The organism is Bradyrhizobium sp. dw_411 (genome assembly GCF_018449695.1).
Classification (GTDB): Bacteria; Pseudomonadota; Alphaproteobacteria; order Rhizobiales; family Xanthobacteraceae; genus Bradyrhizobium.
The window spans coordinates 82,010-139,680 of the sequence record NZ_JAAVUY010000011.1; the positions used below are offsets into that span (position 1 = coordinate 82,010).

The 57,671-nt window shown below is 61.9% G+C and carries 52 protein-coding genes, 1 tRNA gene and 1 pseudogene (2 of these 54 running past the window's edge); 20 read left to right on the forward strand and 34 right to left on the reverse strand.

Annotated features, from left to right (window positions below; genetic code table 11):
- Positions 1-1,664, reverse strand: partial view of a chloride channel protein gene (locus HB676_RS19890; protein WP_213739693.1) — the 5' portion only. 97 nt of this gene lie to the left of the window's left edge; only the first 1,664 of its 1,761 coding nucleotides appear in the window; its start codon is at positions 1,662-1,664; its stop codon lies beyond the left edge, outside the window.
- A gap of 190 nt (positions 1,665-1,854) precedes the next feature.
- On the opposite strand from HB676_RS19890, the gene HB676_RS19895 reads away from it, so the two are divergent.
- A complete protein-coding gene (locus HB676_RS19895) occupies positions 1,855-2,412 on the forward strand; it encodes an HNH endonuclease (RefSeq protein WP_213739695.1) in 558 nt (185 codons plus the stop codon).
- Positions 2,413-2,438: 26 nt separating this feature from the next.
- Here the strand turns inward: HB676_RS19895 and HB676_RS19900 are convergent, their stop codons facing one another.
- A complete protein-coding gene (locus HB676_RS19900; RefSeq protein ID WP_213739697.1) occupies positions 2,439-3,119 on the reverse strand; it encodes a TetR/AcrR family transcriptional regulator in 681 nt (226 codons plus the stop codon).
- Between the two features lie 152 nt (positions 3,120-3,271).
- Here HB676_RS19900 and HB676_RS19905 point away from each other — a divergent pair, with 152 nt between their 5' ends.
- The 4 genes and pseudogenes from HB676_RS19905 (at position 3,272) to HB676_RS19920 (ending at position 10,350) form a co-directional block, all read left to right on the forward strand.
- Complete coding sequence (locus tag HB676_RS19905; protein ID WP_213739699.1) at positions 3,272-4,510, forward strand: efflux RND transporter periplasmic adaptor subunit; 1,239 nt, start codon at positions 3,272-3,274, stop codon at positions 4,508-4,510.
- Between the two features lie 112 nt (positions 4,511-4,622).
- The gene (locus tag HB676_RS19910; protein ID WP_213739701.1) at positions 4,623-7,790 is read left to right on the forward strand and encodes a multidrug efflux RND transporter permease subunit; all 3,168 of its coding nucleotides are present in this window, start codon (positions 4,623-4,625) and stop codon (positions 7,788-7,790) included.
- Positions 7,791-8,201: 411 nt separating this feature from the next.
- On the forward strand, positions 8,202-9,173 hold the full coding sequence (locus HB676_RS19915; protein ID WP_213739703.1) for a S1C family serine protease: 972 nt from the start codon (positions 8,202-8,204) through the stop codon (positions 9,171-9,173).
- A 92-nt stretch (positions 9,174-9,265) separates the two neighbouring features.
- Positions 9,266-10,350, forward strand: a pseudogene (locus HB676_RS19920) (dienelactone hydrolase family protein).
- A gap of 40 nt (positions 10,351-10,390) precedes the next feature.
- Here HB676_RS19920 and HB676_RS19925 read toward each other — a convergent pair.
- Together HB676_RS19925 and HB676_RS19930 are read right to left on the reverse strand one after the other, a co-directional pair.
- Positions 10,391-11,287, reverse strand: coding sequence for an SDR family oxidoreductase (locus HB676_RS19925; protein WP_213739705.1), 897 nt, complete (start codon positions 11,285-11,287; stop codon positions 10,391-10,393).
- A gap of 80 nt (positions 11,288-11,367) precedes the next feature.
- A complete protein-coding gene (locus HB676_RS19930) occupies positions 11,368-12,108 on the reverse strand; it encodes an SDR family oxidoreductase (RefSeq protein WP_213739706.1) in 741 nt (246 codons plus the stop codon).
- Positions 12,109-12,228: 120 nt separating this feature from the next.
- Between HB676_RS19930 and HB676_RS19935 the strand changes: the two genes are divergently transcribed.
- Positions 12,229-13,116 carry a LysR family transcriptional regulator gene (locus HB676_RS19935; protein ID WP_213739708.1) on the forward strand — a complete coding sequence of 296 codons (888 nt, stop codon included), beginning with the start codon at positions 12,229-12,231 and terminating at the stop codon, positions 13,114-13,116.
- 67 nt (positions 13,117-13,183) lie between these two features.
- Positions 13,184-13,390, forward strand: a complete 207-nt coding sequence (locus HB676_RS19940) for a hypothetical protein (RefSeq protein ID WP_213739905.1) — start codon at positions 13,184-13,186, stop codon at positions 13,388-13,390.
- A 40-nt stretch (positions 13,391-13,430) separates the two neighbouring features.
- Here HB676_RS19940 and HB676_RS19945 read toward each other — a convergent pair whose 3' ends face one another.
- From HB676_RS19945 to HB676_RS19970, 6 genes are all read right to left on the reverse strand, one after another.
- Entirely contained in the window at positions 13,431-14,099 is a 669-nt protein-coding gene (locus tag HB676_RS19945; protein WP_213739712.1) for a DsbA family protein, read from the reverse strand.
- A 52-nt stretch (positions 14,100-14,151) separates the two neighbouring features.
- Positions 14,152-14,931, reverse strand: a complete 780-nt coding sequence (locus HB676_RS19950; protein ID WP_213739907.1) for a TSUP family transporter — start codon at positions 14,929-14,931, stop codon at positions 14,152-14,154.
- Positions 14,932-15,018: 87 nt separating this feature from the next.
- Positions 15,019-15,741, reverse strand: a complete 723-nt coding sequence (locus tag HB676_RS19955; RefSeq protein ID WP_213739714.1) for an LrgB family protein — start codon at positions 15,739-15,741, stop codon at positions 15,019-15,021.
- Positions 15,738-16,124: a CidA/LrgA family protein gene (locus HB676_RS19960; RefSeq protein ID WP_213739716.1), complete on the reverse strand. Its 387-nt coding sequence runs from the start codon at positions 16,122-16,124 to the stop codon at positions 15,738-15,740. Before HB676_RS19960 ends, HB676_RS19955 begins: the two co-directional genes overlap by 4 nt.
- Before the next feature lie 52 nt (positions 16,125-16,176).
- Positions 16,177-16,704 carry a hypothetical protein gene (locus tag HB676_RS19965; RefSeq protein WP_213739718.1) on the reverse strand — a complete coding sequence of 176 codons (528 nt, stop codon included), beginning with the start codon at positions 16,702-16,704 and terminating at the stop codon, positions 16,177-16,179.
- Positions 16,705-16,849: 145 nt separating this feature from the next.
- Positions 16,850-17,329: a hypothetical protein gene (locus HB676_RS19970; RefSeq protein ID WP_213739720.1), complete on the reverse strand. Its 480-nt coding sequence runs from the start codon at positions 17,327-17,329 to the stop codon at positions 16,850-16,852.
- Positions 17,330-17,518: 189 nt separating this feature from the next.
- On the opposite strand from HB676_RS19970, the gene HB676_RS19975 reads away from it, so the two are divergent.
- Both HB676_RS19975 and HB676_RS19980 read left to right on the forward strand, forming a co-directional pair.
- Positions 17,519-17,755: a PsiF family protein gene (locus HB676_RS19975; RefSeq protein ID WP_213739722.1), complete on the forward strand. Its 237-nt coding sequence runs from the start codon at positions 17,519-17,521 to the stop codon at positions 17,753-17,755.
- A 198-nt stretch (positions 17,756-17,953) separates the two neighbouring features.
- A complete protein-coding gene (locus HB676_RS19980; RefSeq protein ID WP_213739724.1) occupies positions 17,954-19,039 on the forward strand; it encodes an AbrB family transcriptional regulator in 1,086 nt (361 codons plus the stop codon).
- Positions 19,040-19,044: 5 nt separating this feature from the next.
- Here HB676_RS19980 and HB676_RS19985 read toward each other — a convergent pair whose 3' ends face one another.
- The gene (locus HB676_RS19985; RefSeq protein ID WP_213739726.1) at positions 19,045-19,590 is read right to left on the reverse strand and encodes a disulfide bond formation protein B; all 546 of its coding nucleotides are present in this window, start codon (positions 19,588-19,590) and stop codon (positions 19,045-19,047) included.
- 248 nt (positions 19,591-19,838) lie between these two features.
- On the opposite strand from HB676_RS19985, the gene HB676_RS19990 reads away from it, so the two are divergent.
- Positions 19,839-19,923 (forward strand) — tRNA-Leu (locus HB676_RS19990).
- Positions 19,924-20,035: 112 nt separating this feature from the next.
- Here HB676_RS19990 and HB676_RS19995 read toward each other — a convergent pair.
- From HB676_RS19995 to HB676_RS20020, 6 genes are all read right to left on the reverse strand, one after another.
- Entirely contained in the window at positions 20,036-20,830 is a 795-nt protein-coding gene (locus HB676_RS19995) for an adenylate/guanylate cyclase domain-containing protein (RefSeq protein WP_213739728.1), read from the reverse strand.
- A gap of 155 nt (positions 20,831-20,985) precedes the next feature.
- The gene (locus tag HB676_RS20000) at positions 20,986-21,771 is read right to left on the reverse strand and encodes an ABC transporter permease (protein WP_213739730.1); all 786 of its coding nucleotides are present in this window, start codon (positions 21,769-21,771) and stop codon (positions 20,986-20,988) included.
- 2 nt (positions 21,772-21,773) lie between these two features.
- The gene (locus HB676_RS20005; RefSeq protein ID WP_213739732.1) at positions 21,774-22,541 is read right to left on the reverse strand and encodes an ABC transporter permease; all 768 of its coding nucleotides are present in this window, start codon (positions 22,539-22,541) and stop codon (positions 21,774-21,776) included.
- A complete protein-coding gene (locus tag HB676_RS20010) occupies positions 22,538-23,311 on the reverse strand; it encodes an ABC transporter ATP-binding protein (RefSeq protein WP_213739734.1) in 774 nt (257 codons plus the stop codon). Before HB676_RS20010 ends, HB676_RS20005 begins: the two co-directional genes overlap by 4 nt.
- A gap of 42 nt (positions 23,312-23,353) precedes the next feature.
- Positions 23,354-23,752: a Rid family hydrolase gene (locus tag HB676_RS20015; RefSeq protein ID WP_213739735.1), complete on the reverse strand. Its 399-nt coding sequence runs from the start codon at positions 23,750-23,752 to the stop codon at positions 23,354-23,356.
- Positions 23,753-23,766: 14 nt separating this feature from the next.
- Positions 23,767-24,765 carry an ABC transporter substrate-binding protein gene (locus HB676_RS20020; RefSeq protein ID WP_213739736.1) on the reverse strand — a complete coding sequence of 333 codons (999 nt, stop codon included), beginning with the start codon at positions 24,763-24,765 and terminating at the stop codon, positions 23,767-23,769.
- An 866-nt stretch (positions 24,766-25,631) separates the two neighbouring features.
- On the opposite strand from HB676_RS20020, the gene HB676_RS20025 reads away from it, so the two are divergent.
- Positions 25,632-26,522: a hypothetical protein gene (locus tag HB676_RS20025; protein ID WP_213739737.1), complete on the forward strand. Its 891-nt coding sequence runs from the start codon at positions 25,632-25,634 to the stop codon at positions 26,520-26,522.
- Positions 26,523-26,833: 311 nt separating this feature from the next.
- Here HB676_RS20025 and HB676_RS20030 read toward each other — a convergent pair whose 3' ends face one another.
- The 3 genes from HB676_RS20030 to HB676_RS20040 all read right to left on the reverse strand — a co-directional run bounded on the left by HB676_RS20030 (position 26,834) and on the right by HB676_RS20040 (position 33,085).
- The gene (locus tag HB676_RS20030; protein ID WP_213739738.1) at positions 26,834-27,868 is read right to left on the reverse strand and encodes an HlyD family efflux transporter periplasmic adaptor subunit; all 1,035 of its coding nucleotides are present in this window, start codon (positions 27,866-27,868) and stop codon (positions 26,834-26,836) included.
- An 82-nt stretch (positions 27,869-27,950) separates the two neighbouring features.
- Positions 27,951-31,229 carry an efflux RND transporter permease subunit gene (locus HB676_RS20035; RefSeq protein WP_213739739.1) on the reverse strand — a complete coding sequence of 1,093 codons (3,279 nt, stop codon included), beginning with the start codon at positions 31,227-31,229 and terminating at the stop codon, positions 27,951-27,953.
- 173 nt (positions 31,230-31,402) lie between these two features.
- On the reverse strand, positions 31,403-33,085 hold the full coding sequence (locus tag HB676_RS20040) for a PAS domain-containing methyl-accepting chemotaxis protein (protein WP_213739740.1): 1,683 nt from the start codon (positions 33,083-33,085) through the stop codon (positions 31,403-31,405).
- A gap of 493 nt (positions 33,086-33,578) precedes the next feature.
- Between HB676_RS20040 and HB676_RS20045 the strand changes: the two genes are divergently transcribed.
- A complete protein-coding gene (locus HB676_RS20045) occupies positions 33,579-34,529 on the forward strand; it encodes a helix-turn-helix transcriptional regulator (RefSeq protein ID WP_213739741.1) in 951 nt (316 codons plus the stop codon).
- Positions 34,530-34,569: 40 nt separating this feature from the next.
- Here HB676_RS20045 and HB676_RS20050 read toward each other — a convergent pair whose 3' ends face one another.
- Positions 34,570-35,361 (reverse strand): sulfite exporter TauE/SafE family protein, encoded by a 792-nt coding sequence (locus HB676_RS20050; protein ID WP_213739742.1) that lies wholly within the window; start codon positions 35,359-35,361, stop codon positions 34,570-34,572.
- Positions 35,362-35,583: 222 nt separating this feature from the next.
- Here HB676_RS20050 and HB676_RS20055 point away from each other — a divergent pair, with 222 nt between their 5' ends.
- Positions 35,584-36,186: a TetR/AcrR family transcriptional regulator gene (locus HB676_RS20055; protein WP_213739744.1), complete on the forward strand. Its 603-nt coding sequence runs from the start codon at positions 35,584-35,586 to the stop codon at positions 36,184-36,186.
- A 306-nt stretch (positions 36,187-36,492) separates the two neighbouring features.
- Here the strand turns inward: HB676_RS20055 and serA are convergent, their stop codons facing one another.
- From serA to hisE, 10 genes are all read right to left on the reverse strand, one after another.
- Positions 36,493-37,737: a phosphoglycerate dehydrogenase gene (gene serA / locus HB676_RS20060; protein ID WP_213739746.1), complete on the reverse strand. Its 1,245-nt coding sequence runs from the start codon at positions 37,735-37,737 to the stop codon at positions 36,493-36,495.
- 180 nt (positions 37,738-37,917) lie between these two features.
- Complete coding sequence (locus HB676_RS20065) at positions 37,918-38,352, reverse strand: SH3 domain-containing protein (RefSeq protein ID WP_213739748.1); 435 nt, start codon at positions 38,350-38,352, stop codon at positions 37,918-37,920.
- Positions 38,353-38,600: 248 nt separating this feature from the next.
- Entirely contained in the window at positions 38,601-39,266 is a 666-nt protein-coding gene (locus tag HB676_RS20070) for a hypothetical protein (protein ID WP_213739749.1), read from the reverse strand.
- A 126-nt stretch (positions 39,267-39,392) separates the two neighbouring features.
- On the reverse strand, positions 39,393-39,638 hold the full coding sequence (locus HB676_RS20075; RefSeq protein ID WP_213739750.1) for a hypothetical protein: 246 nt from the start codon (positions 39,636-39,638) through the stop codon (positions 39,393-39,395).
- Between the two features lie 171 nt (positions 39,639-39,809).
- Positions 39,810-41,864: an ATP-binding protein gene (locus HB676_RS20080; RefSeq protein WP_213739751.1), complete on the reverse strand. Its 2,055-nt coding sequence runs from the start codon at positions 41,862-41,864 to the stop codon at positions 39,810-39,812.
- Positions 41,861-43,360, reverse strand: coding sequence for an ATPase domain-containing protein (locus tag HB676_RS20085; RefSeq protein WP_213739752.1), 1,500 nt, complete (start codon positions 43,358-43,360; stop codon positions 41,861-41,863). The genes HB676_RS20080 and HB676_RS20085 overlap by 4 nt, the downstream gene beginning before the upstream one ends.
- A 100-nt stretch (positions 43,361-43,460) precedes the next feature.
- Entirely contained in the window at positions 43,461-44,429 is a 969-nt protein-coding gene (locus HB676_RS20090) for a nitronate monooxygenase family protein (protein WP_213739753.1), read from the reverse strand.
- A gap of 143 nt (positions 44,430-44,572) precedes the next feature.
- On the reverse strand, positions 44,573-45,175 hold the full coding sequence (locus tag HB676_RS20095) for a hypothetical protein (RefSeq protein ID WP_213739754.1): 603 nt from the start codon (positions 45,173-45,175) through the stop codon (positions 44,573-44,575).
- A 51-nt stretch (positions 45,176-45,226) separates the two neighbouring features.
- Positions 45,227-45,808 (reverse strand): YqaA family protein, encoded by a 582-nt coding sequence (locus tag HB676_RS20100; protein ID WP_213739755.1) that lies wholly within the window; start codon positions 45,806-45,808, stop codon positions 45,227-45,229.
- An 87-nt stretch (positions 45,809-45,895) separates the two neighbouring features.
- Entirely contained in the window at positions 45,896-46,309 is a 414-nt protein-coding gene (gene hisE / locus HB676_RS20105) for a phosphoribosyl-ATP diphosphatase (protein ID WP_213739757.1), read from the reverse strand.
- 323 nt (positions 46,310-46,632) lie between these two features.
- On the opposite strand from hisE, the gene HB676_RS20110 reads away from it, so the two are divergent.
- From HB676_RS20110 to HB676_RS20135, 6 genes are all read left to right on the forward strand, one after another.
- On the forward strand, positions 46,633-47,700 hold the full coding sequence (locus HB676_RS20110) for an ABC transporter substrate-binding protein (protein ID WP_213739759.1): 1,068 nt from the start codon (positions 46,633-46,635) through the stop codon (positions 47,698-47,700).
- 112 nt (positions 47,701-47,812) lie between these two features.
- Positions 47,813-49,618 (forward strand): glucan ABC transporter ATP-binding protein/ permease, encoded by a 1,806-nt coding sequence (locus HB676_RS20115; RefSeq protein ID WP_213739761.1) that lies wholly within the window; start codon positions 47,813-47,815, stop codon positions 49,616-49,618.
- A gap of 198 nt (positions 49,619-49,816) precedes the next feature.
- On the forward strand, positions 49,817-51,187 hold the full coding sequence (locus HB676_RS20120) for a serine hydrolase (RefSeq protein WP_213739763.1): 1,371 nt from the start codon (positions 49,817-49,819) through the stop codon (positions 51,185-51,187).
- A gap of 194 nt (positions 51,188-51,381) precedes the next feature.
- Positions 51,382-53,067, forward strand: a complete 1,686-nt coding sequence (locus HB676_RS20125) for a long-chain fatty acid--CoA ligase (RefSeq protein ID WP_213739764.1) — start codon at positions 51,382-51,384, stop codon at positions 53,065-53,067.
- 26 nt (positions 53,068-53,093) lie between these two features.
- Positions 53,094-53,648, forward strand: a complete 555-nt coding sequence (locus tag HB676_RS20130; RefSeq protein ID WP_213739766.1) for a DUF924 family protein — start codon at positions 53,094-53,096, stop codon at positions 53,646-53,648.
- 108 nt (positions 53,649-53,756) lie between these two features.
- Positions 53,757-54,242, forward strand: coding sequence for a peroxiredoxin (locus HB676_RS20135; protein ID WP_213739768.1), 486 nt, complete (start codon positions 53,757-53,759; stop codon positions 54,240-54,242).
- 222 nt (positions 54,243-54,464) lie between these two features.
- Here HB676_RS20135 and rnhA read toward each other — a convergent pair whose 3' ends face one another.
- Genes rnhA through ispH form a run of 3 tightly spaced genes read right to left on the reverse strand, consistent with a single transcriptional unit; the run spans position 54,465 to position 56,868 of the window.
- Positions 54,465-54,917 carry a ribonuclease HI gene (rnhA, locus tag HB676_RS20140; protein ID WP_213739770.1) on the reverse strand — a complete coding sequence of 151 codons (453 nt, stop codon included), beginning with the start codon at positions 54,915-54,917 and terminating at the stop codon, positions 54,465-54,467.
- A complete protein-coding gene (locus HB676_RS20145) occupies positions 54,914-55,897 on the reverse strand; it encodes a homoserine kinase (RefSeq protein WP_213739772.1) in 984 nt (327 codons plus the stop codon). Before HB676_RS20145 ends, rnhA begins: the two co-directional genes overlap by 4 nt.
- Before the next feature lie 5 nt (positions 55,898-55,902).
- Entirely contained in the window at positions 55,903-56,868 is a 966-nt protein-coding gene (gene ispH, locus HB676_RS20150) for a 4-hydroxy-3-methylbut-2-enyl diphosphate reductase (RefSeq protein WP_213739774.1), read from the reverse strand.
- Between the two features lie 253 nt (positions 56,869-57,121).
- Here ispH and HB676_RS20155 point away from each other — a divergent pair, with 253 nt between their 5' ends.
- A protein-coding gene (locus HB676_RS20155) for a cell cycle transcriptional regulator TrcR (RefSeq protein ID WP_213739776.1) crosses the window boundary here: on the forward strand, positions 57,122-57,671 show its 5' portion. The gene runs 143 nt beyond the window's last position; only the first 550 of its 693 coding nucleotides appear in the window; its start codon is at positions 57,122-57,124; the stop codon falls past the right edge of the window.

The following is a 57,671-nucleotide window of genomic DNA, read 5'->3' on the forward strand; positions in this document are numbered from 1 at the left end:
TCGCCGGTGGCCTCGACCACGGCCAGCGATTCGGCTTCGGCGGCGTCGAACACTGCAATGGCTTCCTGGATATTCATGTCGGGATACAGCACAACCACCCGGTGATGCAGGATGCCGTGCAGTCCCCCCATCATCTCGACATCGGCCGCGTGCGCATCCGCCACCAGCACCAGCCCGGCATAATGGCCGGCGGCATCGACCGCGATCACCTGGGTCTTTGACCCCAGCGGAAACTTGCCGCGAAATTCCTCGATTGTCATATCCGCATTCACGGTGGTCACATCCGGCCGCATCAGACGGCGCACCGTGAGATCGCGAATCCAGCCGATATCGGCGGCGCTGCGGATGGTTTCGCCGCGCAGATGCAAGCGCCAGGTCGCGAACGAATAGCCGAACAATTCACGCGTGATCTGGGTCGAGATGATGACCGCGACCAGCACGATCGTGGTCAGCCAGAGATTGCCGGTCGACTCCAGCGCGATGAACGACATCGTCAGCGGGCCGCCGATCACGGAGGCCGATAACGCGCTCATGCCGACGATTGCATAGACATTCGGATCGAGATTGAGGCCGGGCCAGATCTGATCGAAGCCGGCCGCGAACAGGCGGCCACCGAGCGCGCCGAGAAACAGCGTGGCGAAAAACAATCCGCCGCGAAAGCCGCTGCCCAATGAGATCACCGATGCGATCGCCTTGAGGACGAATACCGTCGCAATCGCCGCGAGCGGCAGTGAAACCAACCCGGCGAAATGTAGCGCGCCGTGCCCCGACGACATCACTTGCGGCGTCTGCAGCGCGAGCAACCCGACGGCGAGACCGCCCAGTGCCGGACGTAATGGCGGCCAGAGACCGGTCTTCGACAGCAGCGTCTCGCAGAACGCGACGCCGCGCATGATTGCGATACCGAACAAGGCCGCCACGATCCCGAGCATCGCCGCAATGGCGAGGTCACGCCCGACCACATCGCCGACCGGCCCGACATTGACGCCGAGCGACAATGGCGCGAAGGCATGGGCGACAAAATAGCCTGCCACCGCGGCGACCCCGACTGGCGTCAGGTTGGCGGGCGTATATCCTCCGATCACGAGTTCGAACGCGTAGAATGCGCCGGCCAGCGGCGCGCCGAACGCACCTGCGATCGCGGCCGCGGCGCCGCAGCCGACCATCAGGCGCTGATCGGCGCGCCGCAAATGAAAACCGCGTCCCAACGAGGCGGCCAGTCCGCTGGCAAGCTGGGTGTAGCCGGCTTCAAGCCCCACCGAAGCCCCGACGCCGCTCGACCAGATCGTCTGCAGTGCCACGATCACGCTACCGCGAAACGACATCCGCCCGCCATGCAGCGCGTTGGCCTCGATCGGATCGATTTCCCGCGCCGGCCGCCAGCGCAGCAATAGCAGGAAGGCCACCCCCAGCAGCAGCCCCCCGAGACTGGGAACCAGCAACGCACGGAGCGGATCGAGCCTGATCTGGCTGGAAAGACGGGCCCCCATTTCAAGGTTGAACAGCCCGACATGAAGCAATTCGACCGCGGCCCCCATCGCCGCGACCACGAGGCCCGCCACGGTCCCGACCAGCGCCGCCAGCACCACCAGGCTCGTTTCATGGGCGCGAACGAACGCCCTGAGCCGGCGCGGCGCCTCGAGATAACCGGGCTTGGTGATCATTTTGCCGTGTCCGTATGCGGCCAAAAAGAGGCCGGCCGCCTCGTTTAGCGGTCTTAATGCCGCTCCTGCAATCGGTCGCGAACCCGGCCGCGGCGGATAAGGCCGCCAACGCTCTTCACAATCCCGTCACGCTGCCTGTAGTATGTCAACTCATGCTGCTTCGCAGCTATATGGGGGCCAGGAGCGTTACTTGAACGCACATGTCTCGCAAGGTGGTTGGCCGGTACTTGTGCTGAACGCGGACTTCCGGCCGCTCAGTTACTATCCGCTGTCTCTTTGGTCGTGGCAGGACGCGATCAAGGCGGTGTTCCTCGACCGTGTGAACATTGTCGAGCATTACGACCGTGCGGTGCGCAGCCCGACGTTCGAGATTCAGCTGCCGAGCGTGGTGTCGCTGAAATCCTTCGTCAAGCCGACCACGCATCCCGCCTTTACCCGGTTCAACGTGTTCCTGCGCGACCGCTTCGTCTGCCAATACTGCCTGGCCGACAGCGATCTCACCTTCGATCACATCATCCCGCGCAGCAAGGGCGGCCAGACCACGTGGGAAAATGTCGTCGCGGCGTGCTCGCCATGCAATTTGCGCAAGGGCAATCTGACGCCGCAGCAGGCGCGGATGTTCCCACGTCAGCCGCCCTTTGCGCCCACGGTGCATCAACTGCATCGCAACGGCCGGCTGTTCCCGCCGAACTACCTGCACGATAGCTGGCTGGATTATTTATACTGGGACACCGAACTCGATCCGTAGTTCGTTTGAAGAACGGCTGCCGCGAGCTATTGGTGCGCACCGCGCTTTGACGAACCCACCGTTTTCGATTTGCCGGGCGCCGGATCGGACGGCCATGCCCTCATGGCGACGCGGCCGATTTGAGCCATCCTTTCCCGCGAAGCCCCGTCACGCGCCTGCACCGCAAGGCCGCGTGCAACCGCGCTGAGATAGGCCGCGAGAACGTCGACATCGGTATCACTGGGCATATCGCCCTCGGCTATGCCCTTGCGGATGCGCTCGGCCATCGCGCCTTCGGAAAAAGCCCGATGCTCGACCATCATTTCACGCATGTTCTTCAAGCCCGGACCCGTCTGGAGGCAGGCAACCGAGACCATGCATCCCGGGGGATGGTCGCCGCGGGTAAACTCCTCCGCCGTCGCGTCGAACAGACGTGAAAATGCCGTCCGCGTGTCGGTGCTTTCGTCATTCAGGATGCCGAAGAACCAGCGGCCGGACGACTCCAGATATGAGCTGGTCGCCTCGCAATAGAGCCGCTCCTTGCTGCCGAACGAGTTGTAGAAACTCGATGCGCTGATGCCCATCGCGGCGATCAGCTCGTCAAACGACGTTCCCTCGTAGCCACGTTCCCAGAACAGCTTGGTTGCGGCCATCAGGGCCGCTTCGCGGTCGAATACCGGCGGCCTGCCACGGCCGCGCTTGGCCGTTTGAACTAATTTTGATGTCATCGCTCCAAAAATCCTTGAACGACGCCTCCCCGCGTTTATATCGCATTGCACACATATTGGAGCGAATTCTCCAAATATCAACCCCTAAGTGCGGACGGGGGCACCACCCGTAGACCGCACTGCAACACGACGATACTGGGGATGGACTTGTCATGGATCAAATAACCGACCGGATCACACTCGAAAGAGCCCCTGCCCCGCAGCCGGGCCGGCGCGCATGGAAGATGTGGGGGACGCTCGCCGTCGTGCTGATTATTGCCGGGGTGGGATATCTGGCCCTGCCGTTCGGCAAAAACGGACCGGCGGCGGCGCTGCCCGCGGCGGCTTTACCGGTCACCGTCAGCAAGCCGTTGCAACGCAATGTCGATGTCCGGCTCGGTTTTCTCGGACAATTTTCCGCCGTCAACCGGGTTGAACTGCGTGCCCAGGTCGGAGGCCTCCTGACCGAAATCCATTTTCAGGATGGCCAGATTGTCCACAAGGGCGACCTGCTATTCGTGATTGATCCGCGTCCCTACGAAATCAGGCTCGCCGAGGCGAAGGCCCAGTTGCAGACCGCAACGGCACGCGTGGCCCTCGCCGACACCCAGCTCTCGCGCGCCCAGTCGCTCCGGCACAACGACTTCGCCACCCAGGAAACGGTGGACCAGCGCACCAACGACCAGAATTCGTCGCAGGCCGCGGTCGAGGACGCCAAGGCCCGGATCAAAGATGCCGAGCTCGATCTGGAATATTGCCACGTAACCGCGCCCTTTACCGGCCGCATCGGAGCCCGCCAGGTATCGATCGGAGGTCTCATCTCCGGCAGCCGGGCCGGCGCCAGCGCGACGACGTTGCTGGCGACCCTGGTTTCGCTCGATCCGATCTATCTGAATTTCGACATGAGCGAATCCGATTTCCTGGTGTTTTCACGCGAACGCGCCCGTCTCAGCGGCCCGGTCGCCGACGAAGTTGCGATCGGCCTGAGCGACGAGAATACTTTTCCGAGAAAAGGCAAACTCGATTTCGTCGACAATTCGCTCGACCGCTCCAGTGGAACGATCCACGCGCGCGCCACCGTGCCCAATCCCGATCTGTTTCTCGCACCCGGCCAATTTGCCCGCCTCCGTGTCGCGGTTGCGCCGCCGGCTTCCGTGCTGTTGCTGCCGGACGCCGCCGTCGTGCTGGATCAGTCGCAGCATCTGGTCATGACGGTGTCGGCTGACGGCACCGTGGTGCCGAAAATCGTCGAGACCGGCGATCTCAGAGGCGGTTTGCGGGTGATCCGCACGGGTCTCGACGCCAGCGACCGCGTCGTGATCGACGGCCTGGTGCGCGCCATTCCGAACAGCAAGGTCGCGCCGCAGGATGGCACGATCAACTACAACGCGGCCGCCGACGGTCAAGGCTAGAGCCTTCCCGGTTCTGATTGAAATCAGAACCGGGCTCTGAACTTTCGTTTTGACGCGTTTTCTTCACGCGAACCGGCATCCACTTCGCTCGAAAACGCTCCAGGAGCTGAACATGAGCCTTTCCCGCACTTTCATCGACCGGCCGATCTTCGCCACCGTGCTGAGCGTGTTCGTCACGCTTGCCGGCCTCGGCGCACTCGCGATCCTGCCCGTCGCGCAATATCCCGAGATCGTGCCGCCCACGGTTCAAATAACGACCTCCTATCCGGGCGCATCCGCGGAGACCGTTTCGCGCACGGTGGCGACGCCGCTCGAACAGCAGATCAACGGCGTGGAGAACATGCTCTACATGAGCAGCCAATCCACCGGCGACGGCAACCTCACGGTAACGGTGACATTCCGGATCGGCACCGATCTCAATGTCGCGCAGATGCTGACCCAAAATCGCGTGCAGGACGCGCTGCCGCGGCTGCCGGAAGACGTCCAGCGCCTTGGCGTGCAGGTGCGCAAATCGACGCCCAACATCCTGCTGGCGGTGCATCTCTATTCGCCGGATAGCTCGCGCGATACGCTGTATCTGTCGAACTACGCGACGCTACATGTAAAGGACGTATTTGCGCGATTGCCTGGCGTCGGCGACGTCACATTCCAGGGCGCGCGCGAATATGCGATGCGGATCTGGCTCGATCCGGACAAGGTCGCATCCCGCGACCTGAACGCCGCCGAGGTGCTGGCAGCGCTTCGGGCGCAGAACGTGCAGGTCTCCGCAGGTATCCTCAATCAGCCGCCGGTCGCTTCGGCCCAAGCCTATCAGATCAACGTCCAGACGCTGGGGCGGCTGACGACGCCGGAGCAATTTGGCGAGATCGTGCTGAAGTCCGATCCGCAGGGCCGCGTGACGCGATTGCGCGACGTTGGACGGGTCGAGATCGGCGCCGCGGATTACGGATCGACGGCGTTCATGGATCGCGGTCCGGGAATTCCGCTTTTGATTTTTGCCCAGCCCGGCGCCAATTCGCTGGCCGTCGAAAGCGAAGTGCTGGCGAGCGCGGAGGCACTTTCAAAGGATTTCCCGCCCGGCGTTGCCTACAAGGTCATCTACGATCCGACGATCTTCGTGGCCAAATCCGTGCGCGAGGTCATCACCACGATCTTCATCGCGATCCTGCTGGTGGTTGGCGTCGTGTTCCTGTTCCTGCAGAGCTGGCGCGCCGCCATTATTCCCGTGATCGCCATACCCGTGTCGCTGATCGGCACCTTCGGCATTCTTTACGCGCTTGGAATCTCGCTCAACAATCTGTCGCTGTTCGGGCTCGTGCTTGCGGTCGGCATCGTCGTCGACGACGCGATCGTCGTGGTCGAGAATGTCGAGCGGAATCTCGAGCGAGGCATGCAGCCGGCGGAAGCGGCCCGCGTCACCATGGACGAGGTCGGCGGCGCGCTGATCGCGATTGCGCTGACTCTATGCGCCGTTTTCGTGCCATCGGCGTTTCTATCCGGCATTACCGGGCTTTTCTTCCGGCAATTCGCGGTGACGATTTCCGCATCGACGTTGATCTCCTGCTTCGTCTCGCTGACCCTGAGCCCGGCACTGTGCGCGGTGCTGTTCAAGGCGCACGAGCCGGGTCACAAAGTCCGGCGGTCCGGCATCACTGGACTCGTCCGCGCCGGATTCGAACGCTTTAATTTTGGCTTCGAATGGCTGTCGACCGCCTACGGCCGTTTGACCCAGCGCCTTGTGCAGGCGTTGGGCGTGATGCTGCTGGCTTATGCCTTGCTGATCGGCGTCGCCGGCGTCCAGTTTGCGCGAACCCCCACCGGGTTCATTCCCGAGCAGGATCAGGGTTATCTGATCTCCGTCGTGCAATTGCCGCCGGGCGCGACCCTCGATCGGACCGAAGCCGTGGTGAAAAAGGCGGTCGAGATCATCATGACCACAAAGGGCGTCGAACACGTCGCCCCGTTCGCGGGATTGGACGCCACCACCTTCACCGTGGCCTCCAATTCCGGCACGATCTTTTCCGGATTGCCTTCGCTGTACAGTCACGAAATCGATGGCGTGACCGCGGCGAGCGTGCTGGCTGACTTACGCAAACGGCTCTCCGTGATCCAGGATGCCTACGTACTGACCATCCCGCCGCCGCCGGTTCAGGGTCTGGGCAGCGCCGGCGGCTTCAAGATGATGCTGCAGGATCGCGCCGGTCTCGGCTCCGATGCGCTCGCGAAAGCCGCGCAAGCGCTGGTTGGGGCGGCCAACAAGGATCCGAGTTTTGCCGGCGTCTTCACTCTGTTCGGCACGCGTGCACCATCGGTCTATGCGGACATCGACCGCGAGAAGGCCGAGAAGGTTGGTCTCACGCCGACCGACGTCTTCTCCACGCTGCAGGTCTATCTCGGTTCGCAGTATGTCAACGACTTCAACTATCTCGGCCGTACCTATCAGGTGATCGCGCAGGCCGACGGAAGCTTCCGCCGGGACCCGCAGGACATCGCCCGCCTGAAAGCGCGCAACAGCTCCGGCGCGATGGTGCCGATCGGCACGGTGGCGCGGTTGAAGGCCGAGAACGCGCCCTACCGCGTGCCCCGTTTCGATCTGTTTCCGGCGGCCGAAGTGATGGGTGTCGCCGCCCCCGGCGTTGCCACCGGCATTGCCCTGCAGCGGATGGAAGAACTCGCCCATCAGGTACTGCCGCCGGGGATCGGCTTCGAGTGGACCGAACTGGCGTATCAGCAGCAGCAGCCCGGAACGTCGTCCTTGCTGATCTTTGGTGCGTCGGCGCTGTTTGTCTTCCTGGTGCTGGCGGCTCAATATGAAAGCTGGAAATTGCCACTGGCCGTGGTGATGATTGTCCCAATGTGTCTGTTGGCCTCGGTGACCGGGCTGGGCATGCGCGGCATGCCGATCGATGTGCTGGCGCAGATCGGTTTCGTGGTCTTGGTCGGATTGGCGGCGAAGAATGCGATTCTGATCGTGGAGTTCGCGCGGCAGGCCGAGGAAAGCGGTGCTTCCGCGGCGGAGGCCGCCGTCAGCGCCGCGCGCACGAGACTGCGGCCGATCCTCATGACGTCGCTCGCCTTCGTGTTCGGCGTCGCGCCCCTCGTCGTGGCGACCGGCGCAGGCGCCGAGATGAGGCAATCGCTCGGCACCGCTGTGTTCGCCGGCATGCTGGGCGTTACCGGCTTCGGTCTTTTGTTCACGCCGGCGTTCTACACCGCGGTGCGTAAGCTCGGAGAGAAGAAGAAGCAGAAACAGGCCGCCGAGGTGGCCGAAGCCGCCTGAGGATTGGGTCGTCGGCCGCCATCGGGACTGATACGTTTCGTGGCGGCCTCACGGCGGTCCGCAGCCTTCATGCGGCGGGGCCGGTTCATCTCGCCTGCTACCGGCGGGGGTTGCGGCCGCCGGGATACAACGCCAAATATGACGCGCGAGCAAAATTGTGCTGCCGACATCTTGCATCAAACGGTAGCTTTTTCCCGATCGACGCCTAATTAGAGCCTTATCGGTTCTGTTTGAATCAGAACCGGGCTCTAAACCCTGTTTGAGGCGTTTTCTTCACGCGAACGGCATCCGCTTCGCTTGAAAGCGCTCTAAAATGGATGGTCCGGGCGCTCTCGACAGAGCTGATGCAAATCCGCACAAAAATGGTTAAATTGACCGGAGCTTTTGCCCCGGTTGGCCAGGAGAATTTCCATGCCCTCTTTGACTGAATGGAAGGTACCGCCGGGCAATCAGCCGCGCGCGGCCGACTACAGTTTCGATCTTGACCGTGTCCTTTCATCCGTCGTCGGCCTGCATTCGATCATACCGAGCGACGCGTTCAGCGCGGACACATTGGGGACCGAGCGCGCCGGCAACGGCGTGCTGATCGAAGATGGGCTGATATTGACCATCGGCTATCTGATCACCGAGGCCGAAACCGTCTGGCTGCATATCGGCGACGGCCGGGTGGTGCAGGGCCACGCGCTCGGCGTCGATAATGTGAGCGGCTTCGGCCTAGTGCAGGCGCTGGGCCAGATGGATATCGAACCGCTGCCGCTGGGTTCTTCGGCGGCCACCGAAGTCGGCGACCGCGTCGTGCTCGGCGGCGCCGGCGGACGCACGCGATCGGTCGCCAGCCACATCGCCGCCAAGCAGGAATTCGCCGGTTACTGGGAATATCTGCTGGACGAAGCGATCTTCACCCTCCCCGCGCATCCCAATTGGGGCGGCACCGGACTGATCTCGAACCGCGGCGAGTTGATCGGCATCGGCTCGCTGCAGCTCGAACGCGAGCGCGAGGGCAAGGCCGAACATGTCAACATGGTCGTGCCGATCGATCTGCTCAAGCCAGTGCTCGATGACCTGAAGAAATTCGGCCGCGTCAACAAGCCGGCGCGGCCATGGCTCGGGATGTATTCGACCGAGATCGACAACAAGGTCGTCGTGGTCGGCATCTCCGCCAAGGGCCCGGCAGCGCGCGCGGAACTCAAGGCCGGCGATGTAATCCTCGCCGTGGCCGGCGAGAAAGTCACAAGCCAGACCGGCTTCTACCGCAAGCTCTGGTCGCTCGGGGCTGCCGGGATCGACGTGCCGCTCACGGTCTATCATGAGGGCGTCACCTTCGATGTGGTGCTGGCCTCGACCGACCGCGGCAAGATGCTGAAGGCTCCCCGGTTGCATTAAAGTTTGGCGCGTTTTCTTGACGCGAACCGATATCCACCCCGGATCAGGTCCGGGACAGGCTTTCGCTGGAAAACGCTTTGAGGATCAGCGCGATGAGCGAGGCCGTGGTGGACGACATCGTGGCCGTGCTGCCGCCACTGCTGCAATCGCTGGAAGCGCTCGGCTTCATCGCGCGCCATCTCAATCCATCGGACTTCGGACGTGTCATGCAGGCCGCCGGTACGCCAGATCAGGCGTTGCAGGCCGAGCTTCCGCGCCTGACAGGCTGGCCGGAAGAATTCGCGCATCTGCAAGTACCGTTGCGGAGTGCGAGCGATGCGGCTTTGGCGGCCTTCGCGGGATTGCGTGCGGTACAGCAGGGCCAGGGCGACCTCGTCGCGGTGTTTCGTGCGTTGCGTTACGCGCCGCGCGCGCAGGAGGCGCTGTATCCTCTCATCTCAAAATTGCCGCCGGTCAGCAGCTTCTTCACCGATCCGATGTTGCGTGAAGACGCCGAGCTGGAAGCACGGCTCGCGGCGCCCGCCAACCCCGGCACCGGAATCTTTCACGACCACAGCGAACCCGGCAGCCGCGGCGGGTTCTCACTGTACGTGCCGGAATATTATAGCCGGATCGGGCCTGGCCGCTGGTGGTGGCGTTGCATGGCGGCAGCGGCAACGGCCGCGGTTTTCTCTGGAGCTGGCTGCGTGACGCGCGCAGCCACGGCGCGATCCTTGTCGCGCCGACCGCGACGGATAGTCCTTCACCCAAAACCACCTGGGCCCTCATGGGCGAAGATACCGACAGCCCGAACCTCGCCCGCATACTGGAGACGGTGCGAAGCCGCTACAACATCGATCCCCACAGGCTGCTGCTGACCGGGATGAGCGATGGCGGCACGTTCTGCTATGTCAGCGGGCTCGAAAGTGCGTCGCCTTTCACGCATCTTGCGCCGGTGTCGGCCACTTTCCACCCGCTGATGGCCGAGATGGCCGATGCGGAGAGATTGCGCGGTCTGCCGGTCTATCTCGTGCACGGCCAGCTCGACTGGATGTTCCCGGTGCAGGTGGCGCGGCAAACCCACGAACTATTATCCGCCGCCGGCGCTAATGTGACCTATCGGGAGCTTCCGGATCTCAGCCATTGCTATCCGCGCGAGATGAACCCGGCGATCCTGAGCTGGCTGCGCGAGACATAACCGGAAGCCTGCAGCGCGTTGCGCCGCCGGCTCCAGATTTTCAATTCATCCTCGGCTTGAGCAGATCCGAAAACCCCACACGGTGCAGCATTTCGTTGCGAACACGATCGATCACCGCGAATGCGACGTCGGCGCCGTCCTGGCTGGGATCGACATGAACCCGGAACGGCCGCTTGCCGAATGGCGTATCGATGATCTCGACGATCGCATCCGCCACCAGGGAGGCATCCGCGTCGGGGGGCACGATCGCCGCGAACGCTTTCTGAATCTGCTCGCCGAAACCGGCATAGGGGCCGGCTTCATATTCCGACATCCGCGCCTTGTCGGCGGGCGAGCCGGCATGGGCGAAATGGTTGGTGCCGCCGGTGAAGGCGCCCGGCACGACGATGGAGGTTTCAATACCCCATCGCGACAACTCGCGCGCATAGACCACTGCCATCGCGTCCATGCCGGCCTTGGCCGCGAAGTATGGCGCGAGATAGGGAGGCGTGCCTCCGGCCGAGCTGCTGCTGGAGACCCAGAGCAATAGTCCCCTGCCCTGCTTGCGCAGTTGCGGCAGTACGGCCCGGTTGACGCGCTGCGTGCTGAGCACATTGACATCGTAGAGTTCGGCGAGCTGTTCCGGTGTGAAGGCCTCGGCCGGCCCGAACACCATATGACCGGCATTGTGCATCACGACATCGATACGCCCTTGCTCGGCGATAATCTCAGCGATGGCAGCATCGGCCGACGCCTGAGAACCGACGTCGAGCTCGATCGCGCGTAAATCGATTTTGTGATCCCTGGCGTATTTCTCGACATCGGCGACCTGAGCCGCATTGCGGCCTGTGGTGTCGCGCATCGACGCGTAAACCGTATGGCCTGCATTTGCCAGCGCATTGGCGGACAGCCGGCCAAAACCGCTGGAAGCGCCGGTTATGACGATGACCTGTTTCATGGCACGTATTCCTTGATCGATGTTTTGAAGATGAAGGGCAAATGGCGATGTCCGGTCGCAACCAGACATCGCCGTTTGATTCAGACCATGCCGCCATTGGCGCGCAGCACCTGGCCGTTGATCCATCCGCCTTCGGGACCGGCGAGGAACGACACGGCGGAGGCGATATCCTCGGGTGTGCCGAGACGCTCCATCGGATTCATCTTGGCCAGCCGGTCGATCAGCTCCGGCGTTTTGCCGTTGAGAAACAGGTCGGTCGCGACCGGTCCCGGCGCCACCGCATTGACCGCGATGTGACGGCCGCGCAATTCCTTCGACAGGATCGCGGTCATGGTTTCGATCGCGGACTTGGTCGCGGCATAGATGCCGTAAGTTTCCAGTTTGAGCCCGACCACGCTGGTCGAGAAATTGACGATACGCCCGCCATCGCGCAGCCTTCTGGCAGCCTCCCGCATCGTGTTGAAGCTGCCCTTGAGATTAACCGCGATCTGCCGGTCGAACGCCGCATCGTCGCTGTCGGCGAGCTTGGCGAGTTTCATGATGCCGGCATTGTTGATCAGCACATCGACGCCGCCGAATGCCGTTTCCGCCGCGTCGAACATGCCGCGCACCGCGTTGGCGTCGCTGACATCGGCCTTGGCGGTCAGCGCCCGGCCGCCGGCGCTTTCGATCTTGCGGGCAAGCGCCTCGGCGGGCTTGGCGTCACCGGAATAATTGATGACGACGGTGAAGCCGTCCCTGGCGAGGCGTTCCGCCACGGCCGCGCCGATTCCGCGCGAAGCACCCGTTACAACAGCCACTTTGTTGGTTTCGTTGGTCATTTTTCAGTCTCCTCATGTTTCGCGGCTGGTCCGCGTCTGATGGCAGAAAGCTAGACCTGTTTATTTCTCGAATAATTCCCTATAATCTGGCATCACAATCCGAAATATACGAACAATTAGATGGATCGATTCGAGGGGATGCGGGTGTTTACCCGGGTGGTTGAGCGGCGCAGTTTTACGCTGGCGGCCGGGGATCTCGGCCTGCCGCGCTCGACCGTCACCGACGCCGTGAAACAATTGGAAGCCCGCCTCGGGGTGCGGCTATTGGAGCGCACCACGCGGCAGGTCAATCCGACGCTGGACGGCGAGGCGCATTACCGGCGCTGCCTGTCCTTGATTGCCGATCTCGAGGAAGCTGAAGCCGCCTTTGGTGGCGCCAAGCCGAAGGGACTGCTGCGCGTCGATGTTCACGGCACGCTGGCGCGTCATTTTGTGATGCCGCGCCTGCCGGACTTCCTCGCCGAATATCCCGGCATCGAACTCTACATGAGCGAGGGCGACCGGCTGGTCGATCTGATCCGCGAGGGCATCGATTGCGTGTTGCGCGTCGGCGATCTCCAGGACAGCGACATGATCGCCCGCCGCGTTGCGATGCTGGAGGAAATCACCTGCGCCGGACCGGCCTATATCGACCGGTTCGGCCGGCCCAGGAATGTCGATGACCTCGACGGTCATCTCATGGTCGGCTTCCATTCGTCAGGATCCGGCACGCTGCTGCCGTTGGAGTTCACTGTCGATGGCGCGGTGCGCGAGATCACGTTGCGTGCGACGGTTTCGGTCAACGGCGCCGAGAGTCTGGTCGCCGCGGCGCGGCTCGGTCTCGGATTGATTCAGGTGCCGCGCTATCACATCGAGGACGATCTCAAGCGCGGCACGCTGGTCGCTGTACTGCCGGACTTTCCACCCTCGCCGACACCGGTGTCGTTGCTTTATCCGCGCAACCGGCAGCTATCGCCGCGCGTCCGCGTATTCATCGACTGGCTGACGCGGGCATTCGCGCGGACCTGAAACGCCGCGGAGTTGAGGGAACCATCCCCGGGAAAGACCGTTGTCCGTCGTCACCGGAGGGTTTGCGATGCGGGTTTTTCTAGGGATGATTTTAGGTGCGCTGTTATTGGTCGCGGGCGTCTACGCCTACGATTCGCAGACGACCTCGACCGTCGCGAACGGCCAGAGCGCAACGAACAGCAGGACCATCGTCAACTGGGACGTCGCGGCCACCGACTGGGATGCGCTGAAAATGCAGGCCCATAAGGACTGGATCAGGCTCTCATCCAAATAGCCTGCGTCGAAATAACGGCTTCGAAAGCGCGCCGCGATAGCTACGACTTCTTCGCGGCCTTGCGCGCATCCGCGATAACCTGGGCAAACTGCTCCATGGTCAGCACGCCCGGCACGCGGAACTTGCCGACGATAAACGACGGCGTGCCCTTGAAATCGAATGCCGTCGCCTGATCGTTGTTGCGCTTCAGGATGGCGTCGATCGCCGCGCCATTCGCGGCGAGGTCGCGTGTCAGACGATCCATGTCGATACCGGCGCCGGCCAGCAGTTCGTTGATGCGCGGCTCGGTCAGCTTCGAATTGTTTCCCATCAAGGCATCATGCGCCTGATTTGATTTATCCTGGTACTTGGCGGCAAGCGCCATCCGCGCCGCTATCACCGAGGTGGGTCCCAGGATCGGCCAATCCTTGCGCACCAGCCTGACCTTGCCGTCATCATGCACCACCTGGCCGAGTTCAGGTTCGAGCTTGCGGCAATAGGGGCAATTATAGTCGAAATATTCGACAATTGTGATGTCGCCATTGGCATTGCCGGCGACCGGGACATCCGGATCGCGCAACACCAGCGCTTCCGTCAGCACATTGTCACCCTGCGCCAGCGCCGGGCCAGGGGCGATGTTGATACCGAGCAAGACCGCCCCGGCGCCGAGCAGGCCCAGCGTCTCGCGCCTTGTCTGATACGGCCGGGCCGGATCGATCGATATGGTCATGTGGGGTCTCCCGGCTGACTGCCTTTGGCGGACGTCTATCTGCTATTTACGCTCAGATCGAGGATAAGTTACGCGCCAGCATGTAAAGCGCCACCGCTATGATGACCGCGGCGAACACAATATTGAGCGCGCCGTGCCGCATCGACAGGGCGCGCGCCGAGCGGGTGCCAATCAACCCGCCGACGATGCCGCCGGCAATGAACAATCCCGCGAGTTCCCACGAAATCAGCCCGGACCACGCATAGCTCGTCGCCGTAGTCAGGCCGAAGGTCGTCACTGCAACCAGCGACGAGGATACCGCGTTCATGATCGACATTCCCGTTGCCAGCATCAGGGCAGGCACGATCAGGAATCCACCGCCGATACCGAAGAAGCCGGACAGCGTCCCGGTCGCGATGCCGAGGCCGACAATGGCCGGCATGTTGTCTCTGGTCATCTTCACGTCGGGCAGGCCGATCCGCGTGCGCGTTTTCAGCATCAACACCGCGATGACGATCATCAGCAGCGCGAACAGCGCCAGCAATTTCTGACCATCGAGCATTTTGCCAAAGATCGAACCTGTAAAGGCGCCGAGAATACCGGCCGCCGCAAACATCAGCGCGCACGACCATTGCACCGTGCCGTTGCGCGCATGGTTCGACAGATTGATGGCGGCATTGGCGGCTACTGCGATGGCGCTGGTGCCGATCGCGACATGGGCATCGGATACACCGACCACATAGACCATCAGCGGCACCGCGAGGATCGATCCGCCGCCGCCGACAAGGCCAAGCGAAAATCCAACCAGCGCTCCCGACGCCAGTCCCAGCACGCCCTGCACCGTAGAGATAATCAAGAACGTCACCTTGCTTTTGCTGAGAGACCGTAAAGGGAATCTTCGCAAACCTCCATGGCGGCAGTGCAGCAAATCGACATTGGATCAGCGCACCAGCAGCGTCACGGCCAGCGGCACCAATAGCGAGGTCACGAGCGCATTGAGGCTCATCGCGATGCCGGCGAAGGCGCCCGCGACCGCATCGACCTGAAACGCGCGGGCGGTGCCGATGCCGTGCGCGGCGATGCCGACGGCGAATCCGCGCGCGCGAAAGTCCGTGATGCGCATCCGGTTCATCAGCGGCGTCACGATGATCGCGCCCATGATGCCGGTGAGGACGACCGCGACCGCGGTCAGCGACGGATCGGCATGCAGGGATTCGCTGATGCCCATCGCAACGCCCGCCGTGACCGATTTCGGGGCCAGCGACAACACCACCGCGCGCGGCAAGCCCGCGACCTCCGCCAACAGCACGATCGAAATCACCGCGGTCACCGAGCCCGCCACCAGCGCCACCAGCATCGGCAGCATCGCGGCCAGCACGGTCTTGCGGTTTTCGTAAAGCGGCACCGCCAGCGCCACGGTCGCTGGCCCAAGCAAGAAATGCACGAACTGGGCTCCACCGAAATAGGTCGTGTAGGAGGTGCCGGTGAGCAGCAGGAAAACCCCGATGATCCAGATCGAATGCAGCACGGGATTGGCCAGCGCATGACGATGCGTTGCCAGCGATACGGCGTCCGCGATCGCATAGACCAATAGCGTCACCGTCAGCCAGAGCAGCGGCGACTGCGACAGATATACCCACAGCGAGAGCGGATTTGCGCTCATGGCGCGCTCCCATTGCGCGTCATCAGGCGGCTGGCGAGACGAAATGTCGCCACCGTCACCAGCAACGTCACCACCACAGAGACCGCAAGAATCACAATGATGGCGATGCCATGCTCGGCGATGAGATCAAGCTTCTGCACGACGCCGACACCGGCCGGGACGAACAGCAGCGACAGATGCGCGAGCAGGCCCCGGCTCGCATTCTCCACGCCATCCTGCTGCAACGGCCCGCGCGCGAGAATTTTGAAGCGGTCACGCGCCAACAGCAATACCAGCAGAAGCATCAGGCCGATCACCGGTCCCGGTATCGGCAAGGCGACACCACGCACGAAAACTTCGCCGGCCAATTGGCAGAGCAGGATCAGACTGAGGCTTGCGATCATCCCTATGTCCACGGACGCGCATCGGCGGCGGCAGGCGATGCCGGCGAATGCTTCAACCCTTCAGGCGGCTGACGCATTCGCTGTAATAGCCGCCACTCTTTTCGATCCATTTCAGGCCGTCATTTGCATTGGTGGCCTTGTTGGCGGTGAACTGGTCCGCACAGGTGTGCGTCCGCGCCTTATCCGCAGGCTCTGCGGAATATTTCGGTGCAATCGCCGTCGGAAATACCGCCTGCGAGGTGGTCGGTCCACACTCCTGCTCCCGAAACTCTTTCCACTTGCGGCCCTTCAATTTGCCGGAAACTTCAGCGGTCAGATATTTCAGCCCGCATCCCGCCGCTGATGGCGCGGGTTTTACGACGATTGCGGTCGAGGTTGGATTGGACGGCGCAGAGGCCGCCGGGGGCGAAGGGTCAGGTGCTTTTGACTCCGAAGCTGGCGCCGTCGCAGACGCGGCAGGCTCTGCCGCCTGGGCAAGCCGGCCGATGTTTGCCGAAGGATCGGCCGCCACCGCCGGGGCGATCTGAAAAATGACGATAATCCCGATCGAGGCCGTTAGCTGCCGGAAGTTTTTCGTCATATCCGCCCCGCGAAATCGATTGGTCGCATCCGGCAATGCTTCCTTTTATTCAATTGCTATCGGTAAAACACTTGTTGGTAAAAAGCTTGTCAGCAAAAGACCCGGGCCAATCCGGCCCGAGCCTTTCGCGGAATCGAAGGCTGTTTCAGCCCTTCAGCTTCTTGTTGCACTCGCTGTAATAGCCGCCGCCCTTCTGGATCCATTTCAGGCCGCCATTGCCGTTGGTTTCCTTGTTGGCGTTGTATTGATCGACGCAGGTGTGCATCCGGGCCTTGCCGGCGCTTTCCTGCGCGTATTTCGGATTGATGGCGAAGGGGAATACCGCATTGCCCGTCGGCATCGGGAAGGCCGGCGCGGCTTCAGGTTTCTTCGCCACCTCTTTCGGTGCAGGCGCCGGTGCCGGTGCGGGCGCCGGCATCGCGGCGGGGGTCGCGGCAGCATCCGCACTGCATTGGGCTTTGCGGAAATCATTCCACTTCTGGCCGTTGAGGGTGCCGGCGGTTTTCGCCGCCTGGTATTTCGCACTGCACTCCTGCGAGCTCAGCGCCTGCGCCGGCGATGCCGCCACAAACGCAACAAAACCCGACGCCGCAACCGCACACAATAATTTTGCTTGAATGGTCATCCCTGGTCTCCTTGGGGCATGGCTATATCGAGGTCCCCATCCTAACGTAGCGAAGGCGGGTGACAACGGCCATCCATCGCTGCTTAAAAATATCGCGGCGCGGAAACGCCATCTCACCGGCTTTATTCATCCGCGGTTCAGCATCGCGGCGCGACGTTGCCCCTTTCTTTTAACCCCGAGGTGCCTGCCATGAAGACCATATCTTCCCGCGCGATCGCGACCGCCTTCGCATCCATGCTGCTGATGGGTTCTGCGTTCGCGCAAACACCCGCCGCCGCGCCGGCCGCGAAAGCCGAGAAGGCACCCGTGGTCCACAGCGCGGCCTCGCTGGAATGCTCCAAGGAAGCCGATGCCAAGGGATTGCACGGCAAAGAGCGCAAGAAATTCCGTTCCGAATGCAAGCGCGCTGCTGCCGACAAGAAGTGATCTAGTCGGTTGATTTTGACTGCTCCCTCCCTAATCCGGGAGGGAGTAGTCTGTTACTGGTGATTCGGGGCTTGTGATTCGGCCCTGCCCTGCCCAACACGCCCGATGATCGGCCCTTTAATTTCCGCCATTCGCACTGCATTGCTGCAGTTGCGTTGTCGCAATTGTCCCCCGCTTGCGGATTTGCCATAACGCGGCGTGAGCCAAATCCTAGCATCGATGGCGCTTGCCATCCCCAGCCGCGCCAAAATCCTGAACTTCCTTGAAACGCTGGCGATCGGCACTGTCGGCGGCACGCTATTTTTATGGGCAAATCTCCCCGGCGGGCTGATTTCCGGCGCGATGATCGCGGTCGGTATTGCCGCGATCGCAGGCAGGCCGCTCGCGGTGCCGGCGATTGCCACCCAGGCGGTGTTGGTGTTGCTTGGGATTTCGCTGGGATCGCTGATGTCGCGGCAATTGCTGCAGCATATCAGCGCCTATCCGGTGACCATTGCATTGCTGGCGCTGGCCACCTTCTGCTCGACCTTCGGCAGCAGTCTCTATCTGCAGCGCTTCCACGGCTGGGACCGGACTTCGGCCTTTCTGGCGGGCAGCCCCGGCGCGCTGTCGCAAATCGTCATACTCGCCGCGGAGAAGGGGGCCGATGTGCCGGGGATCGCTGTGGTGCAGACCATGCGCGTGATCATCCTGACCGCGGCGCTGCCGCTGCTGCTGGCGGTGATCGGCATGGCCCCGGCATCGCCATTGAGCTTGGCGACCACGACCGCCTCGCCGCTCGAACTGGCCGAATTGGTCGCGGCTTCGGTGGCTGCGGCATTGCTGTTGCGACTGATCAAGTTTCCGGCGAGCTGGATGTTCGGCGCGATGATCGGGGCCAGCGTGCTGCATGGCACCGGACTGGTCGAGGGCGGGATACCGCCCTGGCTGCGCGCGGTTGCGCTGGTCGGAATCGGCTCGCTGATCGGCTCGCGCTTTGCGCGGATGCGGCCCAAAACCCTGCTCAGCCATGTCAATGCGGCGCTGGGATCGTTCGCGGTCGCCGTCGCCGTGACCGCGATCTTTGTCATCGTGATCGCGCTGACGACGCCGGTCAAATTCGGCGACATCGTCGTCGCCTTCGCGCCGGGCGCGATGGACGCGATGCTGGCGCTGGCGCTAACGCTGCATATCGACCCGATCTTCGTCGGCGCGCATCATCTGGCGCGGTTCGTGTTCGTCACCGTCGCGACCCCCGGCATCGTCCATCTGTTCGGACGGCCGCAGGAAGATGTCGACGATTAGTTTTGCTAGCGGCGCGCGGTCCTGACAAAACCCCAGGCGGCGATCGCGGCCATCAAGAGCGAGATCAGCACGTTGTAGCCGGCCAGCGACAGGCCGAAAAGGCGCCACTGCACCTCATCGCAACGGATCACCTTGACGGTATCGAGCCGCTTCAACAGATCGCCGGCGCTGCCGAGACCTCCGATCGGCCCGGTGCAATCGGTCGGTCCCTGCCAGAATCCCCATTCGACCCCGGCGTGATAGGTGCCGAGCACAGCATTGCCGAGTGCGGCGAGGGCGAGAATCGCGAGCCCGGCCAGCAGCACCGCACGCGGGGCTTTCTGGCCCGCCGCCAGCGCGATCAACGCGCCGAGCGGGATCGCCAGATAATACGCGTAGCGCTGCTCAAGGCAGAGCGGACAGGGACGGATATCCAGCACCAGTTGAAAGTACCACGCCCCCGCGATGGTCCCCGCCGCAAGGGCCGTGACCGCCAATGCGGCCATCAGCGCCGGATTGGCGCTGTCTTGCGCGGTTGATGTGGCGGCGGTGGCGTGAAGCGTCACGTTCATCTCCCGTACCCGGCGTCGTATTCAGGCGATCTTTGCTCTAACGCGATTTCCTGACGCAAACCGGCTCAAAAACGCTCTAACCCGCGCCGATGGCGCTGTCGAGGCGGCCGCGTTCACACCGGAGTGTTTGGACAGTAATGGACCTTGGCACCGCCCCGATTTGACCCGCCAACGCGGGTTGACCGGCAGTCACCGGCCGCTATATTCCGCCCGCTTCGCGACGCTAGCCCAAGGGCCGGCATCCGGAAGCCCCTGTGGCGGAATTGGTAGACGCGCTCGACTCAAAATCGAGTTCCGCAAGGAGTGCTGGTTCGATTCCGGCCAGGGGCACCACGCTTCGCCCTTTTGGGCTTCGCGTGGCGCAGCCATGTGAGACCGAAAGGGCGAAGCGTGTCCGGCGTAGCCTCTTGCGAAGCCAGACTTCGATCTGCGGGCCACCCCCGATTTAATGTTCGACCCGGTACAGGCGCCATCGCTTCGGCACGCCTTTGAGCTGATGAACGCCGCGATCTTTGAAACGGATATCGGACTGCGACATCAGGTCCTTGACCGCGCTTGAGACCAGGACCTCGCCGGCACGCGCTTTCGCGGCGACGCGCGCGCCGATGTGAAACGCGAGACCGAATACTTCGGCCCCGCTCACCTTGTATTCGCCCGCATGCAGCCCCACCCTGATCTCCAGCCCCAGCGTGCGCACGGCCTCGCGGATTGCGGCCGCACAACGGACCCCGGCAGCCGGCGTGCCGAACGTCGCGAGCAGCCCGTCTCCCGTCGTCACGACTTCCTTTCCGCGCAACGTCTTCAGCTCTCTGCGGACGGCGGCGTAATAGAGATTCATCACCTGTGTCCAACGCGCATCGCCCAGCCGCGCGGCTTTTTCGGTGGACCGGACGATATCGACAAACAGGATCGTGGCGAGCGCCTGTGCGAACTCGTCGCCACGATTGGCGGGTCGGCCCCGGATCGTAATGCTTCCAGCCAGCGGTTCATAGCTATGGCTACGCCGCCGCGCGATGGCGGTTTTTGTATAAGCTTGGGCGCGCTGCACCGTGCCGCAACGAATTGTTTTCGCCTGCGGCGGCAGCGTCCAATAAATCTTTCGCCCGTCTCCCACGCCATGGACTTCGACGGCGCCCCACTTCAGGAAAACCGTCGAACCAACCCGGCGAACCCACCATGCCTTTGACGTGTATCCAGAAACATTCGACTGATGGACACCGATGCGAAGGAATTTGGGCATGTGCGCTACCGATCGAAGGACCGTTTGAGCCTACCAAGGGTAAAGCGTAATTATACATTCCTATGTTGGCAACAGGACTCGCGCGAGAAGCTTTTTTTGCAGCGAGCATCCGCCCCAGTTCGAACAATGCCAAGTTTTTTCAATGCCAAGTCTCTTCACCTCCACGTCTTCGCGCTGATCGACCGATGCCATCCGATCAGCCAACGCTCCGCCAGCAAGATCGCGCGATTGAGTACAAATCCGAGCAGCGCCAGGGTCACGATCCCTGCGTAAACGTCGGTGATCTGGAGCATGTGCTGGGCAACGACCACCCGGCGCCCCAGGCCGTTGAAACTCATAATCATCTCGGAAGAGATTCCCACGACCAGCGCAATCGCCATCGCGACCCGCAGGCCTGTCATGATCCTCGGAAGCGCAGCCGGCAGCAGCACCGTTCGAAACAGCAGACCCTTGCGCTTGCCGAACGTTCGCGCGGTGTCGATCAACACGGGATCGACAGAACGAACTCCATCGACTGTAGATAGCAGGATCGGGATCATCGCCGCGCTGGCCACAATGAAAATGTGCATGCCGGTGCCAACGCCGAACGCAACCGCCGCGATCGGCACCAGGGCCGTCGCGGGGACGGGACGCAGCACCTCGATGGTCAGATGGAGCGTGCGATACGCCATTTCGGAAGTGCCCATGATCAGGCCAACACCGATGCCGAGAATAGCAGCAACCGCAAAACCGCCGATGACGCGCGCGCAGGTCGCGGCCAGATCCGCATAAAAGCCGGCATCCGTCCATTGGGCGGCAAACCGTGCGAGAACGCTGGCTGCGGAAGGAATGATCTGGCGATCGAGAACACCTGACTGCGAACCGGCCTGCCAGCACAGCAGCAGAAGCAGCGTCGTCGCGAGCCCAAGCACCCACGGCCGCTGCTGAATCCGCGCGAGCATGCTCAACGCCCCATCATTTGACGATGCCAGCGCAGCATGGAGCCTTCGAAAACGCCAAACAGTCTGCCGATGCCATAGCCGAGAACCGCGACAAGGATGATTCCCGCGTAGGCCTCGGGCGTTCGCAAAGCGCCCTGTTCCTCGCCAATGTAGCCTCCCAGGCCGCCGCCGAATCCCGAAACCAGTTCGACCACGACCGTGACGATGACGGCGTTGCCGAGCGCGACCCGCAGTCCGGTAAAAGTCTGCGGCGCCGCCGCCGGCAGGATGATGGTCGAGAACTGGCGGAAGCCCGACGCCTGAAAGGTGCGGCCGGTATCGATCAGCACGGGATCGATGCCGCGAACTGCGTCCATCGCGTGCAGCAGCACCACCCAGCCCGATCCGAAGGCGATCACGCTGTAGGCCATGGCATCGCCGAGCCCGAGCAGGAGCACGGCCACCGGCAGCACCGCAATAACCGGCAGCGGCCGGAAAAACTCGATGATCGGTTCAGACGCCGCATACAACAACCGCCAGCGGCCCAGTGCGAAACCGGCCAGCGTCCCGAGGATGACCGCGATGCCGTAGCCGATCACAAGCCGCCGCGTCGTGCGCAGGAATTCGATCGCGAGATCGCCCTGGAGAATTTCGGTTGCCATGGCGTGCGCGATGGCGCTTGGGGCGGGTAGCTGATCTGGCGTGACCAGCCCGAGGCGGGCAATCGTCTCCCACGCGACAAGCAGAGCGAGAAGGAACACCACACCCGACAAACGCTGGATGATCTTCAAGTGGCGTTCTCGACCGCTGGCGTGATGATCAGACGAAATAGCTGCCGGCGCAGTTCGGAGAAGCGTAAATTTTCCTTGCTCTCGATTTGATCCCTCGGCCGGGGCAGGTCGATCGGGATATCGGCAATGACCCGGCCCGGCCGCGATCCCAGCACCAGCACACGATCGCTCAGATAGATCGCCTCGTCGATATCATGCGTCACGAACAGCACGGTCAACGCCGTGCTGCTCCATATGCCCAGAAGCATATCTTCCAACTGGTTGCGCGTTTGCGCATCGAGCGCGCCAAACGGCTCGTCCATCAGGAGATATTTCGGCTGCTTGACCAAAGCGCGGGCGATGGCCGCCCGCTGTTGCATCCCTCCCGAAAGCTCCCACGGATAGTAGGCTTCAAAGCCGGCCAGACCGACCTTGCCGATATAGGCGCGGGCTTGGGCGGCAGCTTCGTCTTTTGTAACGGCTTCCTCGATGGGATAGGCGACATTTCTGATAAGGCGGCGCCAGGGGAATAACGAGCGGCTATATTCCTGAAATACGTAGACGACTTCCTCAGGCGTTCCCCGAACCGCGCGCTTGTCGATCAGGACGGTTCCGCCAGAGGCTTCCGTCAAACCTGCGATGCAACGAAGCAGCGTCGACTTTCCAGAGCCCGACGCACCGATGATGGAAACGAATTGCCGCTCCGGCACCTGGAATTCGATATTGTCCAAAATCGTTCGCGCGGCGCCGGACCCGGAATAGGCTTTCCGCAACCCTGAAACTTCAAGCATGAGCCCCCGATATATCCGGCACTACGGATGCGTTCACATCGTTCAGTCTGCGACCGCGGCCATGATTTCGATTTCAAGCAGGAATTCAGGATCGCTCAACCGGGTGACGCCAATCAAGGTGCTGCATGGCTTCTTGGTGAAGAAACGCTGTGTGCTCGGGTGATTTTGGGCCACCTTCAACTTGTCGACGTCCAGCGTGTAGGTCCGGCGAAACGTGACGTCGTCCCAGGTTGCGCCGACGGATTTGAGCTGCGCGTCGAGTTTCTCCATCACATAGAGATATTGGGCAAGGTAGTCCCCCGGAAACACCGCGCTCATATCCTCCTTCTGCGGCGTCATGCCCGAAATCCAGATCAGCTTCATCGGACCGGTGACCGTGATGACCCGGGTGAAGGCCGGATGCTCGAAGATCACGGGTGGATTGATGTGCTGCTTTTCCATTGTCTCACCTCATTTTATTTTGCAACGGGCGCGTAGTCCGACACGATCTCACGATAGTCGAAGCCCTTGTCGATCTGCTTTTGCCTGGCCATGAAATCGATCACGCCCTGGATTTCCTCCGGACGAACCGTCGTCGATATGACGTAGTGCTGCGGAAAGAATTGACTGAGCACCGCCTGATCGATGCGCGTTTCCTTGGCGAGGATCGGCAGCACATCCTGCGGATGATCCAGCACGAACTGGGTGCTGGCATTCATCGCGGCGACGAAGCGCCGCGCCTTTTCCGGATTTTCGGCAATCCATGACGACTTGGCAACGAAGCCGGAAATCATGAAGCGTTTAGAGATCGAATCCAGATGCTTAACGACGAATTTTGTCGATCCATTGCCGAGCGACACCGTCATGAAGGGCTCGACGATATGCGCGGCATCCAGCGTTTTGGATTGCAGCGCACCGATAATCTGCGTGAAAGGAACTTCCAGGACACGAACCTTGGAAAAATCGGCGCCGTTGTCGCTCATCCAGCCGCGCAACGCCGCTTCGGAGATCCCGCCCGTGATGACGGCAACCGATTTACCCTCGAGGTCCTTGGCAGAGGCGATATTCAAATCGGGCCGCGAAACCAGGACGGCATCGGCATTCCCTGAATCGTAGATATCGGTCTGATAGAGCAGCTTCCAATCGAGCCCGTTGACATGCGCCCGGATCAGGGAATCGATCGACATGGTGACGACTTCCACCTGCCCGGACGCCAAGGCGCTGACGATCACCGAGTAGTTGGCCAACACCTTGCGCGAGAGATCGAACCCCTGATCGGCAAAGAAGCCATGCTGCGCGGCGACGATGCCGTTGGTGTAGGGCATGATCGGAGCGCTGCTGATCGCCAGCGGCAGTTTGGCGGCTTCGTCAGCCTGCGCCACGCTGGACAGACAAAGGCTCGCCGCCGCGAGGATCAGGCAATTTGCAATTCTTGGTCGCACGCGATCGAACAGCCCCATCAAAAATACTTTCATCAGACGCGCCTCTTATTTGGGGCGCTCGCAAAAAGGAGCAAACTTCATACCACTATTGAGGCGGCAGGACGCAGTGGGAGTCAAGTCATGGTGATGATGATGGCTTGCGCGAGTGCGTCCGATGGACGTCCCTCACAGCGTCGTCCCGGCGAACGCCGGGACGACGCTGTGAGGACATGGGCTCGCATTCCCGCGGCGCGATACGCCCGAAGTTTTGCAAGAACCTTGTCCCTCCAAACAGAGGGCGCGGGGAAAGCCGGGTGTCCGATGCACCCGCAGCCGCGCGTGTAGTGTAGAAAGCACGCGCGTTAGTCACCACGAGTTCACCGGAAAACATCCGGCTTTCCCCGCGCAATGGTTTTAACGGCTTATTTCGCGCTCTCCCCGGCGACCGGGCTCTTTTGCCACCGTCGCCCCTGAGAAGCTTGCTTCTCAGGAACTTGACGCCAGCGTCGGGGCGTCAGGACCACACGACTTCGCCGTCCGCGTCAGCATCGTTCGTCTGCGCACTTTCGTGCGCCGACGCTGCCGCGTCCACCGCATCCCGCACCCAACGCCCGTGACGACCGCGAAGCGCCCCTCTTGTGAGGCGGGATGGCCATGGATATAGACTGGTTTGCGATTTCTGAAAATCAGAATATTTTGTGAAGGGGAGACTGGACAAACGATTCAACACCAGACGCGTTGATTTGCCCATCGGGTAGTCAACAGCCCGACGAAGAAAGGTGGGGTAAGCAATCCTAGATTGCGATCGTAAAAATACGAGATTATCCTGCCCGCTCTCTGTGGCGCAAAACACGGGTGCGAACATGTCGAATGCCGACGGGGGCCCGAACGCGCCGTCCCGCGCAGGATGGTTCAAATCCATGCTGTCCAAGGCGGAAGGCGAATACTCGTTCGTCAAGAGCCTGACCGTACTGAGCCTGTTCGGGACCTTGATCGGCGCCTATTTCCAGAACCTGTCGGCCTACGAGAACAAAGTGACCGCGCAGGCTCAGGCTGATATGGCGGCGGCGACGCAAACATTCACCGACGCATCGAGCGCATTGGCCGCGCCGCTCAATCTGCAACGGCAGCTCATCACCAGTTACCACAACGCGGTCACCTCAGGCACCGACGCGCAAGCCACCGGTTACGAGACGGTCAATGCGCAGGAAATTTACAAAGATTATATCAAGGCCTATGCCGATTTGAGCCAGAACTACAATTTGCTCGCGCGCAAGGCCGAGCTTTATATCGACATGGCGAGCGACCTCGATCGCAACCCGACGGCAGACGGCACGCCTTTGCCGGAAGAAATCGATATGTCACTGCTCAACGCCTACGGCTTCGACTGCGAACAGCATATGCCGTCCTTCAACCGGCAAAACTCGAAAATCATCCTGACCGAACCAAAGACCAAGAAGACCCTCACCGTCGACTGGTACAGCACCAAGCATCATGTGCTTGCGATCGAAACCTGTTTCGAAATCAATCATCAAGCCATGACGGCGGTGAAGCAATGGGCTTCGGGCAGCACCGTCGATCCAAATGAAAAGACCCGGTTTGTGCAAAAGACATTCGATATCTTTCACACCCGGGACAGCAACCAGGTGCTGCGGCTGAATGCGTTCATGAGCCTTGCGATGTTCGACATCGACAAGATCCGGATCAAATACCGGCCGAACGGATTCATCTGCGGCGTTCCTGGCGTCAGCTCGGCCTTGAGCCTGTTCGGCAAGTGCGCACCGGTGAAGACATCGGGACCGCTGGGGTAGAACGGGCGGAATTAGATCCGTCTAAGTGCGCGCCCTCGCCCCGCACGCGGTAGGGCTATCGCATATGAAGAAAGAGATTGGGCCTGCAGTCTTTGTGCGGCCATCCTTCGAGACGGCCGCCTGCGGCGTCCCCTCAGGATGAGGACTTTCTGTGCGGCTAAATCTCAAACCCTCATGGTGAGGAGCCTCGTCTTCGAGGCGTCTCGAACCATGAGGCCCCAGGCGATTACCGCGGCGGAAAGTCATATGCGATAGCCGTGCCGCACGCGGGGCGAGGTGACCAATCCGCATCGTTGCCGATTCATTTACCGCTACTTCGCCGCCAGACAACTCGTGAACTGCACGGCAACCCGCAGCCCGATCGGTATTTGCGGCTGCTTGTCCGGCACCGACAGCATCACCTGACGGAACTGTTGGGGCGCATTGCCGGCATAGGGGTTTTCGCCGATGGTGGTCGCAACGCTCTCGACAGCGCCGTCAAACTGCATCTCCGGAAAACCATCGACGGCGATATGGGCGCGCTCTCCTGGACAAACCTCCGAGACTTCGCGCTCCCCGACAAAGGCGCGCACCTGACGTTTGCTGTCATCGACCATCGTCATCAAGGTGACCGGCGCCATCGAACTCACCATCTGTCCGGGACTGACGCGCGTGCTCAGGATGACGCCATTGATCGGCGCATCCACCGTGCAATAATTCAGACGCGTGGTAGCTTCTTCCAATCGCTTTTTGGCCGCGTCGCGCCGCGAGCGCGCTTCGGTCACATCTTCTTCGCGGGAGCCGACCTGCAGCAGCACGAGCTTGGCGCGGACTTCATCGAGTTGAGCGGCCGCGATCCGTGCGTCGCGCTCGGCCTGGTCGATCTGGACCCGCGTGACGGTGACGCCCTGGTGCAACGTCTGGGCGCGCTGAAATTGTTTCTCCGCCTCGTGCAATCGCGCTTCCGCCAGATTGACGTTGGCAACCCCGATGGCGATCTCCTCGGGCCGCGAGCCGTGTGTGACACGGGCGAACACCGCATCGGATGCGGCAAGGTCCGACTCGCGCGCCTCGATTTCGCGTTCGATATTGCGGCACTCTACCCGCAGCAGATGCTGGCCGGCCTGAACATGATCGCCGGCCTTGACCAGCAATTCCGCGATCGTTCCGGTCGCCGACGTGCCGAGCGACAACACCTCGCCGCCACCCTCGACACGCCCCGGTGCGGCATCCGATTTGCTGGCGGCTTGCCCTTTTCCAACGCCTGACAGGCCCCACCATCCGATCGCGAGAATGACGACGCCGCATGCGAGCTTTGCGGCGCGCCGGAGCCTTTTATTGCTGAATGTTTCCAGACCGTGGGACATGCCGGCGATCCCCGCGACTTACCGCCGGCAAGCGTAGCCGAAGCCGCCAATGTTCGAAAGTTAAGTTAGCGTAACGCCGCAATCATGCGGCGGCTCGCTTTCGTTTTCGCATGGTCCAGTGCCGGAAGCGATCGAGATAGAGATAGACGACAGGTGTGGTGTAGAGCGTCAGGATCTGGCTCAGCACCAGTCCACCGATGATGGTGATGCCGAGCGGCTGGCGGAATTCGCTGCCTTCGCCCATGCCGACGATCAGCGGCACGGCGCCGAGCAGCGAGGCCATCGTGGTCATCATGATCGGGCGGAAACGCAGCATGCAGGACTCGAAGATCGCATCGGCCGGCGACAGGCCGCGCTGCCGCTCGGCATCGAGTGCGAAATCGATCATCATGATCGCGTTCTTCTTGACGATGCCGATCAGCAAGATCACGCCAATCATTCCAATGATATCGAACTGGGTGTGAAACAGCATCAGCGCCAGTACCGCGCCGACGCCGGCCGACGGCAGCGTGGACAGGATCGTCAGCGGATGAACGTAGCTCTCGTAGAGCATGCCGAGTGAAATGTAGATCGTCGCGAATGCCGCGAGCACCAGATAAGGTTCGCTGGCGAGCGATTCCTGAAAGATCTTGGCGGCGCCCTGGAACGAGCCACGGATCGTCGCGGGAACGCCGATCCGGTTCATGGTCTCCTCGATCGTCGTCACCGCGGTGCCCAGCGAAATGCCCGGCGCGAGATTGAACGAGATGGTGTTGGAGACCAGCACGCCCTGATGGCTGACCACCAGCGAGGTTTGCCCCTGGCCAAGCTGCGTGACGCTCGACAGCGGAATCATCGCCTCCTGGCTGGTGCTCACCGCGGTCCCGGTCGATGACGCGCCCTTTCCAGTGGCGCCGATCGAGTTGGTCGCCTGATTGCGCACGGCGCTGGCCGCGATCTGCGCAGCCTTTCCGGCAGCCCCCTGCGTCGGCGACACGATCGTTCCGGCCACCGCATTGGTGGTTTGCGAACCGGTGGCCGGCCCGCCCACGGTCGAGACATACACATCCTTGAGCGTCTGCGGGTTCTGCAGGTATTCCTGCGCCACCTCCATGATCACATGATACTGGTTGCGCGCGACATAGATGGTCGAAACCTGCCGCTGGCCGAAAGCATCATAGAGCGTGTTGTCGATCTGGCTGACCGCGATGCCCAGCCGCGCGGCGGAATCGCGGTCGATCACCACATTGGCCTGCAGGCCCTTGTTCTGCTGGTCGCTGCTGACGTCGGTCAGCGACGGCACGGCCTGAAGTGCTGTCACGATCTTCGGTATCCATTCGTTCAGCTCGTCGAAGGTCGATCCCTGCAGCGTATATTGATACTGCGCATTGCCCGAGCGACCACCGGCGCCGAGATCGCCCACCGCCTGCAGGAACAGCGTGGCCCCGGGCACCGCGGCCATCTCGTCGCGCAGCACGGCAATCACCTGCTCGGCGGACAGATCGCGGTCGCGAAGCGGCTTTAGGGAAACGAACACGGTTGCGGAATTGGTCGAACCGCCGCCCGGCCCGAGCCCGCCGCCAGTGAATCCGACGGCGGTATCGACAGCTCGATTGACCTTGATGATATCGATGAATTGCCGCAGCTTCTGCTGCATCAATTGAAACGAGATGCTTTGATCGGCCTGAACCGATCCGAGCAACAATCCGGTGTCCTGTTGCGGCACGAAGCCTTTCGGGACCGCCGCATAGAGATGGAAATTCAGCCAGAGCGTCGCCGCCAGAATCACCATCACCGAGAGCGGATGACGCAAGGCTGCGCTCAGCGTCCAACGGTAGAAACTCAGTAACGCCTCGAACACGCGCTCGCTGACGCGATAGATCCGCCCGTGCGGCCGGTCGCGCTCGCTGCGCAACAGCATGGCGCACATCATCGGCGTGGTCGTCAGCGAGACCACCAGCGAGATCACGATCGAAACCGTGATGGTCATCGCGAATTCTCGGAACAGCCGGCCGACCAGGCCGCCCATCAGCAGGATCGGAACGAACACCGCGATCAGCGACACGCTCATCGACAGCACCGTGAAGCCGACTTCTTTCGAGCCCAATAGCGCGGCCTCGCGCGGTGGGGTGCCGGCATCGAGATGGCGGGTGATGTTTTCCAGCACGACGATGGCGTCGTCGACCACGAATCCGGTCGCGACCGTGAGCGCCATCAGCGAGAAGATATTGAGGCTGTAACCGAGCAGATACATCACCGCGAATGTTGCGACCAGCGATACCGATACGGCGACCACCGGCACCAATGTCGCCCGGGCGCTGCGCAAAAATGCGAACACCACCGGGATCACGAGGATCACCGCAATGATCAGCGTGATCTCGACGTCACGCAGCGAGGTCCGGATCGTGATCGAGCGGTCGACCGCCAGATTGATGTCGATTGCGGGCGAGACCGAGGCCCGCAACTGCGGCATCAGCGACTTCACGCGATCGACCATGCCGATGATATTGGCGCCGGGCTGCCGGTAGACCACCATCGTGACCGCCCGTTTGCCGTTGGCAAGGCCAAGCGTGCGCAAATTCTCGACGGAATCCAGCACCTCGCCAACATCGGTCAGCCGGACCGGCGCGCCGTTGCGATAGGCGACCACCAGCGATTTATAGTCCTCCGCCTTGAGGGCCTGGTCGTTCGAATAGATCTGGTAGCGCTGGCCCGCGACATCGATGCCGCCCTTGGGACTGTGGGCATTGGCGCTGGTCAGCGCCGCGCGGACGTCCTCGAGCCCGATGCCGTATTTGTAGAGCGCTTGCGGGACCAGATCGACGCGCACCGCGGGCAGCGATCCGCCGCTGACGCTGACTTCGCCGACGCCTTCGACCTGGGACAGTTTTTGGGCCAGCACGGTCGAGGCGGCATCATAGAGTTCAGCGGGGGTCAGCGTATCGGAGGTCAGCGTGTAAATCAGAATCGGCGCGGCCGCCGGATTGAACTTGCGGTAGGTCGGATTGCTGCGCAACGAGGTCGGCAGATCGGCGCGCGCGGCGTTGATCGCGGCCTGGACGTCGCGCGCCGCGCCATTGATGTTGCGGCTGATGCCGAACTGCAGATTGATGCGCGCCGAGCCGAGCGAACTCGACGACGTCATTTCGGTGACATCGGCGATCTGGCTGAGATGGCGCTCCAGCGGGCTCGCGACCGTGGTCGCGACGTCCTCGGGACTCGCACCCGGCAACGTCGCCTGCACCGAGATGGTCGGGATATCGACATCGGGCAGCGGCGAGACCGGCAGCTTGAAAAAAGCGATGGCGCCCGCCGCGACCAACCCGAACGTCAGCAGCGTCGTGGCCACAGGCCGACGGATAAACGGGCTTGAAAGACTCATCAGTGAACGCGATCCTCGTTCACCTTATACGCGGTAATGCGAGCCGTCCAAAGATCGGGATTTTCCGCGGGCACCTTCCGTTCTCGAATGGCAATGCATAGATGCCACGCGAATTTCGTGCGGCCGGCTTGTCAGGGCCGGCCGACGGATAAGCCGCCTGCGACAGATTGGCGCTAGGCCGCCCGCCCGATACTTGCGGCTTCCGCAGCCGCGCGCTGCATGCTCGACGACATCTCGCTCGTAACCGTACTCTGCTCTTCGACCGCGGCCGCGGTGGAGGTCACGTATTCGCTGACGTTCTGAATGGCCTGCCGGATGGAATTGAGAGCTTCCACGACTTCGGCGGAAATGCCGTTTAACGATCCGATTTCGCCGGTGATCTTGTCGGTGGCTTGCTTGGCCTGATTTGCGAGATTCTTGACCTCGGCAGCCACGACCGCGAACCCACGGCCGGCTTCACCGGCCCGTGCCGATTCAATCGTGGCATTGAGCGCCAGCAGATTGATCTGACCGGTGATGTCGCCAATAAGCTCGACGATGCCGCTCATCGACTGCGCCGCGATGTTGAGCCGCTGGGCTTGTCCATCGGCGCGCTCGACCCGCTGTACGGCATCCGTGGCGGTCTCCTTCGATTTCACCATGGCCTCGGAGATTTCCCGGACCGATGCGTTCAGTTCTTCGGCTCCCGCCGCGACCGACTCCATCATTCCGCGCACGCTTTCGCTCTTCATGCGCGCGATCACCTGCGCCGTCGTGTCGGTTGCGTACTTCACGACCTTGAACGGCTTGCCGTTGAGATCGAGGATCGGATTGTAGGAGGCCTGAATCCAGACTTCCTTGCCGCCCTTGCCAATCCGCTTGTATTCGGCTGACTGGTATTCGCCCAGGTTAAGCTTGGTCCAGAATTCACGATACGCCGCGCCGTCGCGCTCAGCGGGATCGACGAACATGCTGTGGTGCCTTCCCTGGATTTCGTCCAGCAGATAGCCCACGGCGCCCAGAAAATTGCTGTTTGCCGTAATGATCGTGCCATCCATGTTGAATTCGATCACTGCCTGCGATTTTCCGATCGCATCGATCTGACCGGCAAGGTTGGCGGTTTGCAGCTTCTGCTCCGTCACGTCGGTCGCGAATTTCACAACCTTGAAGGGCTTGCCCTTTTCGTCAAGAATTGGATTGTAGCTGGCCAGAATCCAGACTTCCTTGCCGCCTTTGCCAAGCCGCTTGTATTCATCCGCGAAGTATTCGCCACGATTCAAGGCGGCCCAGAACTCCCGATACGCCGGACTTTCCCGCATCGCCGGTTCGACGAACATGCTGTGATGTTTGCCCTGGATTTCCGCGAGCGAATAACCAAGGGTTTTGAGAAAATTCTCGTTGGCTTTTATGATGGTGCCGTCCAGGTCGAATTCGATGACCGCCTGCGCCCTTGCGATGGCATCGATCTTGCCGGCATCTTCCATGCTTCCGATCTTCTGTGACGTAATATCGGTTGCGAATTTGATCACCTTGAGCGGTTTGCCCGCCGGATCGAGCACGGGATTGTAGGATGCCTGAATCCAGATCTCCCTGCCGCCTTTACCGATCCGCTTGTATTGGGCGGCCTGATATTCGCCACGATTGAGCTTGGCCCAGAATTCGCGATACGCGGCGCTGTCACGTTCGGACGCATCGACAAACATGCCGTGATGTTTGCCCTGGATTTCGGCAAGGCTGTAACCAATAGTCTTCAGGAAGTTTTCGTTCGCGGTGACGATGGTGCCATCCATGTTGAATTCGATCACCGCCTGCGATTTTCCGATGGCGGCGGATCGAACCAGCGCATCCCGCGTGGCCGCATTTTGCATTCCAAACATCCTGAAATTCCTCATTCCTTTGCACGAAATAGAATCTGAAATGAACAGACCGGCGGCAACTCGCATCGATCAAATTGCGTCCGTACAATTACGTGGCTAACGCTAACATTGCGTTTACCCTAAACCTGCCAGATCACTCAATTTGCGACGCGATCGGTGCGCTTGTTGTCGCTCAAGCAAAGAGAACACGACGATCAATCAACTCAAGGTAAGACCGCCGCGCACGCGCAATCCAAGACAGCTTCAAATCAACCATGAATGTTTATTCACGCCGTCTCACAACGTGCGCGGAGCGACGGACTGTCATTAATTGAGCGATCCTGACGTTTTCAAACGGCGAGTGCTGCTTTACGACGCGGGAGATTTTCCGTTCGGCCTTGCGTTGGAATATCGCCGGCGCTTTAGTGTTTTCTTTTTCGGCCGGAATCAGGCCCACGAATAAAACTGAATTGGCTTATACGCGCCGAGCCTTTTTCCAACTTGACAATTTCCCATGTTCGAAACGTCTGATCTAGAAGAACTCAAACATTTTGGCGAGGCCGTGCTCGGCGCAACGAAAGTCGATCCGAAATTTTCGGGCGACTTCAAAGCCCATTTCAAGTTTTTCCAACTCCAGGATATCGGAATTTTTTCAGGGGGCGGCAATTTGGACGTGGCCCTGGAATATCCGGAGGTCGATTATGTCCGGCTGCAAATCGCCTTGAAAGGCAGCTCGACGACAACCATCAACGGCACGACCACGGAAACCAACGAGAAACAATCCTGCACCACGGGACCCGATCGCGCCTCGCAAATCGTTTGCAAGGATGGTGACGGACTGAGCCTTCGCGTGAGCTTCGGGGCAGTGGAGCGAAAGCTGGCTCTGCTTTTGGGCGCCCAGCCGAAGGGCCATCTGGAATTTATGGCGGCGACAAATGTCGATCAGCCACATGTCCGGGCGCTGCATCAAATGATCCAGTTTTGCGCCCAGCAACTGGATTCAACGACCGCCGAACTGCCGCCTCTCGCGCTGCGTGAGCTCGAGCAGGCTATCATCGTGTCCTTCCTGTGCGCGAACCGGCACAGCTTCAGTCATCTTCTCGAACAGGACACCGAAAGTATCAGGCCTGGACTGGTCCATCGCGCGGAGGAGTTCATCGAAGCCAACTGGAACAAGGCGATCACGATCGAAAGCCTCGTCGACGTGACCGGCGCAAACGCCCGCGCGATTTTCAGGGCATTCCAGCGCAGCCGGGGTTATTCACCGATGGCTTTCGCCAAGGGCGTCCGGCTGAACCATGCAAAACAGATGCTGTCATCACCGGGCGCACAGACGTCGGTCGCCGGTGTCGCCTTCCATTGTGGCTTTGCAAATCTCGGACATTTCGCCAAGGAATACAGAGAGGCGTTCGGCGAACGTCCCTCCGAGACCCTCACACGTAAAATGCGAGGGGGCGCGACCTGAAGACGGCCGACCGCGAGGGATTTTGCGGTCGGCTGGGGTTCTACGGCCGCGCCGCCATATAGCCCGCCATTCCCAGGACCATCACGACAAAGGTCGGCCGCAGCACGCGCTCTGGCAGGCGGTTGGCGGCGCGGGCGCCGACCGCGCTGGCGATCCAGAGTCCGCCGACGACCCCCGCGATCGACCACCACGGGATGGCCCATCCCTGCGCCAGATAGATCGCCGCGGCAGGTATTGTCAGCGGCAACAATGTGAGGATCAGGCTCATCGCCTGCGCCCGGTGCTGTCCGAGATGCAGGACCGTGGTCGACAGCGCGGTCACCGCGAGACCGCCGCCGATGCCCAGCACCCCCGACGACAGGCCGGCGACAACGCCGATCGCGACCAATGCCGGCCAGTTAACTGTCGCTGGCTCTTCCGGCCTCGACGACGGCGACGACCTGCTACGCAATGCGGCGATCGCCGCCAGGATCAGCAGGTAACCGACGAACGACCAGCGCAAGGCGCGATCGGACAAGCCGCCGGCGCCGATCGCGCCCAATGCACCGCCGATGATGAAGCCGATGGACAGCGCCACCACCCATTCGACCGGCACGGCCTGCCCGCGCCGCCTGTATTCAGAAACACCGCCGAGGCCGGTCGGTGGAATCTGCGCGACCAGCGATATCCCCTGCGCGATGTGCTGATCGACGCCCAGCGTGATGCAAACGGCGGGCACCAAAATGCCGCCCGGGCTCACACCAAGCAGCCCGGAGACGAAGCCGGCCATCGCGCCGGCCCCGCCGCCTTTCAAGACAGCCAGCAGGTCGGCGAAATTCACCCAGTCCCACATGTTCAACTCCACCAACCGCCACGCGCCGCCGGCGTCACGCCGAGGGCAGGCGCGACCGCGATCCCGGACGCGTCCAACTCATCGAATGGGTGGATTGACGGCCGTAACTTTTCCCATATAAAAAGAATGTCCGTTTTTCTTGTGTTCGGCAATCCCCAGATTTGTCGGATCGGATGCCGGGAGAGGCGACGGCGCGTCTCGCAAGGGGTTGAGCGGAAGACAATGCCCAAGGTCAAACCGGAGACATCGAAGGCGCGGCGCGATGAAATTCTCGAGGCGGCGGAGATCTGCTTCGCGCGCCAGGGGTTTCATCAGACCACGATCCGGGATGTAATCCGGCAATCGGGGCTGAGCGCCGGCTGCATCTATGGCTACTTTTCCACCAAGGAAGATCTGATCCGGGCGATCGGAGAGCGGCGGCACGCGCGCGACGCGACCCTGCTTTCGCCCGGCGACAAGGCGGCCGATCCGATCACGCTGCTGCGCGCTATCGCCCGCCAATTCCTGACCGATCTTGCAAACGAAGATGGACTTCGGACCCGCAGGGTCGCGTTGCAATTATGGGCCGAGGCGCTCCGCAACGACGAGATCAAGGCTCAGGTCACCGGCGGCATTCACGTTCCGATTGCGGCGATCGTAGCCTTGGTACAACGAGGGCAGCGCCTTGGCCTGATCGACAAGAAGCTGACCCCGTCCACGATTGCGCGCATGATGGTGTCGATGTTTCAGGGCTATGTGCTCCAGCGCGTATGGGGCGAACCGTTCAAGGCAAAGGCCGCGCTTGACGCGTTCGACATCGTGCTCCGCGGCCTCACGCCGCGTTGAAGCATACCACGGTGCGCGCGCTACGCGCCGACCTCTCCCCGCAAGCGGCAGGGCTATCGCATATGACTTTCCGCCGCGGTAATCGCCTGGGGCCTCATGGTTCGAGACGCCTCGAAGACGAGGCTCCTCACCATGAGGGTTTGAGTAGCCGCACAGAAAGTCCTCATCCTGAGGGGACGCCGCAGGCGGCCGTCTCGAAGGATGGCCGCACAAAGACTGCAGGCCCAATCTCTTTCCTCATATGCGATAGCCCTACCGCACGCGGGGCGAGGTGAACCAGCCTCTGCGCCGATTCGATCCCCCGGGCTAATTCTCGTACACCATCCGCGCCCGGATCGTGCCTTCGAGGGCGCGGATATCGTCGAGCAGGCCGTGGCTGTCGTGTCCGGTCAAATCGGCATCGAGCACGACGTAGCCGAGTTCGCGATCGGTCTCGAGATATTGCGCGATGATGTTGATGTCGCGCTGTACGAATATCTCGTTGAGCCGCCGCAGCATGCCCGGCACGTTGCGGTGAACATGGCTGAAGCGCGCACCGGTCGTGCGCGCCTGCAACTGGACCTGCGGAAAGTTCACCGCGCCCATCGTCGAGCCGCTGCTGAAATAATCGAGCATCTTGCGCGCCACTTCGCGGCCGATGCGGTCCTGCGCCTGCTCGGTTGAACCGCCGATATGCGGGGTCAGGATCACGTTCTTGAGGCCCTGTAGCGGGGTTTTAAAGCGATCCGAATTCGAAGACGGCTCGACTGGAAACACGTCGAGCGCCGCTCCCGCCAGATGCCCATCACGAAGGGCTTTTGCCAGCGCATCGAGATCGACGACGGTGCCGCGGCTGTTGTTGATCAGATAGGAGCCAGGCTTCATCAACCGCAGTTCGGCATCTCCGATCATGCCTGCCGTGGCCGGCGTTTCCGGCACGTGCAGGCTGACGATATCGCTCTCGGCCAGAAGCTCCCCGAGCGTCTCGACCGGCTCGGTATTGCCGTGACGAAGCTTGTCGGTCTGGTCGAAGAAGATCACCTTCATGCCCATCGCTTCGGCGAGCATCGAAAGCTGCGAGCCGATATTGCCGTAACCGACAATGCCCAGCGTGCGGCCGCGCACTTCATGGCTGTCGGTGGCGGACTTGTCCCAGGCACCGTCATGCGCCGCGACCGAGCGCGGAAAAATCCGCCGCAGCAGCATCACAATCTCGCCGATCACGAGTTCGGCCACGCTGCGGGTATTCGAGAACGGCGCGTTGAAGACGGGAATGCCGCACCGGCGCGCCGCGTCGAGATCAACCTGATTGGTTCCGACGCTGAAACATCCGACCACCATCAACCCGTCGGCCTCGGCAAAGACGTCTGACGTGAGCTGGGTTCGCGACCGAATCCCCAGGAGGTCGACGCCTTTGATGGCCGCGCGCAGCGCATCGCCATCGAGAGCCTTGGGCAACCGCTCGACGCTCAGATATCTGGAATTCGAAAACAGTTCGACGGCGCTGTCGTTCACGCCCTCCAGAAGAAGGACCTTGCCCCTCTGAACGGGCTGTGACGGATCAATCGGCATATCATCTCCATGGATCGGCCAGTCGCGGCCTCGCTATAGTCCTACAGGGATCTATGCGACGGCCGCGCGAATGGAAGATGATTCTTACACCTTTGTCCGCTCTGATTCGGGATGGCATTGAGGCAAGGCACAGGGGCCACCGATGCCTGCCCCCTCGCCCCGCTTGGCGGTTTCGCCGGATTACCAGCGCCATCCCCAGCCGCGATAGCCCCAGCCATAGCCGTAATAAGGTCCATAGCCATAGCCGTAACCATATGGCCGGTAATAGCCCGGCGGACCGGCGACATAGCGCGGGCCATAGACCGGGGGGCCTTCTTCCTCTTCGACGATCTCGCCGGGTCGCAGTCGATTCGGTGGCGGCCGGCGCGCCATGCCGACATTCTGGGCGATGGCGAAGCCTTTCTTGTCGTCCACCGAGACCTCGCACCATCCATTGGTGCACTTGCCGACGTCGACCGTGGCACCCTTCAGCATCAGGGTCACAACCTCGCCGTCGGTGCCGGGCGATTTTCGCAAATTGGTATCCACGCCGAGAGTGACCGGCTTGGCCATCGCACCAACCGCCGGCAGAAGCGAGAAAATGGCGGCCGCTGCCGCGATTCGTACAAAGCCCATGACTGTCCTCTCGTTTCCTTCCGAAGCTGTGCCGCCCGCGGCGCTATTTAACGCCAGCCGTGTCCTCGTATTCAATATCTTCGCGTCAAAAAACCTTCGCGCCTTACCGTCTTTTAACTTGATCGCGGGCGATGGCGGCGGGGAACGGCCGCGGACGAGCCGCCTGCCCGTCACGTTTCGTAAGGTTTGGATTGCCGATGATGCGCCCCGACGCGCCGCCAGATGATGCCGCGGACAAAAGCCGCGGCTCAGATCATCGCGGCGACTTTTTCCAGGCCGATCAGGCGGGCCAGCGTACGCACTTCGCGCTTCTGGTCCTCGCGCAGTTGAAACAACAACGGCATCGCGGCCGACTTCAACTGCTGGACTTCTTCGGCGTCGGGGTCGATCGGTGCGGCGTTCGGATCGGTTTGCTTGGTGGCGTGAATCTTCCGGGCCACCGCGCGCAATGCGCTTTCAACCGCCGGCCAATAGGATTCCTGCGAGGACGAAAGCTTGAGGCGGTCCTTGATGCCGGCGATCTGCGCGTCGCTCAGCAACGCGTAGGATTTTTGCTGCGGCGGCGGTGCCGGCTTGCTGGCGACTTTGGGCTTCGGCGCCGATGGCAGCGCGACCGGGTCTGTGAGCTTCGGCGTCTCGATGTCGGCCGGCGTGCTGGAGGCAAAGGCCTGCCGCAACGGGGTGGCGGGGATCGCATCGGCTGCCGGCGGTTCGAGCGAAGCCTGCGCCGCTATGATAACGGCGAGCTTGTCCTTTTTGCTTTCCCTGTTCGAGACCGGCCCATCGGTCATGGTTAAAGCGGTCGCCATCGCCGGCCCGGCGGACGGCACGCTGGCACGGCCGAGGATGCTGGCCGCAGCGGCGCCGACGACCAGAAGGCACGTCAGCGCGATGATGGTCATGGCTCTCGTCAAGCCGCTCTCCAATTGAGTACGCGAAGCACAACCATTTTCCCGGCAAAAAGGGCGCGAATTAAGGCTTAATCGTGCGCGACGGCGTGATTTTGGCAGCCCTACGAGGGGGCTGAAGGAGCGGAAAGATCAGGCCGCGGCCGCGAGATCGTAGGCTTCCTGGATGTCGGCGACGATATCGGACGCCTCCCACAGCGCATCCGGGGCAACCGATTGCAGGCTGATGGTCCAGTTGCTCTTCGCGGTGCGGGGCATGCTGACAATGTCGAATTGCACGTTTCGGCACAGCGGATGCCGGTCGAGGGCATAGGCGACCCGCGCCTTGATCTCGTCGATCGTGGCGGGTGTCTTGGCAAAGAGCGTCTCGAAATCCATGTCGCATCCCCTTTAACCGCGGCTTTGGGTGCTGCCCGCCGATGGAGCGAGGGGCGGCCCTGGACATGATTTTCGGCTCCCCTTGGTTAATGGCGCGTTAAGCCGGGGAACCTTTGCAGGGCGGGCGCAGCAAACGTGATAGGGTGGCCTGGCACGGCTGGGCTGCGGCTTTCAGCCCAGCAATTGATCGAGCCGGTCGCGTAGCTGGTCCTGGTGGTAGGGCTTGGCCAGCCGCGGCAGATCGAGCTGGGCGCCATCGGGCAATTCGGCGTAGCCGGTTGCGAGCAAAATCGGCAGCGTAGGCCGCACCTGCCGCGACGCCGCCGCCAATTCGACCCCGGTCATCCCGGGCATCACATGATCCGTCATCATCAGGTCGAGCGGCTGCTCGCTTTTGAGGATGTCGAGCGCGTGCAGGCCGGAATCGGCGCCGATCACCCGGTGGCCGAGATCCTCGAGCATTTCCGTGGTCGACATCGCAATCAGGGGATCGTCGTCGACAAACAAGATCACCGCGGAGCGGTTGACCTTCGGCGCGGTCTGGGCGGGGCTCTTGGCTTCCGGGGCTTCCACCGCGACCGGCAGCACCAGCGTCGCGGTGGTGCCTTGTCCGACTACGCTCGATAGCTGCAGCGTGCCGCCAAGCTGGACGGTCAATCCGTGAACCATCGAGAGGCCCAATCCGGTGCCCTTGCCGAGCGGTTTCGACGAGAAAAACGGCTCGACCGCGCGCTTCAATATGTCCGGGGGCATGCCGGCGCCGGTGTCGCTCACCGACAGTTTCAGATAGCGGCCCGATTGCAGCGCCGGATCGTTGGTTGCCTGATATTCGGCGACCCTGATTTCGATCGAACCGCCGTCCGGCATCGCATCGCGCGCATTGATCGCGAGATTGAGAATCGCCAGTTCGAGCTGGTTGGCATCGACGCGCGCCGGCGGCAGCCCCTCCGGCAGATCGAGCCGCAACGCGACGTGGCGTCCCAGCGAGCGCTCGAGGAGATCGATCATGCCCTGGATCAGGGCGCTCAGATCGACCGGCACCGCGCGCAGATCCTGCTGCCGCGCAAACGCCAGCAGGCGCTGGGTCAATGACGCGCCGCGCTCGACGCCCTGCACCGCGCCGTCGATCAGCCGCCGCAGCCTGGGATCGTCGGGAATGCGCTTGCGCAACAGATCGAGATTGCCCATCACCGCCATCAGCAGATTATTGAAGTCATGGGCGACGCCGCCGGTGAGCTGGCCGATCGCCTCCATCTTCTGCGCCTGCCGCAATTGCTCCTGGGCCTTTTCGCGCGCTGCGACTTCCTGCATCAGCTCGTTGGTCCGCTGCTCGACGCGCTGCTCCAGCGTTGCCGTCATTTCCGCCAGCGCGGTGCGTTCGGCAGCCAGTTGCGACAGCAAATTATCGCGTTCGATTTCCGAAACTTTTCGCGCGGTGATGTCGGAGGAGACTCCGACCATCGACTTGATGCTACCGTCGGGCCGGCGCACGGCGCGAGCCCTGACATCGACCCAGTGCAGCGATCCGTCGGGCCAGATCGTGCGGTACTCGATGCTGTAATCCTTGCCGGTCTTGATGGCCTGGTTCAGCACCTCGCCGCGGCGGGCGCGATCGTCAGGATGAATCGATGCCTGCAAATCCTCGAATGAAAACGGATCGTCCCTGTTGCGTCCGAAAAACGCCCGGCAGGTGTCGGAGGCTTCCAGCTCAAACTCCGGCAAATGCAGTTCCAGCGCGCCGAGATGGCCGGCCTTGAGCGCGGTCTGCAGCAGGTTTTCGCTTTCGGTGAGGTCCGCGAGGATCGCGCGGGTCTGGTACTGGCGGCGCCGGCCCCTGACCGCGGAGCCAACGATGCTTACCAGCGTGGTCGGATGAAACGGGCGTTCAATGAAGGTGACATTGCCGAGCACCTGTCCGAGCCGCGCGGCGTCGGGATTGCGCTCGGGACCGCCGCCCTGATGGGTCAACAGCACGATCGGAAAATCCGACCATGACGGCTGATCGTGCAGCCAGCGCATCAGACCGCGCAGATCGGCCGTCTTGATCGCCTCGTCGGCAATCACGGCAAGACCGGCGCCGCCTTCGATCTCGTGCAGCAGCGCGCTGAGGTCCCCACAGACATTGGCATAGTAACCCGCCTCCTTGATCAGAGCCGCTGCCACCGCGGCATCGCGCCCGATCGGAGCCAGAATGACGGCGCGCTCAGAGGACGCACCCGGTCTCACTGGAATCGCTCTTCCAGCAGCGGCTTGCCTTCGCCGATATAAACCGGAACGCCGCGTAGCACGCCCTGAAATCCATCGAGCGGGCCGCCGATCGTCAGGCCACGGTTATCGATACGAAATTCGCGGATGGTCGATTCATGCGCGCCGGTCCGTTTCTTGATGACCGATATCGCACGCCGCACTGTGCCGAGCGCTTCGAAATAGCGCAGCAGGATCACCGTGTCCGCCAGATAGGTGACATCCACCGGCGCCTTCATGTCGCCGACCAGCCCGTGCTGCGCCACCGTCATAAAGGTCGCCGCCCCCCGGCGGTTCAGATATTGCAGCAATTCGTGCATGTGCAGGATCAGCGAATTTTCTTCGGGCATTGCGGCCTGATAGCCATTGAGACTGTCGATCACCACGGTCTTGATTTTGTCTTCATCGACCCGCTTGCGGACGCGGTGGGCGAATTCGCCGGGCGACATTTCCGCGGCGTCGACCTGATCGATAAAGAGATTGCCCGTCGCCTGCATGGCATCGAGATCGATGCCAAGGCCTTTCATACGATCGAACAGCAGGCCGAGTTCTTCGTCGAACACGAACAGCGCGGCCTTTTCACCCCGCGCGATCGCGGCGGCGATAAACACGATCACGGACAGGGATTTTCCGGTACCGGCAGGTCCGAGGATCAGGGTGCTGGATCCGGCTTCGATACCGCCGCCGAGCAACTGGTCGAATTCGGCGATGCCGCTGGACATCCTGGTTCGTACGAAGCTGGAGCGAAATTCCGACGCTACCAGCCGCGGAAATATATTCAGCCCGCCGGTGGTGATGGTCACATCATGATAGCCGCCGCGAAACTTCACGCCGCGATATTTGATGATGCGGGCGCGACGCCGTTCCGCGCCATATGACGGCGCCAATTCCTCAAGGCGCAGCACGCCATGCGCGACGCTGTGCACGGTCTTGTCGGCGACGTCGGCGGTGAGGTCGTCAAGCATCATCACGGTCGAGCCGAACTTCGCGAAGAAATGCTTGATCGCCAGAATCTGTCGCCGGTAGCGCAGCGAACTCTGCGCCAGCAGCCTGATCTCGGAAAGACTGTCGAGCACCACCCGGCTCGGCCGCGCCCGTTCCACGGCTTCGAATATCTGCTTGGTGGTTTCGCCCAGTTCAAGGTCCGACGAATAAAGCAGGCTCTGCTGCTGTTCGGCATCGAGCAGGCTTTCCGGCGGCAACAACTCGAAGACCTCGATGTTCTCACCAAGGGTCCAGCCATGCGAGGCCGCGCCGTCGCGCAGTTCGCTCTCGGTCTCGGACAGCGTGATGTAGAGGCACTTCTCGCCTGCCCGCGCGCCCTCCATCAGGAATTGCAGCGCAATGGTGGTTTTGCCGGTGCCGGGAGCACCCTCGACGAGAAACAGGTGCCCCCGCGAAAAACCGCCCGACAGGATATTGTCGAGCCCCCAGATGCCGGTTTTCGCTAATTTGGCAATTGATTCGACTGAATTCATGCGGCCCCCTAAGCAGGGATAAACCGCTACGACTTCATACAGTTCCCCGAAAATGGAACTAATTTTGCGGAAAAATCCAGCGTCAAAGAACCCTTCGCCCTCACAGCGGCGGATCGACCGCTTCGTCGTATTCCTTTTTGAAGCGCGCGATCATTTCGGCGGCCGGCACGATCTTGCCGACGCTGCCGACACCCTGGCCGCTGCCCCAGATCTCCTTCCAGGCTTTCGGCTTGGCGCGCTCGCCGGATTCGTCAGTGCCGAAACTCATTTTCGATGCGTCGGACTCCGGAAGATTGTCGGGGTCCATGCCGGCCGCGACGATCGACGGCTTCAGGTAATTGCCGTGCACGCCGGTGAAGAGATTCGAATAAACGATGTCTTCCGCGGTCGAGGTGGTGATCATCTGCTTGTAGCCCTCCACCGCATTGGCCTCCTTCGTGGCGATGAAGGCCGAGCCGATATAGGCAAAGTCGGCGCCGAGCATGCGCGCGGCCCGGATCGCGCGGCCATTGCCCATCGCGCCCGACAGCGCGATCGGTCCGTCGAACCATTGCCGCGTCTCGGCGACGAAGGCGAAGGGCGATATCTCGCCGGCATGACCGCCGGCGCCGGCGGACACCAGGATCAGACCATCGGCGCCCTTCTCGATCGCCTTGTGTGCGAATTTCTGGTTGATCACGTCGTGGAAAACGATACCGCCCCAGGCATGCGCGGCCTGATTGAGTTCTTCGCGCGCACCGAGCGAGGTGATGATGATCGGCACCTTGTGTTTTTCGCACAGCGCCAGATCCTGTTCGAGCCGGTTGTTCGATCGATGCACGATCTGATTGACCGCAAATGGCGCCGACAGCCGATCGGGATGCGCCTTGTCGTGCGCGGCAAGTTCTTCCTTGATCCGCACCAGCCATTCGTCGAGCAGCGCCGGCGGCCGTGCGTTCAACGCCGGAAACGATCCGACGATTCCCGCCTTGCACTGCGCGATCACGAGATCAGGCACGGAAATAATGAACAGCGGCGCACCGATCACCGGTATCGACAGACGGCCCTTGAACAGAGCAGGCATGGACATTCGCCAGAATCCTTTTCGCTATGGTTGCAAGATGGCTGCAAGCCGCGTGTACCTGTCGCGAGCCCCTTAAGAATGCCAGACATCATACCAAATAGGCAATCGCCGGCCGTACGGTCTGGCACCGTTGCAGGTCGCGCCCGGTGTTACTGGCACAAAGCGCGGGTGACGTAATTATCGGTCCGGCAATCATCCGGCTTTCGTGTCCGGCCGGGGATCAGGACTTTCGCCGAACAGGCCTCCACGGAATCGGTGGTCAGGCTCTTGCCCTCCTTGAACTTCCTGGCCTGGCAGAGCTGATCGGCGGCCACCTTGCAGTCCGGCGCGCCGTTGGCCGAAGCCGGACATTTCACGCGCCCCGTCACCATCGAAGAGGTAGTCATGCGCGACAGGGTTTCGGTCGCGCCTTTGGCGCGGGCGTTCAAATCGTCGATGGCCTCACCCGGACTTTTCAGCGTTGGCAGGATCGATATCGACTTCTCGAACATCTTGCCCATTTCGTTGATCAGCCCCGGATTCTCCTCGCGCGCCGGCGGCGGAGGTGGTGGCGCGGGATCGCCCGGCTGAGCCGACGTCTGGACGGCAACAGAGGGCGGCGGCGGGGATGGTTGCGCGGATGGGGGAGATGGCGGTGGAGCGGCCTGCGGCCAACCAGCATCGGGGGCGACCATCAAAATCGACAGCGCCATGCCGATCGTCGCGAGTTGCGTTCTGGACCGCGCGATCAAGTAGCCGGATCGATCAAGCATGACGTCGAGCGTATCCTGATCCGGCGAACCGGCAAAGCACTCGCCGCGGTTTCAGATCATTTTCAGTGCGATAATAAAACCCAGCACCAATACGGCGGCGCCGAGCGCGACCCACAGCCCCAGATGCTTTTCGATCCGGACCCGGATCCATTCGCCATAACGATTGAGCAGGATCGCGACCACGAAGAAGCGGCCGCCGCGCGCGAGGATCGAGCACAACACGAATAGCCCGAGATTATAGCCGGCAAAGCCCGAGGTAATGGTCACGAGCTTGTAGGGGATCGGCGTCAGGCCCTTGCCGATAATGATCAGCGCGCCCCATTCGGCGTAAGAGGCCCGGAAGGCTTCGACCTTGCCACCAAGGCCGTAGAATTCGATCAGCCAATGACCGATGGAATCATAGAGCAGCGCGCCGATCGCATAGCCGAGCAGACCGCCGACCACCGACGTCACGGTGCAGACCGCGGCATAGAGCCAGGCCCGCTCCGGCCGCGCCAGCGACATCGGGATCAGCATCACATCCGGCGGCACCGGAAAGAACGAACTCTCCGCGAACGCCACCGCGCCCATGATCCACATTGCATATGGCTTGTGTGCGGCGTCGATACACCAATCGTAAATCCGTCTGAGCATGCCGCGATGAACCATCCCCGGACGGATTTGTCCATGCCGAGGAGGGAACGAATTTTACTGGAAATGTGAAGGAATTTCGGGGCGGCTTTAGTGTCGCTTGCGCGCAGCTCGGCTCTCAAGCGCGACAATTGGTCGCCGTGCGACCCGGGATGCCGCAGCCTTAGGCATAACCTTGGGCATCTTGAGGGGAGATTTCGGCAGCTTCTCGGCAATTCCAAGAAGATGCTCGCGACGCTCCATTTCGCGCCACACGTCCTCGGGGCGCACCCCGGACGAGGCCCATAACACGCTGAGATTATAAAGCAGGTCGGCGCTCTCTCTGATCACGGCGTCGGTCTTGCCGTTGACCGCGTCAATCACGACTTCGATGGCTTCTTCTGCCAGTTTTTTCGCCATCTTGGCGGGGCCGCGTTGAAACAGCCGTGCCGTTCGCGAAGTTGCCGGATCGAGATCCTTGGCCGCGATTATCGCCAGATACAGCCGTTCGAGCGAATCACTCATTTCACCAAACCTAATCGAAAGACGTGGCCAGCGTGTTAACGGCCGGCCAAAAAATCGACCGGTCAGCCCGCGCAGAGCGGCAGGCCGTCGGCCGGTTAGATGACAATTGGAAGACATGCCTGGTATTCAAGCTCGCCAGCCATGTCATCTCCGGAGGACTACGGCCCAGCGGGTGAACGGTTCCGGTGTCGCCATTCAAACGACACGGCGCGCTCATCAACCATTCAGGTTTGGTGCGGCAGGATGGCCGCGACGGCGGTTTTCCGCGTCATGAAACGACCATATCCGACGCGGCAACTGACTCCGGTCCCGGCGTGATCCCGATGCATGCAAATCAGACTGCAAGTCAGACCATTGCTATCCGTTGCATTCTGGCTTTGCTGTGGGGCCTGACGGGTTTTACCTGCCTTGGCGCGATTGAGACCCGGGCGGCGGAGGAAAAACATCCGCCGGTCGCAGTCCAGTTTTCCCTGGACCGTCCGATCAATGCGGCCGACGCCCCTTTTGTGCTGGCGGCAACCGACGGCCTCTACAGTTCCGAAGGCCTCGCCGTCACCATCAATGTCGCCAACGGATCGCCGGAGGCAATCGCACGCGTCGCGGCGGGAAGCAGTGATTTCGCGCTGGTCGATATCAACGCGCTCATTCGTTTTCGCGACAAAGACGCGCCGCCGGTCAAAGCGGTGTTCATGCTGTTCAATGCCGCGCCCTACGCGATTATCGCCCGCAAAAGCCGGGGTATCCACGCGCTCTCCGACATCGAAGGTAAAACGCTTGGCGTCGCCGAGGGCGATCTTTCGATCCGGCTGTGGCCGGCATTGGCGCGGCAGAACGGAATCAAGGCCGCCAGCGTGAAGCAGAATCCCATGAGCGCCGCCGTGCGCGAGCCGATGCTGTCGGCGGGTCAGATCGACGCCGTCACCGGGTTTTCGTATCTGTCGGCGATCAATTTAAGGGATCGAGGCGTACCGGCCGACGATCTCGCGGTGCTCAGATTTGCCGATTATGGCTGCGAGGCCTACGGGCTCGCGGTGATCGTCAACCCGGCATTCGCGGCCAAACAGCCGGAGGCTGTCCGAGGCTTCGTGCGCGCGGCGATTGTGGGCACACATCTGGCCATCAAGTCGCCCGAACATGCGGCCGATGAAGTCGTCAGCCGGATGGAGGACGGCTCGCGCGATCTGGAGCTCGAGCGCCTGCGCTCCGTCATCGCGGAAAACATCCTGACCCGTGAAGTGAAGCGCAACGGTCTCGGCGGCATCGACCATATCAGGCTCGAGCGGTCGATCGATCAGGTCGCCGAGGACTTCAAATTCGGCAAACGCCCAACGGCGGCCGATATTTTCGACGACAGCTTCCTGCCGCCGCTCGGCGGCCGCCTGATCAATTAAGCGAAAGATGATCTGAGCAAAACATTATCAGACGCTGTATCTCCCGGGCGATCCCTGATTAGAATGCGCTTCGGAACGAACGTCCGTTCCGCCGACCAGAGTCCGTCACGGCATGTCCCTGCTTCGCCTCTACACCCGCGTTCTTGAATTGCTCGGCAAGGAGGCGCGGCTGGGCTGGATTCTGGCCGCCGCCAACCTGCTACTGGCCGGGGCGCAATTTGCCGAGCCGGTGCTGTTCGGCCGCATCGTCGATGTGTTGTCCGGCAAAGCGACCGGTGGCCCGCTCGGATCGTCGCCGGCGTGGCCGCTGTTGGCGGCCTGGGCGGCGTTCGGGCTGTTCACCATCGGCTGCAGCGCTGCCGTGGCGCTCCATGCCGATCGGCTGGCCCACCGCCAGCGTCAGGCCGTGCTGACGAATTATTTCGAACACATCATGCAATTGCCGCTGACTTTCCACACCGGCACCCATTCCGGCCGCCTGATGAAGGTGATGCTGAACGGCACGGACTCCCTGTGGAGGCTGTGGCTTGGATTTTTCCGCGAGCATTTCGCCGCGATCATGTCGCTGGTGGTGCTGTTGCCGCTGGCGTTCTACATCAACTGGCGCCTCGCAATCCTGCTGTTCATTCTCTGCATCGTGTTCACCGTGCTGACCACGCTGGTGGTGCGCAAGACCTACGGCATGCAGAACGAGGTCGAGGCGCATTACAGCGACCTGTCGGCGCGCGCCTCCGATGCGCTCGGCAATGTCGCGCTGGTGCAAAGCTTCGTGCGCATCGATGCCGAGGTGCAGGGACTGCGTTTTGTTGCCGACAAGCTTTTGGCGGTGCAGATGCCGGTGCTGTCGTGGTGGGCGCTGGTCACCGTCATCACCCGGGCTTCGACCACCATCACCGTGCTGGCGATCTTCACCGTCGGCATCGTGCTGCACGAACAGGGCCTCACTTCCGTGGGCGAGATCGTGATGTTCGTCAGCTTCGCGACCATGCTGATCCAGAAACTCGAGCAGGTCGTCAGCTTCATCAACAACGTGTTCATGGAAGCGCCGCGCCTGCAGGAATTCTTCAATGTGCTGGACGCGGTGCCCGCGGTGCGCGACCGGCCCGACGCGATCGATACCGGGCGTCTTTCGGGCCTGGTCGAATTCAAGGACGTGTCGTTTTCATATGACGGCAAGCGGCCCGCGGTCGAAGACCTTTCCTTCACCGCGCTGCCCGGCCAGACCATCGCGCTGGTCGGCCCGACCGGCGCCGGCAAATCGACCGCCATCGCGCTGTTGCATCGCGCGTTCGATCCGCAATCGGGCTTCATCCGGATCGACGGCATGGATGTGCGCGGCCTGACCTTGGCGGCACTGCGGCGGAATATCGGCGTGGTGTTTCAGGAGGCGCTGCTCTTCAACCGGTCGATCGCGGAAAACCTGCGCGTCGGCAAACCTGACGCGACCGACGAGGAATTGCGGATCGCGGCGGAGCGCGCCCAGGCGCTGGAATTCATCGAACGCAGCGATCTGAAATTCGAGACCAATGCCGGTGAGCGCGGGCGGATGCTGTCCGGTGGCGAACGGCAACGGTTGTCGATTGCGCGGGCGCTGCTGAAGGATCCGCCGATCCTGATTCTCGACGAGGCGACCAGCGCGCTCGACGCTGTCACCGAGGCCAAGGTCAACGCCGCGCTGGATGAGGTCATGAAGGGACGGACCACTTTCGTGATCGCCCACCGGCTTTCGACCATCCGCAACGCCACGCGCATCATGCTGTTCGATAACGGACAGGTGATCGAAAGCGGAACTTTCGATGAACTTGTGGCGAAAGGCGGCCGTTTTGCCGAGCTCGCAAGGGCCCAGTTCATGGTACAGGAGAGCGCACGGGCCAGCGTTCAGGCGATCAAGGCGGATAACGCCGCTGTCAAAATTTAAGTATCGCCGAAATTTGGCCTATTTCGTCCACGATTTAATCAGCGGACCTCTGTTCCGGACTGGCAAGCCGGTATAGGTTCGCGTCTGCCGTGAGCGACGGTGCCGGACGCGCTTGAAACCCGAACGTCACATGCCAAGACCTCCTTCTGCAAATACCTCCTTTGCGAAGGCGGGTCTCAAAGGACCGGAATCCAACTCGTGCAATTTCTTCGCCCGTTGCTTTGCAAATCGTCGTTGAACTGGATCGTCGTCGTCGCGGCCCTCGCTGTCGTGACGCCACGTATCGCGCATGCCGAAGCGCTGCTGGTGGTTGAAGCCGAGAGCGGCAAAGTACTGCAGGCCGAGAACGCGACCTATCCCTGGTATCCCGCATCGGTGACCAAGCTGATGACGGCCTATGTCACGCTCAAGGCGGTCAAGGAAGGGCGGATCACGCTCGACACGCTGTTGACGGTGTCTCCGGTGGCGGCCTCGCAGTCGCCGGCCAAGATGGGTTTCCGGCCGGGCATTCAACTCACTGTCGATAACGCGCTCAAGATGATGCTGGTGCGCTCAGCCAACGACATGGCCGTGGTGCTGGCCGAGGGCGTCGGCGGATCGATCGACGGTTTTTCGGCGCTGATGAATCAGAACGCGCAGCAGCTCGGGATGACGCAGACCAGCTACGTCAATCCGAACGGCCTGCCCGCGGATGGCCAGATCACGTCGGCCCGGGATCTGGCGATCCTGGCCCGCGCCATCATTCACGACCTGCCGGAATATGAATATTTCGTGCACATTCCCTCGATCCGCTATGGCCGCAGGGTCACGCAGAATTTCAACAAGCTGATCGGGCGCTATCCCGGCGCCGATGGCTTCAAGACCGGCTTCATCTGTGCGTCCGGCTACAATCTGGTGGCCTCGGCGACCCGCAATGGCCGGCGGCTGATCGCGGTCGTGCTCGGCGCTTCCTCGGGCAACATGCGCGCGGTTCGCGCGGCGCAATTGCTGGAGCGCAACTTTGCCAACAACTCGCTGTCCTGGCTGAAGCCGACGCTCGGCACCGTCGACAATCTGGTGCCGATCGATGCCTCGCCGCCGAACCTGCGCGAGGAAATGTGCGGCGGTAAACACCACAAGCCGGCCAGCGATGAGGATGCGGACAATGCCGCGACCAGCGCCGATGGCGCCAACAGCGAACCGCTGGCGTTCTTCTCCACCGGAGGGCTGCAGGCGCCGGTGTTAAAGCCGTCGGAATTGATGGCGGCCGCACCCGCGGCTTCCGAGCCGATTATTGTTTATACCGGGCCGACCCGGACCGGCGCCGCCTTGATCGCCGCAGTCGCCGCCGACACCGAAGAACAGACCCCGAAGCATCGCAGCAAGAAATCCCGGGTGGCTGCAAAAAAGCCTGATGCACCGGCTGAGTCCAAACACGCCAATGCCAAACCGGACACGGCGCCAAAAGCCGCCGCCAAGCCGGCCAAGCCCAAGGCCGCAGCAAAACCCAAATCCGATTCCAAGCCCGGTCCAAAGACCGGCGAGGCCAAACCCGCCGACCAAAAGACGGCTGCAGCGCCGCGCACTTGAACCGAGTCCGCGGCCCCGGCCGGCTGTACAGCCTGAACGCGCCCCGAACGGTTTCCTTCAATCATCTGCCTATTCAGGGTGCACTGCGGCTTGCCATCGGCCGCCGCAATGCTCAATACTACCCAAAATAAAAACAAGGAGTCTCGTCCCGGCAAAACGGGCAAAACGAGGAAGCCAACCAGGAGGGGAAATAAATGGAGCGCATCTGGCTCAAACAATATCCGGCTGGCGTGCCCGCCGATATCGATGTGACTCAGTATTCGTCTCTGGTCGAATTGCTGGAAGAAAGCTTTGCCAAGTTTGGCGACCGCAAGGCCTTCATCTGCATGGACAAGTCGATCAGCTACCGCGACCTCGACGAGATGTCGCTGGCGCTCGCCGCCTACCTGCAAAGCAAGGGCCTGCAAAAGGGCGCCCGCGTCGCGCTGATGATGCCGAACGTGTTGCAGTACCCGGTATCCACCGCCGCCGTGCTGCGCGCCGGCTACGCGGTCGTGAACGTCAATCCGCTTTATACCCCGCGCGAACTCGAGCACCAACTCAAGGATTCCGGCGCCGAGGCGATCATCGTTCTGGAGAATTTCGCCACCACCGTACAGCAGGTGATCGCCAGGACCGCGGTGAAGCATGTCATCGTCGGCAGCATGGGCGACATGCTCGGCTTCAAGGGCGTGATCGTCAATCTGGTGATCCGGCGCGTCAAGAAAATGGTGCCGCCCTGGTCGATCCCGGGCGCGGTCAATTTCAATGACGCGATCGCGGCCGGTCGCGGCATGATGTTCAACAAGCCAAAGATCGCGCCCGAGGATGTCGCCTTCCTGCAATATACCGGCGGCACCACCGGCGTCTCCAAGGGAGCGACGCTGCTTCATCGCAACATTCTGGCCAATGTGCTGCAGAACGACGCCTGGCTGCAGCCGGCGCTGAAGAAGCCGCCGCACGTCGATCAATTGTTCATCGTCTGCGCGCTGCCGCTGTATCACATCTTCGCGCTGACGGCCTGCTTCCTGCTCGGGACGCGCGTGGGCGGCACCAATCTGTTGATTCCCAATCCGCGCGACATGGCGGGTTTCATCAAGGAGCTGATGAAATACCAGATCAGCTTCTTCCCCGGGGTCAACACGCTGTACAACGGCCTGTTGAATACGCCCGGCTTCGACAAGATCGATTTCTCCAAGCTGAAGGTTTCAAACGGCGGCGGCATGGCGACCCAGAAACCGGTCGCCGAGAAATGGCTGGCCGTGACCGGCTGCGCGCTGTCGGAGGGCTACGGCCTGTCGGAGACCTCGCCGACCCTGACCTGCAACCCCGCGACGATCGAAAAATTCTCCGGTTCGATCGGCCTGCCCGTACCGTCAACCTACCTTTCGATCCGCGACGATGACGGCAAGGAAGTCGCGATCGGCGAGCCCGGCGAAATCTGCGCCAAGGGTCCGCAGGTGATGGCCGGTTACTGGAACCGGCCCGATGAGACCGCCAATGTGATGACCGCAGACGGCTACTTCCGCACCGGCGACATCGGCGTGATGAGCGCGGACGGCTACACCAAGATCGTCGATCGCAAGAAGGATATGATCCTGGTTTCGGGCTTCAACGTCTATCCCAACGAGATCGAGGAAGTGATCGCGAGCCATCCCGGCGTATTGGAATGCGCCGTGATCGGCGTCACCGACCAGCGCTCGGGTGAAGCCGTCAAGGCCTTTGTCGTCAAGAAGGATCCCAGCGTCACGGCGGAAGACATCATCAAGTTCTGCGGCACGCAACTGACCAACTACAAAGTGCCGAAGCAGATCGAGTTCCGGACCAGCCTGCCGAAGACCAATGTCGGCAAGATCCTGCGCCGCGAATTGCGTGATGAGAAAAAGGCAGCGGCGGCCTGAATGGACAAGGCCGCGGACGCTTGTTGGTGACGGATGCCCGCGACGCTACGCCCGAAGAAATCCTCGCGTTCTGGCGCGAGGCCGGCAGCGAGCGTTGGTACACCAAAGACGCGGCATTCGATGCCGAGGTGCGGCGCAAATTCTTCGGACTGTGGCAGAGAGCCGCCGCCGGCGAGCTGTTATCCTGGGAAGCATCCGACGACGGCGCGCTGGCGCTGGTCATTATCCTCGACCAGTTTCCCCGCAATATGTTTCGCGGCGACGCCAGGACCTATTCCACCGATCCGCAGGCCCTTGGGGTCGCAAGCCGCGCCATCGCGCGCAACGTGGACGCGCGGATTGAGCCGGCCCTGCTGGAATTTCTCTACATGCCCTTCATGCATTCGGAGCAAATGTGCGACCAGCAACGCTGCGTCGAGCTGTTTCGTAAAACCGGCAACACCGACAACGTCGGATATGCGCAGGACCATGCCGAGATTGTCAGGCGGTTCGGGCGCTTTCCCCATCGCAACTGTATCCTGGGGCGAGCCACGACGCCGGAGGAGCAGGCCTTTCTCGACAGCGGCGGATTTTCCGGCTGATGACACAACGGTGAACCAACAGGACCATTGCCGTTTCCACGGCAGCTCATATTGTGCCCGCAGCCCGCCCGGTTTAAGACATCCCGGCACAGCCAAGGAGAATTGACGATGACCATTAAAGTTGGCGACAAGCTGCCCGAAGCCAAATTTCGCGTGATGACGGCGGAAGGTCCGCAGGTCAAAACCACCGACGATATCTTCAAGGGCAAGAAGGTCGCGCTGTTCGCGGTCCCCGGCGCCTATACCGGCACCTGCCACAAAATGCATCTGCCGAGCATTTTCCTCAACGCCTATGCCATCAAGGACAAGGGCGTGAACACCATCGCGATCGTCTCGGTCAATGACGCCTTCGTCATGAACGCCTGGAAGCGCGACACCGACCAGCGCGACGAAGCCACCTTCCTCGCCGACGGCAATGCCGACTTCACCAAGGCGATCGGCATGGAACTGGACGCCTCCGGCAACGGCCTCGGCATCCGCTCCCACCGCTACTCGATGCTGGTCGAAGACGGCGTCGTCAAAAAGCTCAACCTCGAAGCCGCCCCCGGCAAAGTCGAGGTTTCCGGCGGCGATACGCTGCTGGGACAACTGTAAGCGCAGCACGTAACGTCACGCGCGCGCGCACCGGGCTTTTTCCCTTCTCCCCTTGTGGGAGAAGGTGGCCATAGGCGGCCTCCGGCCGCCGTTCTTTAGGACGCCGATGCTTCGCATCGGCTATGGCGCGCCGGATGAGGGGTCTCTATCCGCGGAGCCAACCCCTCACCCGTCGCCTCACTTCGTGAGGCGCCACCCTCTCCCACAAGGGGAGAGGGCCCGCTACCCCTTCAACCTCGCCATCGCGACGCCGTCGCGCGCCAGTTGATCGGCACGCTCGTTCTCGTCGTGGCCAGCGTGGCCCTTGACCCAGTGCCAGCGCACCTGATGCGCTTTCAGCACCTCATCGAGCCGCTGCCACAGGTCGACATTCTTGACCGGCTTCTTGTCGGCGGTGCGCCAGCCGTTCTTTTTCCAGCCGTGGATCCAGCCGGTGATGCCCTGACGGACATACTGGCTGTCGGTATAGAGATCGACGCTGCACGGCTTCTTCAGGGTTTCCAGCGCGGAGATCGCCGCCATCAACTCCATGCGGTTGTTGGTGGTGTGCGCCTCGCCGCCCTTCAATTCCTTTTCGACATCGCCGAATTTCAGGATCGCGCCCCAGCCGCCCGGGCCGGGATTACCCGAGCAGGCGCCATCGGTGTAGATCGTCACGACCGGCAATGAACTCACGCCATCTGCCCCGAAGCAACGACGCCGTAATCGCGCCAGCCGGAGACGCCCTGCTGAAAGCGCAGCTTGCGGACATATTCCATCGGGTCTTTCGGACGCACCAAGGCACCCTTGGGCACATTGAGAAAATCGACGAGGCGCGTCAGCAGGAAGCGCAATGCCGCGCCCCGCGCCAGCAGCGGCAGCGCGTTCTGCTCGGCTTGCGACAATTGCCGCTCGCGGTCATAGGCGCCGAGAAAGGCCCGCGCCTTGGTGACGTTGAACGAACAATCGCTCTCAAAGCACCAGGCGTTGAGGCAGATCGCGACGTCGTAGGCGAGCGTATCGGTGCAGGCGAAGGTGAAATCGATGATGCCCGATACCTCATCGCCAAGGAAAAACACGTTGTCGGGAAACAGATCGGCATGGATCACGCCCTGCGGCAGATTCTTCGGCCAGATGTTGCCCTCGAGATGATCGAGCTCGGTACGAATAAAATCGCGCAACCCGTGCTGCACTTCGTCGGCGCGCGCAGCCGCCTGTTCGAACAGCGGACGCCAGCCCGATACCGACAGCGCATTGGCGCGCGCCATCGCAAAGTCGGCGCCGGCCAGATGCATTTTCGCCAGCGCCTGGCCGACCCCGGCGCAATGCGCGAGATTGGGCTTGCGCGGCCAGATGCCTTCCAGAAAATTGATGATCGCGGCCGGACGGCCTGCAAGCTCGCTCAACGCTTCGCCGCTTTTGTTCTTGAGCGGCTGCGGACAACTGATGCCGCGCGAGGCCAGATGCGTCATCAAGTTCAGAAAGAACGGCAGGTCGCTTTTGGCGACGCGCTTCTCGTACAGCGTCAGGATGAAATGTCCGGCCGAAGTATGCAGCAGGAAGTTGGAATTCTCGACGCCCTCGGCGATGCCCTTGTAGGACAGGAGTTCGCCGATGTCGTAAGCCTTCAGGAATTCCGCGAGTTCATCGGCGGCGACGTCGGTATAAACCGCCATCGCAACTACTCGGCAGCGTCAGGCCGCAGCGAACGCGGCAGCGGGAAGAACTCGTTCTCTTCCGCGGCCGAAACCGTCTCCACATGCAATTCGTAACGCTCGGCGAACGCGCCCATGATCTCTTCGACGATCACTTCCGGCGCCGAGGCGCCCGCGGTGATGCCGAGGCTCTTGATGCCGTCGAAGCGCGACCAGTCGAGATCGCTGGCGCGCTGCGCCAGCACCGCGATCGGGCAGCCCTCGCGCTCGGCGACTTCGCGCAGGCGCTGGGAATTCGACGAGTTCGGCGCGCCGACCACGATCAGGGCATCGACCACCGGCGCCACCTTCTTCACCGCGAGCTGGCGGTTGGTGGTGGCGTAGCAGATGTCTTCCTTGTGCGGCCCGGAAATGTTCGGAAAACGTTCCTTGAGCATCGCGACGATTTCGGCGGTGTCGTCGATCGACAGCGTGGTCTGCGTCACAAAGGCAAGATTGTCGGGATCCTTCGGCGTGAAGGTCGCGGCATCATGCGCGGTCTCGATCAGCGTCACGGTGCCCGGGGGCAATTGCCCGAGCGTGCCGACCACTTCCGGGTGATGGGAATGTCCGATCAGAAGGATTTCGCGGCCGCGCTTGAAATGGATCGCCGCCTCGCGGTGAACTTTGGTCACCAGCGGACAGGTCGCATCCAGCGAGAAGAAATTGCGGGCCCGGGCGTCCGCCGGGACCGATTTCGGCACCCCGTGGGCCGAAAACACCACCGGAGCATTGGTATTGTCGGGAATTTCAGCCAGTTCCTCGACGAAAATCGCGCCCTTGGTCTTCAGGCTGTCGACCACATAGCGGTTATGGACGATCTCGTGGCGGACATAGACCGGGGCGCCGTAAATCGTTAACGCCCGCTCGACGGTATCGATGGCCCGGACCACGCCGGCACAGAAGCCCCGTGGCGAACAAAGCACGATTTTCAGGGGTGGTTTGGCTGACATCGGGGCGATCTCGGACCGAAACACCCCAGGAAAGCGCCGGGGAGCGGTCATTTCGAATAAAAGGGCAACCCGTGAAAGGGCTTGGAACAGGGCTTCGCCAAGGACTTGGGACGCCTTTTGGGCGCTGTCAAGGCCGGTCAGCAAACCATTGCGCGGTTACCCCCGGGCAGACTATATAGGGCGTAATTCCCGTCATCGCTGATGACCACGGCTTCGCCTCCCCGAGGTGGGCGAAGCGCTAAGGAGATTTGCCATGAGCAATGCACCGCTGATGCCAAAGGCGACTGCCGTGTGGCTGGTTGACAATACGGCGCTGACCTTCGACCAGGTCGCGGATTTCACCAAAATGCACCCGCTCGAGGTCCGGGCGATCGCCGATGGCGACGCCGCCCAGGGCATTAAGGGCATGGACCCGATTTCGACCGGCCAGCTCTCCCGCGACGAGATCGAAAAGGGCGAAAAGGACCCGAACTACCGCCTCAAGCTCGGCGAGAGCCGGGTGACGCTGCCGCCGGCGGCCAAAAAGAAGGGCCCGCGCTATACCCCGGTGTCGCGCCGCCATGAGCGGCCGAGCGCGATCCTGTGGCTGGTGCGCAACCACCCCGAACTCAAGGACGCGCAGATCATGCGCCTGGTCGGCACCACCAAGACCACAATCGCCAGCGTCCGCGACCGCACCCATTGGAACGCCTCGACCCTGACCCCGATGGACCCGGTGACGCTCGGCCTGTGCTCGCAGATCGAACTCGATTTCGAGGTGCAGCGCGCGGCCAAGGAAAAGCCGATCGATACCGCCTATGGCG

Bases quoted from the DNA above. Each gene is read 5' to 3' on its own strand.
- HB676_RS20135 (WP_213739768.1), top strand. From the start codon at position 53,757: ATGACCATTAAAGTTGGCGACAAGCTGCCCGAAGCCAAATTTCGCGTG.
- HB676_RS19945 (WP_213739712.1), bottom strand. From the start codon at position 14,099: ATGACCATATCGATCGATCCGGCCCGGCCGTATCAGACAAGGCGCGAG.
- HB676_RS19910 (WP_213739701.1), top strand. From the start codon at position 4,623: ATGAGCCTTTCCCGCACTTTCATCGACCGGCCGATCTTCGCCACCGTG.
- HB676_RS19965 (WP_213739718.1), bottom strand. From the start codon at position 16,704: ATGACGAAAAACTTCCGGCAGCTAACGGCCTCGATCGGGATTATCGTC.
- HB676_RS19935 (WP_213739708.1), top strand. From the start codon at position 12,229: ATGGATCGATTCGAGGGGATGCGGGTGTTTACCCGGGTGGTTGAGCGG.
- HB676_RS20045 (WP_213739741.1), top strand. From the start codon at position 33,579: ATGTTCGAAACGTCTGATCTAGAAGAACTCAAACATTTTGGCGAGGCC.
- HB676_RS20110 (WP_213739759.1), top strand. From the start codon at position 46,633: ATGCATGCAAATCAGACTGCAAGTCAGACCATTGCTATCCGTTGCATT.
- HB676_RS20115 (WP_213739761.1), top strand. From the start codon at position 47,813: ATGTCCCTGCTTCGCCTCTACACCCGCGTTCTTGAATTGCTCGGCAAG.
- HB676_RS19970 (WP_213739720.1), bottom strand. From the start codon at position 17,329: ATGACCATTCAAGCAAAATTATTGTGTGCGGTTGCGGCGTCGGGTTTT.
- HB676_RS19940 (WP_213739905.1), top strand. From the start codon at position 13,184: ATGCGGGTTTTTCTAGGGATGATTTTAGGTGCGCTGTTATTGGTCGCG.
- HB676_RS19975 (WP_213739722.1), top strand. From the start codon at position 17,519: ATGAAGACCATATCTTCCCGCGCGATCGCGACCGCCTTCGCATCCATG.
- HB676_RS20095 (WP_213739754.1), bottom strand. From the start codon at position 45,175: ATGCTTGATCGATCCGGCTACTTGATCGCGCGGTCCAGAACGCAACTC.
- HB676_RS20065 (WP_213739748.1), bottom strand. From the start codon at position 38,352: ATGGGCTTTGTACGAATCGCGGCAGCGGCCGCCATTTTCTCGCTTCTG.
- HB676_RS19905 (WP_213739699.1), top strand. From the start codon at position 3,272: ATGGATCAAATAACCGACCGGATCACACTCGAAAGAGCCCCTGCCCCG.
- HB676_RS19925 (WP_213739705.1), bottom strand. From the start codon at position 11,287: ATGAAACAGGTCATCGTCATAACCGGCGCTTCCAGCGGTTTTGGCCGG.
- HB676_RS19955 (WP_213739714.1), bottom strand. From the start codon at position 15,741: ATGAGCGCAAATCCGCTCTCGCTGTGGGTATATCTGTCGCAGTCGCCG.
- HB676_RS20085 (WP_213739752.1), bottom strand. From the start codon at position 43,360: ATGAATTCAGTCGAATCAATTGCCAAATTAGCGAAAACCGGCATCTGG.
- HB676_RS20125 (WP_213739764.1), top strand. From the start codon at position 51,382: ATGGAGCGCATCTGGCTCAAACAATATCCGGCTGGCGTGCCCGCCGAT.
- HB676_RS20040 (WP_213739740.1), bottom strand. From the start codon at position 33,085: ATGTTTGGAATGCAAAATGCGGCCACGCGGGATGCGCTGGTTCGATCC.
- HB676_RS20030 (WP_213739738.1), bottom strand. From the start codon at position 27,868: ATGTCCCACGGTCTGGAAACATTCAGCAATAAAAGGCTCCGGCGCGCC.
- HB676_RS19930 (WP_213739706.1), bottom strand. From the start codon at position 12,108: ATGACCAACGAAACCAACAAAGTGGCTGTTGTAACGGGTGCTTCGCGC.
- ispH (WP_213739774.1), bottom strand. From the start codon at position 56,868: ATGTCAGCCAAACCACCCCTGAAAATCGTGCTTTGTTCGCCACGGGGC.
- HB676_RS19960 (WP_213739716.1), bottom strand. From the start codon at position 16,124: ATGATCGCAAGCCTCAGTCTGATCCTGCTCTGCCAATTGGCCGGCGAA.
- HB676_RS19915 (WP_213739703.1), top strand. From the start codon at position 8,202: ATGCCCTCTTTGACTGAATGGAAGGTACCGCCGGGCAATCAGCCGCGC.
- HB676_RS20000 (WP_213739730.1), bottom strand. From the start codon at position 21,771: ATGCTCGCGCGGATTCAGCAGCGGCCGTGGGTGCTTGGGCTCGCGACG.
- HB676_RS20145 (WP_213739772.1), bottom strand. From the start codon at position 55,897: ATGGCGGTTTATACCGACGTCGCCGCCGATGAACTCGCGGAATTCCTG.
- HB676_RS20050 (WP_213739742.1), bottom strand. From the start codon at position 35,361: ATGTGGGACTGGGTGAATTTCGCCGACCTGCTGGCTGTCTTGAAAGGC.
- HB676_RS20075 (WP_213739750.1), bottom strand. From the start codon at position 39,638: ATGGATTTCGAGACGCTCTTTGCCAAGACACCCGCCACGATCGACGAG.
- HB676_RS19995 (WP_213739728.1), bottom strand. From the start codon at position 20,830: ATGCCCAAATTCCTTCGCATCGGTGTCCATCAGTCGAATGTTTCTGGA.
- hisE (WP_213739757.1), bottom strand. From the start codon at position 46,309: ATGAGTGATTCGCTCGAACGGCTGTATCTGGCGATAATCGCGGCCAAG.
- HB676_RS20035 (WP_213739739.1), bottom strand. From the start codon at position 31,229: ATGAGTCTTTCAAGCCCGTTTATCCGTCGGCCTGTGGCCACGACGCTG.
- HB676_RS19900 (WP_213739697.1), bottom strand. From the start codon at position 3,119: ATGACATCAAAATTAGTTCAAACGGCCAAGCGCGGCCGTGGCAGGCCG.
- serA (WP_213739746.1), bottom strand. From the start codon at position 37,737: ATGCCGATTGATCCGTCACAGCCCGTTCAGAGGGGCAAGGTCCTTCTT.
- HB676_RS20015 (WP_213739735.1), bottom strand. From the start codon at position 23,752: ATGGAAAAGCAGCACATCAATCCACCCGTGATCTTCGAGCATCCGGCC.
- HB676_RS20025 (WP_213739737.1), top strand. From the start codon at position 25,632: ATGCTGTCCAAGGCGGAAGGCGAATACTCGTTCGTCAAGAGCCTGACC.
- HB676_RS20010 (WP_213739734.1), bottom strand. From the start codon at position 23,311: ATGCTTGAAGTTTCAGGGTTGCGGAAAGCCTATTCCGGGTCCGGCGCC.
- HB676_RS19985 (WP_213739726.1), bottom strand. From the start codon at position 19,590: ATGAACGTGACGCTTCACGCCACCGCCGCCACATCAACCGCGCAAGAC.
- HB676_RS20020 (WP_213739736.1), bottom strand. From the start codon at position 24,765: ATGAAAGTATTTTTGATGGGGCTGTTCGATCGCGTGCGACCAAGAATT.
- HB676_RS20055 (WP_213739744.1), top strand. From the start codon at position 35,584: ATGCCCAAGGTCAAACCGGAGACATCGAAGGCGCGGCGCGATGAAATT.
- HB676_RS20090 (WP_213739753.1), bottom strand. From the start codon at position 44,429: ATGTCCATGCCTGCTCTGTTCAAGGGCCGTCTGTCGATACCGGTGATC.
- HB676_RS20100 (WP_213739755.1), bottom strand. From the start codon at position 45,808: ATGCTCAGACGGATTTACGATTGGTGTATCGACGCCGCACACAAGCCA.